Source organism: Martinezella sp. CNPSo 3957 (assembly GCF_057784395.1).
Window position 1 is genome coordinate 170,889 of the sequence record NZ_JBXSOU010000010.1, and the last position, 45,147, is coordinate 216,035.

At 60.2% G+C, this 45,147-nt stretch carries 41 protein-coding genes and 1 pseudogene (1 of these 42 cut by a window edge); 24 read left to right on the top strand and 18 right to left on the bottom strand.

Annotated elements, in window-relative coordinates:
• The 6 genes in view from AC13QE_RS22665 to AC13QE_RS22690 are tightly spaced (at most 60 nt apart) and all read left to right on the top strand, a layout consistent with a single transcriptional unit that may run on beyond the window.
• On the top strand, positions 1-653 hold the 3' portion of the coding sequence (locus tag AC13QE_RS22665) for an ABC transporter permease (RefSeq protein WP_488485392.1). Its footprint begins 334 nt before the window's first position; only the last 653 of its 987 coding nucleotides appear in the window; its start codon lies off the left edge, out of view; its stop codon occupies positions 651-653.
• Entirely contained in the window at positions 653-1,648 is a 996-nt protein-coding gene (locus tag AC13QE_RS22670; RefSeq protein WP_488485346.1) for an ABC transporter ATP-binding protein, read from the top strand. The genes AC13QE_RS22665 and AC13QE_RS22670 overlap by 1 nt, the downstream gene beginning before the upstream one ends.
• Positions 1,626-2,561, top strand: a complete 936-nt coding sequence (locus tag AC13QE_RS22675) for an ABC transporter ATP-binding protein (protein WP_488485347.1) — start codon at positions 1,626-1,628, stop codon at positions 2,559-2,561. The genes AC13QE_RS22670 and AC13QE_RS22675 overlap by 23 nt, the downstream gene beginning before the upstream one ends.
• A gap of 14 nt (positions 2,562-2,575) precedes the next feature.
• The gene (locus tag AC13QE_RS22680) at positions 2,576-3,634 is read left to right on the top strand and encodes an aldo/keto reductase (protein WP_488485348.1); all 1,059 of its coding nucleotides are present in this window, start codon (positions 2,576-2,578) and stop codon (positions 3,632-3,634) included.
• A 60-nt stretch (positions 3,635-3,694) separates the two neighbouring features.
• Positions 3,695-4,930: an acyl-CoA dehydrogenase family protein gene (locus tag AC13QE_RS22685; RefSeq protein WP_488485349.1), complete on the top strand. Its 1,236-nt coding sequence runs from the start codon at positions 3,695-3,697 to the stop codon at positions 4,928-4,930.
• 3 nt (positions 4,931-4,933) lie between these two features.
• Entirely contained in the window at positions 4,934-6,355 is a 1,422-nt protein-coding gene (locus AC13QE_RS22690) for an FAD/NAD(P)-binding protein (protein WP_488485350.1), read from the top strand.
• A gap of 61 nt (positions 6,356-6,416) precedes the next feature.
• Here AC13QE_RS22690 and AC13QE_RS22695 read toward each other — a convergent pair whose 3' ends face one another.
• On the bottom strand, positions 6,417-8,036 hold the full coding sequence (locus tag AC13QE_RS22695) for an ABC transporter substrate-binding protein (protein ID WP_488485351.1): 1,620 nt from the start codon (positions 8,034-8,036) through the stop codon (positions 6,417-6,419).
• A 340-nt stretch (positions 8,037-8,376) separates the two neighbouring features.
• Between AC13QE_RS22695 and AC13QE_RS22700 the strand changes: the two genes are divergently transcribed.
• A complete protein-coding gene (locus tag AC13QE_RS22700) occupies positions 8,377-9,387 on the top strand; it encodes a LysR substrate-binding domain-containing protein (RefSeq protein WP_169646023.1) in 1,011 nt (336 codons plus the stop codon).
• Between the two features lie 6 nt (positions 9,388-9,393).
• Here the strand turns inward: AC13QE_RS22700 and AC13QE_RS22705 are convergent, their stop codons facing one another.
• From AC13QE_RS22705 to AC13QE_RS22730, 6 genes are read right to left on the bottom strand one after another with little or no spacing between them, the layout of a single operon-like run.
• A complete protein-coding gene (locus AC13QE_RS22705) occupies positions 9,394-10,242 on the bottom strand; it encodes an NADPH-dependent oxidoreductase (RefSeq protein WP_488485352.1) in 849 nt (282 codons plus the stop codon).
• Between the two features lie 11 nt (positions 10,243-10,253).
• On the bottom strand, positions 10,254-11,582 hold the full coding sequence (locus tag AC13QE_RS22710) for an LLM class flavin-dependent oxidoreductase (protein ID WP_488485353.1): 1,329 nt from the start codon (positions 11,580-11,582) through the stop codon (positions 10,254-10,256).
• A complete protein-coding gene (locus AC13QE_RS22715; RefSeq protein WP_488485354.1) occupies positions 11,579-12,799 on the bottom strand; it encodes an acyl-CoA dehydrogenase family protein in 1,221 nt (406 codons plus the stop codon). Before AC13QE_RS22715 ends, AC13QE_RS22710 begins: the two co-directional genes overlap by 4 nt.
• Positions 12,800-12,813: 14 nt before the next feature.
• Positions 12,814-13,152 (bottom strand): DUF3088 domain-containing protein, encoded by a 339-nt coding sequence (locus AC13QE_RS22720; protein WP_488485355.1) that lies wholly within the window; start codon positions 13,150-13,152, stop codon positions 12,814-12,816.
• A gap of 11 nt (positions 13,153-13,163) precedes the next feature.
• Positions 13,164-14,519 (bottom strand): LLM class flavin-dependent oxidoreductase, encoded by a 1,356-nt coding sequence (locus AC13QE_RS22725; protein WP_488485356.1) that lies wholly within the window; start codon positions 14,517-14,519, stop codon positions 13,164-13,166.
• 11 nt (positions 14,520-14,530) lie between these two features.
• Positions 14,531-15,709, bottom strand: a complete 1,179-nt coding sequence (locus tag AC13QE_RS22730; protein WP_488485357.1) for an acyl-CoA dehydrogenase family protein — start codon at positions 15,707-15,709, stop codon at positions 14,531-14,533.
• Positions 15,710-16,018: 309 nt separating this feature from the next.
• Between AC13QE_RS22730 and AC13QE_RS22735 the strand changes: the two genes are divergently transcribed.
• From AC13QE_RS22735 to AC13QE_RS22785, 11 genes are all read left to right on the top strand, one after another.
• Positions 16,019-17,374: an LLM class flavin-dependent oxidoreductase gene (locus AC13QE_RS22735; RefSeq protein ID WP_488485358.1), complete on the top strand. Its 1,356-nt coding sequence runs from the start codon at positions 16,019-16,021 to the stop codon at positions 17,372-17,374.
• Positions 17,375-17,381: 7 nt separating this feature from the next.
• The gene (locus AC13QE_RS22740) at positions 17,382-18,212 is read left to right on the top strand and encodes an ABC transporter ATP-binding protein (protein WP_488485359.1); all 831 of its coding nucleotides are present in this window, start codon (positions 17,382-17,384) and stop codon (positions 18,210-18,212) included.
• 14 nt (positions 18,213-18,226) lie between these two features.
• Positions 18,227-19,303: an ABC transporter substrate-binding protein gene (locus tag AC13QE_RS22745; protein WP_488485360.1), complete on the top strand. Its 1,077-nt coding sequence runs from the start codon at positions 18,227-18,229 to the stop codon at positions 19,301-19,303.
• 136 nt (positions 19,304-19,439) lie between these two features.
• Complete coding sequence (locus tag AC13QE_RS22750; RefSeq protein ID WP_488485393.1) at positions 19,440-20,153, top strand: ABC transporter permease; 714 nt, start codon at positions 19,440-19,442, stop codon at positions 20,151-20,153.
• A gap of 2 nt (positions 20,154-20,155) precedes the next feature.
• Positions 20,156-20,932 carry an ABC transporter permease gene (locus tag AC13QE_RS22755; RefSeq protein WP_488485361.1) on the top strand — a complete coding sequence of 259 codons (777 nt, stop codon included), beginning with the start codon at positions 20,156-20,158 and terminating at the stop codon, positions 20,930-20,932.
• 238 nt (positions 20,933-21,170) lie between these two features.
• Entirely contained in the window at positions 21,171-22,802 is a 1,632-nt protein-coding gene (locus AC13QE_RS22760; RefSeq protein ID WP_488485362.1) for an ABC transporter substrate-binding protein, read from the top strand.
• Positions 22,783-23,733, top strand: a complete 951-nt coding sequence (locus tag AC13QE_RS22765; protein WP_488485363.1) for an ABC transporter permease — start codon at positions 22,783-22,785, stop codon at positions 23,731-23,733. Before AC13QE_RS22760 ends, AC13QE_RS22765 begins: the two co-directional genes overlap by 20 nt.
• Complete coding sequence (locus AC13QE_RS22770) at positions 23,730-24,599, top strand: ABC transporter permease (protein ID WP_488485364.1); 870 nt, start codon at positions 23,730-23,732, stop codon at positions 24,597-24,599. Before AC13QE_RS22765 ends, AC13QE_RS22770 begins: the two co-directional genes overlap by 4 nt.
• A complete protein-coding gene (locus tag AC13QE_RS22775; protein ID WP_488485365.1) occupies positions 24,596-26,281 on the top strand; it encodes a dipeptide ABC transporter ATP-binding protein in 1,686 nt (561 codons plus the stop codon). The genes AC13QE_RS22770 and AC13QE_RS22775 overlap by 4 nt, the downstream gene beginning before the upstream one ends.
• A gap of 173 nt (positions 26,282-26,454) precedes the next feature.
• A complete protein-coding gene (locus AC13QE_RS22780) occupies positions 26,455-26,631 on the top strand; it encodes a hypothetical protein (protein ID WP_488485366.1) in 177 nt (58 codons plus the stop codon).
• Complete coding sequence (locus AC13QE_RS22785; protein ID WP_488485367.1) at positions 26,621-27,244, top strand: helix-turn-helix domain-containing protein; 624 nt, start codon at positions 26,621-26,623, stop codon at positions 27,242-27,244. Before AC13QE_RS22780 ends, AC13QE_RS22785 begins: the two co-directional genes overlap by 11 nt.
• Before the next feature lie 79 nt (positions 27,245-27,323).
• On the opposite strand, the gene AC13QE_RS22790 is transcribed toward AC13QE_RS22785, so the two are convergent.
• Positions 27,324-27,668 (bottom strand): hypothetical protein, encoded by a 345-nt coding sequence (locus AC13QE_RS22790; protein WP_488485368.1) that lies wholly within the window; start codon positions 27,666-27,668, stop codon positions 27,324-27,326.
• Between the two features lie 414 nt (positions 27,669-28,082).
• Between AC13QE_RS22790 and AC13QE_RS22795 the strand changes: the two are divergent.
• Positions 28,083-28,184: pseudogene (locus AC13QE_RS22795) on the top strand (pyridoxal-phosphate dependent enzyme); the annotation flags it as partial.
• Positions 28,181-29,371 (top strand): cystathionine beta-lyase, encoded by a 1,191-nt coding sequence (locus AC13QE_RS22800; RefSeq protein ID WP_488485369.1) that lies wholly within the window; start codon positions 28,181-28,183, stop codon positions 29,369-29,371. The pseudogene AC13QE_RS22795 and the gene AC13QE_RS22800, both read left to right, overlap by 4 nt.
• A 107-nt stretch (positions 29,372-29,478) precedes the next feature.
• Here AC13QE_RS22800 and AC13QE_RS22805 read toward each other — a convergent pair whose 3' ends face one another.
• The 7 genes from AC13QE_RS22805 to AC13QE_RS22835 form a co-directional block, all read right to left on the bottom strand.
• Entirely contained in the window at positions 29,479-30,804 is a 1,326-nt protein-coding gene (locus tag AC13QE_RS22805; protein WP_488485370.1) for an NtaA/DmoA family FMN-dependent monooxygenase, read from the bottom strand.
• A 58-nt stretch (positions 30,805-30,862) separates the two neighbouring features.
• Positions 30,863-32,530, bottom strand: coding sequence for a dipeptide ABC transporter ATP-binding protein (locus AC13QE_RS22810; RefSeq protein ID WP_488485394.1), 1,668 nt, complete (start codon positions 32,528-32,530; stop codon positions 30,863-30,865).
• Positions 32,524-33,393: an ABC transporter permease gene (locus AC13QE_RS22815; protein WP_488485371.1), complete on the bottom strand. Its 870-nt coding sequence runs from the start codon at positions 33,391-33,393 to the stop codon at positions 32,524-32,526. The genes AC13QE_RS22810 and AC13QE_RS22815 overlap by 7 nt, the downstream gene beginning before the upstream one ends.
• Positions 33,390-34,406, bottom strand: coding sequence for an ABC transporter permease (locus AC13QE_RS22820; protein ID WP_488485372.1), 1,017 nt, complete (start codon positions 34,404-34,406; stop codon positions 33,390-33,392). The genes AC13QE_RS22815 and AC13QE_RS22820 overlap by 4 nt, the downstream gene beginning before the upstream one ends.
• Positions 34,407-34,469: 63 nt before the next feature.
• Positions 34,470-36,092 (bottom strand): ABC transporter substrate-binding protein, encoded by a 1,623-nt coding sequence (locus tag AC13QE_RS22825; RefSeq protein WP_488485373.1) that lies wholly within the window; start codon positions 36,090-36,092, stop codon positions 34,470-34,472.
• Positions 36,093-36,139: 47 nt separating this feature from the next.
• On the bottom strand, positions 36,140-37,792 hold the full coding sequence (locus AC13QE_RS22830; RefSeq protein ID WP_488485374.1) for an ABC transporter substrate-binding protein: 1,653 nt from the start codon (positions 37,790-37,792) through the stop codon (positions 36,140-36,142).
• A 36-nt stretch (positions 37,793-37,828) separates the two neighbouring features.
• Complete coding sequence (locus tag AC13QE_RS22835; RefSeq protein WP_488485375.1) at positions 37,829-38,830, bottom strand: LLM class flavin-dependent oxidoreductase; 1,002 nt, start codon at positions 38,828-38,830, stop codon at positions 37,829-37,831.
• A 246-nt stretch (positions 38,831-39,076) separates the two neighbouring features.
• Between AC13QE_RS22835 and AC13QE_RS22840 the strand changes: the two genes are divergently transcribed.
• From AC13QE_RS22840 to AC13QE_RS22855, 4 genes are all read left to right on the top strand, one after another.
• Positions 39,077-39,703, top strand: coding sequence for a GNAT family N-acetyltransferase (locus AC13QE_RS22840; protein WP_488485376.1), 627 nt, complete (start codon positions 39,077-39,079; stop codon positions 39,701-39,703).
• Positions 39,704-39,797: 94 nt separating this feature from the next.
• Positions 39,798-40,805 (top strand): LLM class flavin-dependent oxidoreductase, encoded by a 1,008-nt coding sequence (locus AC13QE_RS22845; protein WP_488485377.1) that lies wholly within the window; start codon positions 39,798-39,800, stop codon positions 40,803-40,805.
• A 20-nt stretch (positions 40,806-40,825) separates the two neighbouring features.
• Positions 40,826-42,139, top strand: coding sequence for an LLM class flavin-dependent oxidoreductase (locus AC13QE_RS22850; protein ID WP_488485378.1), 1,314 nt, complete (start codon positions 40,826-40,828; stop codon positions 42,137-42,139).
• A 34-nt stretch (positions 42,140-42,173) separates the two neighbouring features.
• Entirely contained in the window at positions 42,174-42,920 is a 747-nt protein-coding gene (locus AC13QE_RS22855) for a gamma-glutamylcyclotransferase (protein ID WP_488485379.1), read from the top strand.
• Positions 42,921-43,292: 372 nt separating this feature from the next.
• Here the strand turns inward: AC13QE_RS22855 and AC13QE_RS22860 are convergent, their stop codons facing one another.
• The 3 genes from AC13QE_RS22860 to AC13QE_RS22870 form a co-directional block, all read right to left on the bottom strand.
• The gene (locus AC13QE_RS22860) at positions 43,293-43,925 is read right to left on the bottom strand and encodes a class I SAM-dependent methyltransferase (RefSeq protein WP_488485380.1); all 633 of its coding nucleotides are present in this window, start codon (positions 43,923-43,925) and stop codon (positions 43,293-43,295) included.
• A 104-nt stretch (positions 43,926-44,029) separates the two neighbouring features.
• Positions 44,030-44,443 carry a nuclear transport factor 2 family protein gene (locus AC13QE_RS22865; protein WP_488485381.1) on the bottom strand — a complete coding sequence of 138 codons (414 nt, stop codon included), beginning with the start codon at positions 44,441-44,443 and terminating at the stop codon, positions 44,030-44,032.
• A 33-nt stretch (positions 44,444-44,476) separates the two neighbouring features.
• Positions 44,477-45,076, bottom strand: coding sequence for an NADPH-dependent F420 reductase (locus AC13QE_RS22870; protein ID WP_488485382.1), 600 nt, complete (start codon positions 45,074-45,076; stop codon positions 44,477-44,479).
• Between the last annotated feature and the right edge of the window lie 71 nt (positions 45,077-45,147).

The window sequence follows — 45,147 nt, forward strand, 5'->3', positions numbered from 1 at the left end:
CCATGGGACGCGATGTGCTTGCGGGCATCCTGCATGGCGCTCGGATTTCGCTGACCGTCGGCATCGCCGCGACCCTGCTCGGTCTTGGCGCCGGCGTCACCATCGGCGCGCTTGCCGGATATTTTGGTGGTCTGGTCGATGATCTCCTCGTCAAGCTCATCGAGATCTTCCAGACCATACCGAGCTTCGTTCTCCTTGTGGTGCTGGTCGCGATCGCGCAGCCGACCACATCGACCGTGACCATTGCGATCGCGATCGTCAGCTGGCCGACGGTCGCGCGTCTCACCCGCGCCGAATTCCGCGCCATCCGCGAAAAGGATTATGTGCTCGCCGCCCGCAGCCTCGGTTTCGGCCATGCCCGCATCATCTTCCGGGAAATCCTGCCGAATGCCCTGCCGCCCTTGATCGTGACCTCGTCCGTCATGGTCGCAAGCGCGATCCTGATGGAATCGGCGCTGTCCTTCATGGGGCTTGGCGATCCCAATCGCGTTTCCTGGGGCTCCATGATCGGCGCCGGACGCGATGTCATCCGCACAGCCTGGTATCTCACCGCCTTGCCAGGTCTTGCCATCGTCTTCACGGTTCTGTCGCTCAATCTCATCGGCGACGGACTGAACGACGCCCTCAATCCGCGCTTTTCGGAGGAACGCTGATGACGGCGCTTCTGGACGTTCGCGATTTTTCCGTCGGCTTTGGTGCGACACAGCCCGTCAAAGGTGTCAGCTTCAGCGCTACGGCCGGTGAGATGCTGGCGATCGTCGGCGAATCCGGGTCCGGCAAATCGCTGACGGCTCTCGGCCTGATGGGGCTGCTGCCTCGACATGCCAAGACGGCCGGCAAGATCGTCTTTGACGGACGCGACCTCCTGAAATTGCGCGAACGCGAGCTGCGCGGCATTCGCGGGCACGACATCGCCATGATCTTCCAGGAGCCGATGACATCGCTCAATCCGGTACTCACGATTGGCGACCAGATCGTCGAAGTGTTGCGCATCCATGAAAAATTGAGCCGAAAGCAGGCGCGCCAGCGCGCGATCGAGCTGCTTGATCTTGTCAGCATTCCCGAGCCCGGCAAGCGCGTTGACGACTACCCGCATCAGCTTTCGGGCGGCATGCGCCAGCGCGTCATGATCGCCATTGCGGTTGCCTGCAATCCTCGGCTCCTGATCGCCGACGAGGCGACCACGGCGCTCGATGTCACGATCCAGGCGCAGGTGCTGCAACTGCTCGATCGCCTGCGCAGCCAGCTCAACATGGCCGTGATCCTCATCACGCATGATCTCGGCATCGTCGCGCAATGGGCCGACCGGGTCGTCGTGATGTATGCGGGACGAAAGATCGAACAGGGCCTGCCTGATGCCTTGTTCGAGACGCCCTATCATCCCTATACGCAGGGGCTGCTCGCGGCCTCGCCGCGATTGAAGGCGGACTATCACTATCGCGATGGCCCGCTGACGGAAATTCGTGGCTCGATCGTCTCGGCAGCCGGCGAGCAAGGGTGCTCCTTCCGGCCACGCTGTCCGGTGGCTCGATCAGCTTGTGCACAGTCCGTGCCGGCGCTTGTCGAGGTTTCGGCTGACCGCGAAGTGGCCTGTCCCTACGTTCCAGCCATTGCGGAGAGAGCCCATGTCGCTTCTGTCGGTCGATAGGCTTTCGACGCACTATCCGGCTGCCGCCGGAACGGTGCGAGCCGTGGATGACGTATCGCTCGAGATCCTCGAGGGCGAGACCGTAGCGCTGGTCGGTGAATCCGGCTGCGGCAAGTCGACCCTTGGCAAATCCCTGATGCGCCTCATCGATCCCACCTCCGGCCGGGTCACTTTCAAGGGGCGCGATGTCGCTGCGATGTCGGGCAAGGAATTGCAGACGATCCGCCGGCATATTCAGATGATCTTCCAGGATCCATTTGCCTCGCTCAACCCGCGCCAGACGATCCGCTCGATCCTGACGGCGCCGCTCGCCGTTCACGGCATCGGTGATCGCAAGAGCCGCGATGCCATAGCCGCCTCGATGGTTCTTCATGTCGGCTTGCCGGCGGATTCGCTCGATCGCTATCCGCATGAGTTCTCCGGCGGTCAGCGCCAACGCATCGGCATTGCCCGCGCGCTGATCCTGCAGCCGGAACTCGTCATCTGCGACGAGCCGGTTTCCGCGCTCGATCTGTCGATCCAGGCTCAGATCCTCAATCTTCTCGTCGAGATGAAGACGGAGCTTTCGCTTTCTTACCTCTTCATCTCCCATGACCTGTCGGTCGTGCGCTATTTCGCCGATCGCGTGCTGGTCATGTATCTCGGTCGCATCGTCGAAAGCGCGCCGACCGCAAGGCTCTGGAGCGAGGCCAAGCATCCCTATACGCGCGCGCTGCTTGCCGCGGTGCCCGATCCGTCGCGGCGCAAGCAGGCTGCACCGATCACCGGCGATCTGCCAAGCCCGCATAACCCGCCATCTGGCTGTCGCTTTCATACGCGCTGTCCGCTCGCAACAGACATCTGCCGGAGCGACGATCCGGCCTATCGGCAAATGGGCGGCGGCCATACGGTCGCCTGCCATCACGCACAATGAAATGGAGAAATGACATGGTCGACTATCGCTATCTCGGGCGCAGCGCGCTGAAGGTATCGCCTCTTACCCTTGGGACCATGATGTTCGGCGGCCCGACGCCCGATGACGTCGCCTTCCGCATCATCGACAAGGCTCGCGATCAGGGCATCAATTTCATCGACACTGCCGATGTCTATCACGACGGCAAGTCGGAAGAGGTGGTCGGTCGCGGCATCAAGGCAAACCGTGATCATTGGGTGCTGGCGACGAAGTTCGTCAACTCGCACAAGAAGGGTCCCAACCTCGGCGGTCATTCGCGCAAATGGGTGATCGAGACGGTGGAAAATTCGCTGCGCCGCCTCAACACCGACTATATCGACATCCTCTATTTCCATCGCGCCGTCTTCGACGCGCCGCTGGAAGAGCCGGTGCGCGCGATTGCCGATCTCATCCGGGCCGGCAAGCTCAGGTATTTCGGCGTGTCGAATTTCCGTGGCTGGCGCATCGCCGAGATTTCGCATCTCGCCGACCAGCTCGGCATTGATCGCCCCATCGCAAGCCAGCCGCTCTATAATATCGTCAACCGCACCGCCGAAGCCGAGCAGCTACCGGCCGCTCATCATTACGGTCTTGGCGTCGTCTCCTATTCGCCACTGGCGCGCGGCGTGCTGACTGGCAAGTACGAGCCGGGCAAGGAGCCGGCTGCCGATACCCGCGCCGGGCGCGGCGACAAGCGCATCCTTGAAACCGAATGGCGTCCGGAATCGATCACCATCGCCCAGGAAATCGCCGCGCATGCCGCCGCCAAGAAGGTGACCCCGGCCGAATTCGCCATCGCCTGGGTGCTGAACAACAAGCTGATCACCTCGGCGATCACCGGCCCGCGCACGGAAGAGCATTGGGATAGCTATGTGAGAGCCCTCGATGTCAAACTGACCGCAGAGGATGAAGCTCTGGTCGACCGTCTGGTCACGACAGGCCATCCGTCCACGCCCGGCTTCAATGATCCGAGCCATCCTGTCGAAGGCCGGGTTCCGGTCAGTGTTGCCGGCGATGCCGGAAACGTCGTGCCGCTCGCTCGCGCCGTAGCCTGATCATCCAGCCCAAGGCCCTGCTTGAGCGGGGCCTTTTCCTTCCGGCGCAAAGAGCCTTTCATGCCTATAACAGCTTCATCAGCCGTGCTCTCCGTACCCGTCGAAACCAATCGGGCGACGTTGCTTGCAAGAATACCCGATCTTGCTGCGGAGATCGCAAAAGGCGCTGCGCGTCGAGACCTCGAACGCGAGTTGCCGCACGAGGCCTTCAAGCTGTTCAAGGAGGCCGGTCTTGGCACATTGCGCATTCCGGTAAGCCTTGGCGGGCCGGGCGGATCAGTGCTGGATTATATCGAAATGGTGATGACGATGGGCGCCGCCGATTCCAATGTCGCCCACGCCCTCCGCAGCCATTTCAATTTCACGGAAGCCTTGCTGCTCAACCCGAATAGCGCGGTTGACCGCACGCAGCTTACCCGCGTCTTGGGCGGCAAGCTCTTCGGTGGCGCTCATACGGAGCAGGGGACGAAGCGTCCCGGAGACGTCACGACGCGGTTGACGAAGACAGGCGACAGCTTCAAGCTCAACGGTCGCAAATGGTATGCGACCGGGACGGCATTCGCCGATTTCGCCTCGTTCAGCGCCAAGGATGATGAGGACCAGCTCGTCAGCGTGCTTCTGCCCGTCGATCGCAAGGGGATCACCATTCTCGACGACTGGGACGGCATGGGGCAGCGGTTGACGGCAAGCGGCGGCGTGCTTCTCGAAGACGTCGAAGTCCTGCCGCACGAAATTTCGAGGCGTGGTCTCAATACGCTCATCGGCAGACATACCTCCACGCTGCGCCAGCTTCATCTCGCCGCCTCGATGGCAGGAGCCGTGCGCGGCGCGTTGAATGAAGGCACCGAATATGTGCGCAGACAGGCGCGCTCGGCAGCCCATAGTGCGGCCGAGACGGCCAATGCCGATCCCTTCGTGCAAAAGATATTGGGCGAGATCGCAGCCAATTCCTTCGCTGTGGATACGCTGATCCGCGAGAGCGCCCGCGCGCTCGACCGGACGGCCGAGGCCTTTGCAGGCGACGATCCGCAGATACTGGAGACGGCATTGGTCGAAAGCGCGCTGACGACGGCGCGTACCCAGATCGTCGCATCGCAGCTTGCCCTTGCTGCTGCGACGAATGTCTTCGAGCTTGGCGGCGGTTCGGCGACATCGCGGCACCTCAATCTCGATCGCCATTGGCGCAACATTCGCACCGTGCTGAACCATAACCCTTTGCTGCACAAGGCGCGCGTGGTGGGTGATTATTACATCAACGGCACCACGACGCATCTGGAAGAAGGCAAGGTCTTCTGAGTTATGTACATCGACCCGCATTCCCACCAATCCGTCGTCATCGTCGGTGGCGGTTTGGCCGGCGCCCTGACCGCGATAAAGCTGCTCGACCGGACGGAAGTGCCGCTGTCGATCACGATACTGGAGCCTCGTGAGGAGCTCGGACGCGGCGTCGCCTACAGCACGACCGAGGCCGTTCATCTCGTTAACGGGCCGGCCAGCACATTTTCCCTTCATCCGGAGGAGCCCGATCATCTCGTTCGCTGGCTCGTCGGCAATGGCGCACGATACGGCTGGGAGCCGCCCGCGGACATCGCCGGCAGCTTCCCGCCGCGCCATCTCTATGGAACCTATGTCCGCGACGAGCTGAACCGCGCGGTTGCGAGCGCGCGAGCGGGATCGACATTCCATCATGTCAGAGCTTCGGCAACCAACCTTGTTTCCGCTCCTCACAAGGTGCGGATCACGACAAGCGCGGGGGAGAGCCTAGAGGCGGATGAAGTGATCCTGGCTCTTGGTGTCTTCCAACCTCCGCTCAATCCGCGGGAAGCCTCTGTTGCGGATCATCCCGCTTTTGCGGCCTCTCCCTGGGATGCTCCCGCCTTGGATCGTGTGGCGGATGCCGACGAAATCCTGCTCATCGGCTCAAGCCTGTCGATGGTCGATGCAGTTGCCAGCATGGAGGCACGTGGCTTTCGCGGACGATATGAGGCGATATCCAGGCGCGGTCAATTGATCGAGGATCGGCGCAATGCCGAGCTGGAACGTGATTTTCTTGCCGAAGGACCGTTGCCGACGACAGCGCGATCATTGCTGTCCCTCGTCAAGGCCGAACGCCGTGCGCTGGCTGCCGCGTCCAAGGATTGGCAGGCGTTGCCGCTGGCGATCCGGCCCTACATCCTGCCTTTATGGCAGAAGGCTGATGATACGGAGAGATTGCGGTTTGCCCGTCATCTGCGGGCGTTCTGGGATGTGACGGCTCATCGGGCTGCGCCTGACAGCTATCGCGCCGTCACCGCTGCGATGGCCGAAGGCCGCTTCCGGCATCAGCCCGCGAGATTGCTCGCAATGAAGCCGTCCGGAGCCCGGATTGCAGCGACCTTGAAGACATCTTCGGGTACCCACAGGCAGTCCTTCGGCGGGGTCATCGATTGTCGCGGTCACCAGCTGCATGATTGGCGGCGCATTGCCGATCCTTTCGTCAGGAGCCTCGTTGAAAGCGGCGAAGTCCGTCCGCATAGCACCGGCTTTGGCATCGATGCCACGCCGGAGGGTGACGTCATTTCCGAAGAGGGGCGGGTTCATCGCAACATCAGCGCCATCGGCCATCCCCTTAGAGGTGTTGCCTGGGAATCGAGCTCGATCACGGAACAGCGTACGCAAGCGATCGCGCTGGCGGATCGCATCTTGAGCAAGCTCACCCCGCTTGCTCTTGCCGCTTCGTAGGGCGAGATAAGAAGGGAGGCGCCGCATCGCCTCCCTCAAGAAGAATAGGTTATCCGCTGTTTCAGCCTTCGCCTTCCTTGATATAGACATCGGCAAAATTCGACTGCACGCCTTCGGCGCCAATCGTGTGGTTCCTGACGCGCTTGTTGAAGACGGTGACGTTTTCGAGCGAGATCAGATTGATGACGGGCAGCTCGTCGGCAATGATCTTCTGGAAGTCGTTGAATTCCTGCTTGCGTTTTGCCTCGTCGACTTCGATCGAGGCGGCCTCGAGCAGGCGATCGACCTCCGGATTCTGATAGTGGCTGGCGTTGGAGAAGGGCAAGCCAAGCTTGAAGTTCTTCGACCAGTAGATGCGCTGAACGCCGAGTGTCGGGTCGAACTGGTTGCCGAGATATTCCGCCGTCAGGTCGAAGGCGCGCTCGGTATAGACCTTCTGAATGTAGGTCGAGAAGTCGTAGGAATCGATCCTCGCATCGATGCCGATGCGCGCAAGGTTCTGCTTCAGATATTCGGCGACGCGCTTGAAGCCTTCATTGTAGGAATTGTGCGTCAGGCGAAGCGTAAACCGGGTTCCGCTGGCGTTTCGCTTGTAGCCGGCTTCGTCAAGCAATTGCTCGGCCGCCTTGAGATCGAAGGCATAGGGCTTGATCGCGGTATCGAGATATTGCGGCAGGAAGGTGCTGATAGGCGTCGGCGAGACGTGGCCATAGCCATACCAGACCGTATTGAGGATGACATTGAGGTCGATGGTGTGAGCGATCGCACGGCGGACACGGACATCCTTCAGATACTCGTTGTCGAGGTTGAGAATGAGCTGTGTTTGATCGCCCTTCGTCTGATAGCCGCGGGAATCGATGCCGATATTCGGCAGCGCCTTGACGCGTTCGAGATCGGCGAGCGGAATGGGATTGTCGCCGCCAAGATCGAATTCGCCGGTTTCGAAGCCGGCCGCACGGGCAGCGCCATCGGGCACGAACCGTACGACGATCTGGTCGAGATAGGGCTTGCCGGCATCCCAGTAATCGGGATTGCGCTCGAGAATGATGTGCGAGCCGCGCACCCATTGCCGGAAGATGAAAGGCCCGGTGCCGATGGGTGCACTGCCGTTGGGATTGGTCGGAACGTCCGCGATCTTCACGCCCTCATAGACATGTTTTGGCACGATCGGAGACTCGGCCGCATAGAGCGCCTTCAAGAGATAGGGTGCGGGCTTTGAGAGGCGGAACACCGCAGTCAGCGGATCAGGCGTGTCGACTGCGATGACGTTGGCAAACGAGCCGCGTCCGCGTGGATGAACCTGTTTCAGAAGCTCGATGGAATAGGCCACGTCCGCCGAGGTGAACGGCTTGCCGTCATGCCATTTGACGTTGGGCCTGAGCTTGAACGTGTAGCTGAGCCCGTCGGCGGCGACGGACCATTCTGTTGCGAGCTGCGGCTTTGGCGTGAGGTCGAAGTCGTAGGTCAGCAGGCCTTCAGTGATCTTCGGGCTGATCTTCTGCGTTCCGCCGGCGGTGTGGGCGAGCGCCAGGATTGTCGGCGGCTCGGGTTCGACGATGAAATTAAGCGTGCCGCCGCGAGCCGGCGTCGCCTCCGTTGCGTAAGCGGCTACGGATGGCAGGAGCGTCGCGGCGGTGGAGAGCAGAAGCAGTTGATTGAAACGGCGGCGATTGATGGTCATTCGGTTTCCTTGCCGGCTGAATAGATCGGTCCCTGTGCGGATGGACGGCGGCCGGGGTGCAAACTGGCTGCGGACCACACGCGACTGTCGCATCTTCAGGTCGCGAGCCGGCAAAACGGAAGAATGTTTTTCTCTTCCGCCGAGAAAGAAAAGCTTCGCGAAATCCCATTTCGCTGGAAGCCGTTGCGGATGGTTGTCTATTAAAAATATAGACTATTTTGCGATTTTAGTTTTTGCTTCCCTGATGCCCTCCAGGCATGGAAGAAAATGTCCGTCCGCTTACCGGTAAACGCAAAGCGCGTTCTCGTCTTTGCTGGGCGTATTGTGCTGCAATCGCGCCATGAACACGATTGCGCATGCCAGGAAAAAAGCCATCCAGCCGACTTTGGCGCGCTTGCCGCCATTGACCTCGCTGCGTGCCTTTGTCGCCACCGCCCGGCATTTAAGCTTTCTTGGCGCTGCGGAGGAATTGCATGTGACCTCGGCCGCCGTCGGCCAGCAGATTCGGCTCCTGGAGGATTATCTGGGACAATCGCTTTTTCACAGGGTTCGTGGGCAGCTGCAATTGACGGCCGCCGGTCTCGCGCTCGTTCCCGGCCTAACGAATGCATTCGACGCGGTGCTGGCGACGATGACGCAATTCGTTGCCAGCGATCACGATCTTCCGATCCGCGTGTCCGTGGCGCCGTCCTTTGCCAGTAAATGGCTGATCCCGAGATTGGACGCTTTGAGACAGGCAGCGCCCGGCTTGCAGATCCTCCTCGATGCCTCGACGCAATTGACCGATCTGAATGCAGGCGACACCGATTGTGCCATTCGTTATGGGAGCGGCGGCTATCCCGGCCTGGTCGTAGAGCACCTGTTCTCTGAAGCCGTGGTGCCCATCTGCAGCCCGGAATTCGCCGAACGCCATTGGCTCTGGAATGGCCCGCAGGCGATCGAAGGCGTGCCGCTCTTGCATGAGGATGGGGCCGAGCACGACCATTCCTGCCCAGACTGGAATGCCTGGCTCCGCGCGGAAGGGCTGGTCCTGCGCCTGCCGAACGGCGGCTTCCGTCTCAGCCAGTCTTCCCTCGTCATCGATGCTGCGTTGGCGGGGCAGGGGCTTGGTCTCGGAAAGGTCCGTCTAGCGGAAGCCGAGCTGAAGGCGGGACGTCTTGTCAGCCCGTTTGGCAGCCCGCAGCCGGTAAGCTTTTCCTATTTCTTCGTGACGACGCCCGCTAAGGAGCGTCTGATGCGCGTCGAGCTGTTCCGCAACTGGCTTCAGGCCGAAGTCAAAGCATTGCGGACGATCGGCGATATCCTGTTGCGGAACTCATTGCGCAAATTCGATGTCGCCGCCGCTGAATGACATCGCTCATTTCAGCCTGAAGCCAAGGCGGCGCGCGGCAACGCCGAGCAGATGTCGCCCCTTCAAGGCTTCGACGGTGCCGATGCGGTTTTTCACTTGGACAGTCCAGTCTATGCGCGGCATGCGCTGTTCGGCTTGAAAATCCTGCAAGATCGTATTGTAGTGGCGCAGATCGTCCGACCTGCGGCTGCGATCGTAGTGCTCATGATGCAGCACGGTCGTCTGCGGCAGCCGCGGCTTGACGGCGGCCGGCGTGGCCGGATCGGGATAGCCTACCGTCAACCCGAACATGGGAAACACGCCTTCCGGCAATTCCAGCTCGCGTGCCACGGTTTCGGGATCGTTGCGGATCGCGCCGATATAGCAGGTGCCGAGGCCCTGCGATTCCAGAGATATGACAGCATTCTGCGCCGCAAGCGCAGCGTCGATGACGCCAAGCAGGAAGCTTTCGACATAGTCCAGCCCGTCGGCAGCAGAACCCTGGTCCGCCGCAATGCGGCGTGGCCTGGAAAGGTCCGCAAGCCAGATCAGCAAAAGCGGCGCCTGCGTGATCTGCCTCTGTGTTCCGGCAACGGCGTTCAGCTTAGCCTTGCGCGCCTCGTCCCTGACGGCAATGACGCTCCAGGCCTGCAGATTGGACGAGCTCGGTGCCGATTGCGCCGCGGCGATTGCAAGGTGGAGTATATCGTCCGGAACCGCTTTCGGCAGATAGTCGCGAACCGTGCGATGGGAGAGCAGTGTCTCGATCGTTTCGTTCCAGTCGGCGCTGATATGCTGGCTGTTGCGATAACGCTCGCTGACGAGAGCGGCAAGCCGATCATCGTCCGGAAGCCTCGCCGTTTTTGCTGATGTCATGCTGTTCTCCTTCATTCGGCGGCAATGGCGTAAGGGTTAGCCGGCCGGGAAAGGCCGAGATGGTTCCGCAGGGTATGGCCCGTATATTCTTTTCGAAACAGGCCACGACGGCGCAGGATGGGCACCACTTCGTCCACGAAGACCTCCAGGCCATACGGCAGCACATCAGGCATCAGGTTGAAGCCATCGGCGGCGTCTGCCTCGAACCATGTTTCGATATCATCGGCAACCGCCTCGGGCGTGCCGACGATGGTGCGGTGTCCGGTCCCGCCGTTCAAAGCGCGGATAAGGCCGCGCACCGTCAGTTTCTCGCGTCGCGCGAGGGCGAGGGTGGCGCGAAAGAAGGTGTGGCCGCCATCGGCGGGCAGGGGAATATCATCCGGCAGGGGCTCATCCAGCTTCAGCCTGCCTTGATCGACCTGCAGAACGCCGGATAGGCGCGCAAGACTGTATTCCAGCGGAATGAGTTCGCGCAGCTCCTCTTGCCGCCGCCTGGCTTCTGCCTCGGTGCTGCCGATGATCGTCGCGAGGCCAGCGAGCACCAAAAGGCTGTCCGGAGCGCGACCGTAGCGAGCGGCTCTCGTTCGGAGGTCGCGCGCATAATCGAGCGACTCTTCTAGGGATTGCGAGGCTGAGAACACCGCTTCGGCGTGCCGGGCTGCCAGTTCCCTTCCATCGTCAGAGCCGCCGGCCTGCACGATGACAGGATGTCCCTGCGGCGGACGCGGGACGTTGTGCGGGCCATGAACGGAAAAATGCTTGCCGCGATGGGCGATCGGATGGACCTTCGTTGTGTCGACGAACCGGCCGCTTTCGACATCGCCGATAAAGGCGTCTTCCTCCCAGCTGTCCCAGAGGGCCTTGACGATGGATGTAAATTCCTCCGCACGCTCATAACGGCTCTGATGCGCGACCGGCTTTTCCAGGCCGAAATTCCGGCTTTGCGAGAGGTCCGCGCTGGTGACGATATTCCAGCCGACGCGGCCGCCGCTGGCATGGTCGAGTGTCGCGAAGCGGCGGGCGATATTATAGGGCTCGTTGTAGGTGGTGGAGGCTGTTGCGATCAGGCCGATATGCTCGGTATGGGCCGCGACCGAGGCCAGCACGATGGTCGGCTCCAGAGACGTCAGCGGCCTGAAATCGACACGATCGGAGATAGCCGCTTGATCGGCGAGGAAGACCGCGTCGAAAGTGCCGCGTTCAGCGATCCGGGCGACATTGATATAGTGATTGATATCGAAGGATGCGCGCGGGTCGCTTCCCTGCATGCGCCAGGCAGCCGGCGAAAAGCCGGAATGCAGGATGTTGATGTTGAGATGGAGTTCGCGTTTCCTGGTCACTGGAATATCCCCGGTTCAGGAAACTCGCCGTCCAGGAACCATGTTCCGACATTGCGGGTCTTGTATTCGGCGGGATTGTGAAGCGTGTGAATGCGCACATTGCGCCAGAAGCGGTCGAACCCCAGCGGCCTGACGGCAGACCGTGCGCCCATGACTTCGAAGATCTCGCTCGTCACCTCAAGGGCGACCCGGCCGGCAAGCACATTGGCGGAGGCGACCGTGATTGCCGCCTCGCCGCGCTCCTCTGCAGTGAGATCCTGCCCTTTCGCATAGACCGCATCGACGGCCGCAAGCGCCCGATCGGCAAGCGCCGTTGCAGCCTGTACCTTGATCCACAGCTCGCCATACTGCCTCTTGATCCATGGATCGTCGGAATGACGCTCGACGCCGGAATAGATCCACGGGCGTGATTTCGTGACCGTGTAGTCCCGGGCTACCGCCAACGCTCCTTGCGCGGAGCCGATGAAGACATTGAGCAATACGCTCTGTTGCTGCAACGGTGCCAATAGGGAGATCGGATCCTTGGGGCGCTCCGGCAGGATCTCTTCGTCGCTGATCTCGACATCCTTGTAGAGGACACGGCCGCTCCCGGTCTGCCGTTGGCCGATCCCATCCCAATCGTCGGTAATGGTGATGCCTTTGCGGTCAGCCGGTATATAGGCAAAGCTCCGCTTGTTGGTATCCTCGTCTTCCCAGGCGACCATCAGATAGTCGGCGACATGCGAACCGGAAGCGAACGGCCTGAAGCCGTTGAGAATGACCTTTCCGGCCTCCTGTCGGCCGAAGAGGCTCTTGGAAAAGCTGTTCGTGGTATTGCCCCAGAACCAGCGCCCTGCTGCCGAGCGGCGCAGAATGTCTTGCGACCGCTTATCCTGGGCCGCGGTGACGGCATTCTGCAATGGGCTGAAATGATAGCCATAGAGATGGCCGAGCGAGCCGTCCACTTTGGCGAATTCGCGCACGATGCGCATGGCGGTGGAGTAGGGTTCGCCGGCACCGCCGAACTCTTTCGGGATCACTAGATTGACGAGACCGCTTTCCTTGAGAAGCCTGATCTGCGCCTCGGGCCTGCCGCCGGATTGATCTCTCTCGATGGCATCGCGGGCGAATATGTCCCGCAGCTCGACGGCCTTGGCGAGATGGGGGTTTGATGTGTCGGCCTCGAAGAGGGAGGGCGGAGGATAAGGCGGCTCGAAGCCATCTGGCTTTATGGTCATGGCAGGCACCATCCCTAATGCAGGCGCGGAAAGCCGTGCCGTTCGGCAAGCAGCTCGAGAATGCGGTCGGTCGAATTGACGAAGCGGGTGCCGTTCCAGTCGGCGGCGTCATCAGGTGGGTTTTCCGCGAGAATGAGGAGCGGCAGAGACTGGTTATCCTCGCCGGCAACATCGATCACCTTTTGCCGCGGTCGCAGAAAGGCAACTCTTTCGACATCGATCGCCGCGGCAATATCCGGGAATGAGGCGAGCAGCCCCTCAATGGCGTTGCAATAGGGGCAGACGAAGCTGACGCCCGGATGTTTCGGATCGGCAAAGCCGGGTGAAATGAGGAACAGTTTATCACGCGCCATTTGGTCTTCTCCTATTCTGCTGCGACCGCATTGCCTGCGGAAAAACGATTGGCCGGACGCTTGAGCCCGAGATTTTCGCGCAACGTCGTGCCTTCATATTCGCTACGGAACAGGCCGCGGCGACGCAGCTCCGGCACGACGAGCGTGATGAAATCGGCAAGTCCGCCGGGCATGATCGGCGCCATGATGTTGAAACCATCGGCGCCGTAGTTTTCGAAGCGCTCTTCCATCACGTCGGCGATCTGCGTCGGTGTGCCCACAACCTGCCAATGACCACGGGCACCGGCAATGCGCAGGTAGAGCTGCCGGATGGTCAGGTTTTCGCGGCGCGCGAGATCGAGCACCAGTTCCTGGCGGCTCTTGCCGGCATTGGTGACCGGCGGCTCGGGCGGCACGGGACCGTCAAGCGGATAGGAACTCAAATCGACGCCGGTCAATTGCGAGAGGAGGTTAAGACCCACTTCCGGCTGGATAAGGTTCTGCAGGGCTTCGAACTTGTCTTCAGCTTCCGCCTCGCTTCGCCCGACGACAGGAAAGATTCCCGGCAGAATCTTCAAGTCGTCGGGCGAACGGCCATATTTGCCGAGCCGGCCCTTGACGTCGGCATAAAACGCCTTGGCTTCGTCAAGCGTGATCTGCGCGGCGAAGATCGCTTCGGCGGTGCGTGCGGCCAGTTCCTTGCCAGGCTCGGAGGCCCCGGCCTGCACCACGACCGGACGTCCCTGCGGCGAGCGTGGGATGTTCAGCGGACCGCGCACCTTGAAATGGCGGCCTTTGTGATCGAGCCGATGCAGTTTTTCGGGATCGAAATAGCGGCCGCTCTCGCGATCGCGGATGAAGGCGTCATCCTCCCAACTGTCCCATAGCCCGAGCACGACATCGGCGAATTCCTCCGCTCGGTCGTAGCGGTCGGCATGCAGGGCCTGCGTATCATGGCCGAAGTTGAAGGCCGCGTCCGGATCGGAAGAGGTGACGAGGTTCCAGCCGGCGCGGCCGCCGCTTAAGCGGTCGAGCGAGCCGAACTGTCGCGCAAGATTGAAGGGATCGGAAAAGCTCGTCGAGGCGGTGGCGATCAGGCCGATATTGCTGGTGACGCTGGCAAGGGCCGAGAGCAGCGTAATCGGTTCGAACGGATAGATGCCGCTATGCGCCTTCCGGCTTGCGGCATTCAAATCCTTCAGCCGCGCCGCAACGCCGTCAGCAAAGAAAATGGTGTCGAACTTGGCGGCCTCGGCGAGTTTGGCGAGTTCCAGATAGTTCTCGAACTCCGTGCCCACGGACGCCTCGGGATGCCGCCAGGCAGCAACGTGATGACCGGTGAAAAGCAGAAAGGCACCGAGCTTGATCTGATCCTTGCGTCTGGCCATGAGATGTCCTTTCAGCGGTACATTGCCGGAAGGGGGAGCTCACCCGTCAGCAGCCATGTGCCGAGCGTCCGCTTCTTGTATTCGGCGGGATTGTGCAGCGTGTGGGTACGTACGTTGCGCCAGAAGCGGTCGAAGCCGTTGGCCGTCGTTGCCGAGCGTGCGCCCATGACCTCGAAGATCTCACTGGAGACGGCAAGCCCGACTTCGCCTGCATAGACATTGGCCGTGGCGATATCGATGGCTGCTGCCCCGCGATCTTCATGCGTCAGGCCAGGCCCCTGGTTGAAGGCGCCGTCAAGGCTGCGTGCTGCCTTGTCTGCGAGCTCGGTGGCTGCGAGCGTGCGGATATAGAGATCACCATATTGCCGCTTGATCCAGGGATCGTCGGTGTGTTTGTCGACACCGGAATAGATCCAGGGTCGCGACGATGCCGTCGTATAGGCCCGGCCTTCCTCCAGTGCTCCCTGTGCGCTGCCGACGAAGACGTTGAGCAGGACGCTTTGCTGCAGCAGGGACGTCAGCGACGTGTAAGGGGTCAGCGGAACCACCGGAGAGCTGATAAGCTCGTCGTCGGCGATCTCGAGATTATGAAAACTCACCGTGCCGCTGCCGGTCTGGCGCTGGCCGATGCCGTCCCAGTCATCCTCGATGACGATGCCGTTTCGATTGGCGGGAACGGCCGCCGTCAAGCGCTCGCCCTCGGCATTTTCGAAGGAGATCTGAATGTAGTCGGCAATGTGAGAGCCTGAGGAGAAGGGGCGCTTGCCATTAATCAGCCAGCCATGATCGATCCGCCTGCCCGAGGAGGTTTTCGACATGGCATTGCCGGAATTGCCCCAGACGAAATTGCCGGCAGCGGAGGCCCTGAGGAGGCGCTCTCGCTGCACGTCCGAGCCGCGGAAAAGAACGAGGTTCAAGGGCAGGTGATGGTAGCCGAAGAGGTGGGCAAGCGACCCGTCGGTGCGGGCAAATTCCCGCACGACACGCAGGATGGAGAGCCATGACGCGCCTCGACCGCCATAGCGCGTGGGGATCTGGGCGGAAGGCAAGCCGCTTTCCTTCAGCAGGCGGATCTGTTCGGTAGGCCGTCCGCCCGCCTTGTCGCGCGCTACTGCATCCCGGTGGAACGCCTGCCTGAGTTCGATGGCCTTGGCGACCAAAGGATCGGATGTGTCGGATGGGAAAGACATGTCTGCTCCACGCCTATGGATCTAAGCGGTGATTGCCGCTCTCAGGCACGGAGGGTTCGGCGACAGCCGCTCCAAGTCCAGCAATATCTATTTGGCTCCTCGGGAAGAAATTCTTTTCCTGGCAAGGCGGGCGTGTGCCTGTGCCCGCAATTTCCAGCCAGCACGACTGCAGCCGCGAAACGATCTTGGTCGGTTCGACATGCTGCGCGACGAACAAATCCGAACAGGCGGCGGTAAATAGAATATAATTTCTATAGATTATTATCTTTAGCGATTAGCCTTCGTTCGGCTGCGATGACGGAGAAGACGATGGCGAGTAAACAACGGCAATTGAAGCTCGGGGCTTTTCTTTACCCGACCGGCCATCACATTGCCGCTTGGCGGCATCCTCTGACGCAGGCGGACGCCGGCTCCGATTTTGCGCATTATGTCGGACTTGCACAAATCGCCGAGGCGGCCAAATTCGATCTGATCTTCCTGGCCGATGGTGTCGGCACCCGCGGAGACGATACCGAGGCGTTGCAGCGTACGGCGCAGCGCTATGTCGCGCAATTCGAGCCGATCACATTGCTCTCTGCGCTGGCGGCGGTGACGAAGAATATCGGCTTTGTCGCGACCGCCTCGACCTCCTTCAACGAGCCCTATCACATCGCCCGCAAATTCGCCTCGCTCGACCATATCAGCGGCGGCCGCGCCGGTTGGAACCTCGTGACCTCCTCCACCGATCATGAAGCGCATAATTTCGGCAGGGACGAACATTTTGCTCATGCCGAGCGCTACGAACGGGCGGAAGAATTCGCGAATGTCGTTCTTGGCCTTTGGGATACCTGGGAGGAGGATGCTTTTCCTCGCAACAAGCAAAGCGGCATCTATTATGATCCGCAAAAGCAGCACATCCTCAATCACAAGGGAAAATACTTCAAGGTTCGTGGTCCGCTGAACGTGGCGCGCGCTCCGCAGGGCCACCCGGTTCTGGTCCAGGCGGGTTCGTCCGAGCCGGGCAGGGAGCTCGCCGCCCGAACGGCTGAGGTCGTTTTCACCGCGCATCAGACGATCGAGGACGCGCGGGCCTTCTATGCCGATCTCAAAGGCCGTCTTTCCAAATACGGGCGGGATCATGATGACCTCAAGATCATGCCCGGCATCTTCCCGGTCGTGGGCCGGACGCGCGGGGAAGCGCAACGGAAATTTGCCGAACTTCAGGATCTCGTCCATCCGGTGGTCGGCCTTTCCCTGCTGAATGGCATGTCCGGCGGTGTCGACCTGTCGCAATTTCCGCTCGACGGTCCCATTCCGGATCTACCGGAAACCAATGGCAGCAAGAGCCGGCAGAAATTACTGCTCGATCTTGCAAAGCGCGAAAAGCTGACCATTCGTCAGCTCTATCTCCGTGTCGCCGGTGCGCGCGGGCATTGGCAGATCGTCGGAACGCCGACTGAGATCGCCGATCAGATGGAGGAATGGTTCAGGACAGGTGCGGCCGATGGCTTCAACGTCATGCCGCCGCAACTGCCGACCGGTCTTTATGATTTCGTCGAGCACGTGCTGCCGGAACTGCGCCGCCGCGGCCTTTTCCGCAGCGATTACGAAGGCGCGACGCTGCGGGAAAATCTCGGATTGAAAGTGCCCCTGCATCCGGTGCGGCACGCGGTTGCTGCGGAGTAGCAAAGCCATGGGCAATTCCCTGCATGTTCAGATCAGCCATGTCACCCGCCAGTTCAAGGTGAATGGCGAGATATTGACCGCTCTCGACGATGTCAGCCTCGATATTGCCGAGGGCGAGTTCGTCACCATCGTTGGGGCGAGCGGTTGCGGGAAGTCGACTTTGCTGCGTTTGGGAGCCGGCCTTGATCTCCCGACGGCCGGTTTTGTCGGCCATGCCGGACGGCCGGTCAAGGAACCGAGCCTCGAGCGCGGCATCGTTTTCCAGGAGCCGCGGCTTTTCCCCTGGCTGACGGTTGCACGCAATATTGCGCTCGGGCTGGAGAATTCTGAGCTGCCGAAGACGGAGAAAAAGAAGCTCGTCGAATCCCACCTCGAACTTGTCGGGCTTTCCGGCTTCGCCAAAGCCTATCCGCACCAGCTTTCCGGCGGGATGGCACAGCGCGCCGGTATCGCTCGCGGTCTGGTCAACCGTCCGAATGTCCTGTTTCTCGATGAGCCCTTCGGTGCGCTCGATGCCATCACCAAGGCAAGGCTGCAGGACGAGCTACAGACGATCTGGGCCAAGGAACGCATCACCATGGTTCTGGTGACGCATGATGTCGAGGAAGCCGTCTATCTCGGTGACCGCGTTGTCGTTATGTCGCCTCGGCCAGGCCGCATCCGCGACGTCGTGCCGGTGGACTTGCCGCGTCCTCGCGATCGCACGTCTCCCCGGCTGGTCGAAATCCGCAATCGGGTTCTTGAGAACCTCAACGCTACGACGTCAACGCCTCGCCCGTCATCGAGCATCACAAGTCCGGCGGTTGAAACCCGGCCCGCCGTCGTCGCCGCAGAATAATCACGGAGCAACAGATGAAACTGTCCATTATTTCCCGCTTGGCCGCCGGTGCGGCGGTCGTCCTGACCTTGTTATCCGCCTCGGCCTGGGCGCAGGATCCTCTCGTCATTCATGTCGGCTATGCCGCGATCGGCGTCGACAACAAACCCTATGCCGAGGGAACGTCGGCTGCGACGGCGCGCGCCGGCGAATTTCTGGAAAAGGAATTCGCCAACGATCCGAACGTCAAGATCGAATGGACCTTCTTCAAGGGCGCCGGCCCGGCGGTCAATGAAGGCTTTGCCAACGACCAGCTCGACTTTGCCTATCAGGGCGATCTTCCCGCGCTGATCGGGCGGGCAACCGGCCTGAAGACGAAGTTTCTGCTGGCGAGCGGCGCGCGCAAGCCGCTCTATCTCGCCGCGGCCAAGGGCTCCGGCATCAAGACGATCGAGGATCTGAAGGGACGCAAGATCGCGTTGCAGCGCGGAACCAACGGGCATCTTGCGGCCATCAAGGTGCTGCAAGCGCACGGGCTGACAGAACGGGATATTCAGGTCGTCAATCTGGATACGGCCGGCACTGTTGCGGCCCTGACCAGCAAGGATATCGACGCAGCCTTCGGCGACACCCAGCTCATCAATCTGGCAGCCAAAGACAGTGCCGATGTCATCTACACGACCAAGGGTGACGATCCACGCTTCGGCCGCAATGCGGGCATCATCGGCCGCGAAGCTTTCATCGAGGCTCATCCGGAGATCACGCAGCGTGTCGTCGATGCCTTCGTCAAGGCGGCGCAATGGTCGTCGGAGGAACAGAATCGAGCAGCACTCTTTGAACTCTGGCACAAGTCCGGCACGCCCGTTCCGATCCTTGAGGAGTTTTTTCGCAACGATACGCTGGCCTATCGGAACTCACCGCTGATCGATGACCTGCTCACTTCCCAGTACAAGGAGCAGGCGGTTAAGAGCAAGGAATATGGCCTGATCCGCCGCGACGTCGATCTCAATGGCTGGTTTGAGCCGAAATATCTCAACAATGCACTGCAACGGCTCGGCCTGACGAAATTCTGGCAACCCTACGGAGCCGACGGAAAGCCGGTCGCTTCCTGATCGGAGACGCGATTAAGACAAGGAGGCTGGCGTGAGTGCTGTTGTCGAGACTACCGGTCGGACCGGCTTGTCCATATCGCCGGCAAGGTTTCAGCGTCTTGCCGTTCTCTTGACCGGCCTGATCTTTCCGCTTGGCCTGTTTGGTCTCTGGTGGGTAGCCTCCGCCAGAGGCTGGCTACCTGAGCAGATCCTGCCGCCGCCAGCCTATGTCTACCAGACCGGCCGGGACATGATCCTGAGCGGCGAGCTTCTCTATCACACCGGGGTCAGTCTCGGACGCGTCGTCATCGGCTTTGCCATAGGCGCCGGGCTTGGCCTGTTGCTCGGTATTGCCATGGGACTTTCCGAAACGGTCGAGGACTATGTAAAGCCGCTCTTCCTCGCCTTTGCGCAAATTCCGACGCTCGGATGGATTCCGCTCTTGATGCTGCTCGTCGGCATCGAGGAGACCTTGAAGATCATCATCATCGCCAAGGGGGCCATCGTGCCGATGACGATGAATACGCTCGCCGGAATTCGCGGTGTTTCGCCGAAATATCTCGAGGTCGGCAGAGCGCTGCGCTTCAGCCGCTGGCAAACCTTGCGTCTGATCGTGCTGCCGGCAGCCGTTCCCTCGATATTCACCGGCATCCGTTATGGCCTCACCCATTCCTGGACATCGCTTGTCGGCGTGGAGCTGCTGGCCTCTTCCGAAGGGCTTGGCTATCTGCTGGTCTGGGGGCGACAGATGTTCTGGCTCGATACCGTCATCGTGACAATGATCGTCATCGGCCTGGTCGGCTTCGTCATGGACAAGGGACTGAACCGAACCGAACTGCTGGTTCAGCGCTGGAAGCGGCAGGAGCTTTGACGATGGCAAGAGCAAGCCGTTTCGTACGTTTCCGGCGTGGCATTACGCTGCCGATCCTTCTCCTTGTCGCCGGGGAAGTCTCAAGCCGGGCCGGTTTGGTGGATGCGCGCTTTCTGCCGCCATTGGAGGACGTAGTCGCCACGGCCAAGCGCGAGTTGATCGACAATGATCTTATCGGCGAGCTCGGCTTTAGCCTCATGCGCAACATTGCCGGCTTTCTTATCGGATGTGTGCTGGGCGTCGGCTTCGCCAGCCTGCTGGCGCTTTCGCGTATTGCCGACCGGCTGATCATGCCGACTTTCAACGGCCTGAAGCAGATCTCGCTGCTGGCGTGGATACCGCTGATCTCGGTCTGGTTTGGCTTTGGCGAGCAAGCGAAGATCGTCTTCGTCGCACTTGCCGCTTTCATTCCCATTGTTCTCAACACGTATGACGGCATGCGCGAGGCCCCGGCCGAACTGCTTGAGGTCGGGCGCGCGTTGAAGTTCAATGCGCGCCAGAAAGCATTGCGGATCTATATTCCCTCGGCAATGCCCTCTATCGCGACCGGCGTCCATCTGGGCTTGATTTATGCCTGGCTCGCGACCGTGGGGGCTGAGTATTTCCTGGCCGTCGGCCCGGGGATCGGCGGTCTGGTGATTGCCGGCCGTGAACGGTTCGACATGGCCATGGTCATGGTCGGCGTCCTGATATTAGGCCTGGTCGGCTTCACCCTCAATCGCCTTGCCTATGGGCTGGAGGCTTATCTGCTGCGCTGGCGACCCAAGCAGACCACGTAGGTTGCGCTGTCGATGGTTATGGGCAGGCAGTTGTTACCGTGTCAGCCAACCGCATCGCGCTGCAGCAGCATGCCTGCATTCATGAAACGGATTTCTGCCTCCTTGTTCATAAACGCACCACGATACCTTTAGTCTATCATTTTTATAGACAATTATGATCCCGTTCAGACCGCGCGACCTCCATTCTCCTTCAGAAGCGGATGATCGGAGCGGCGGCGACCAATATTAAGGACGGGATATGAGTGAGAGATATTTCAGCGTGAATGGTGCGAAGCGAGGCAAAAGCGGCATCGCCCTTGCATTTTCTCTTTTGGCGATGATCGGGACCGCAGCGAATGCCGCATCCGAAACGACAAAGCCGATCGATGGTGGTGTTCTCAACGTCGGGCTGGCAACGGATGCCTCTATCATCGACCCGTCGATCACGGGCAATTCTGTCACGGCATTGATCACCCGCAATATCGTCGATTCGCTTGTCGGGCAGGCTGAAGACAATAAATTCACGCCGTGGCTTGCAGAAAGCTGGGACATCAGCGGCGATAATACTGTCTATACCTTCCATCTGCGTCAGGGCGTGACGTTCAGCGACGGCACTCCGCTCGACGCAGCCGCGGTCAAATACAATTTCGATCGCATTCTCGATCCAAAGACGACATCGAGCTACGCCAAGTCGCTGCTCGGACCGATCGACAAGATCGAGGCGCCGGATAGCCGCACTGTCGTGATCCGTTACCGCCAGTCCTTCGCGCCCTTGCTGCAGGGGTTGAGCCTTCCCTATCTCGGGATCCAGTCTCCGACCTATCTTCAGAAGGCGCAGAGCACGACGAATACGGTCATCGGATCAGGCCCTTACGTGCTCGATAATTTTACCAAAGGCAGCGGCAGCAAGCTCAGCCGCCGCGCGGATTACAATTGGGGTCCTGGCTACGCCGCGCATAAAGGGCCGGCCCATTTCGATCAGATTGTCTTCAAATATCTGCCGGAGGCTTCCGTGCGCCTCGGTGCGCTGGCAAGCGGTCAGTTGCAGGCGATCGACGCTGTCCCGCCGGCAAATTATCGCTCCGTTCAGGGTAACGGCAAGCTGCAGGTGGTGACGCGGGAAAATCCAGGCGTCAACAGCGCCTATTTCCTGAATACCTCGAAAGGCCCGTTTCAAGACTTGAAGGTGCGGCAGGCTTTCCAGAGCGCCGTCAATGGGCCTGCAGCGGTCAAGGCTGCCTTCTTCGGAACCCTCAAGCCAGCCGACAATATCCTCGGCCCCTCGACCCTCTATTATGACCACGACATCTCCCGCTCATGGGGCTTCGATCTGGCAAAGGCTAACCGGCTGCTTGATGAGGCGGGTTGGTCGCAGAAGGATGCCGATGGTGTCCGCAAGAAGGACGGCGGTCGGCTGACGCTGCATTATGTCTATGACAGCACCTCACTTGCCGCGACGGAAGTGACCCTGGCGCAGGCCGTTCAATATCAGGTGCGGCAGGCGGGCTTCGATCTTCAGCTCGATCCGGTCGATTCCGGCGGGTTGACCGCGCGCACGAATGCCAATGATTACGATCTGACCTCGTTCTACTATGTGCGTGCGGAGCCCGATATTCTGCGCACGGTATTCCATTCGGCCTATATTCCTCCAGCCGGTCAGAATGTGTCTCGCATCAAAAGCCTCGATGAAAAGCTGACGAAAGCGGTCGGCGCTTCCGATGCCGAGCGTAAGAAGCTTTATGCCGAGGTGCAGAAGGAAGTGATCGAGCAGGCCTATGCCGTACCGCTTTTCGTGGCCGCCTATCAGCTCGGCGCCTCGAAGAGCCTGAATGGCATTTCCTGGGCCACCAACGCAAAACCGAATTTCTACGATGCCTGGTTGGATCACTAAGCTCTTCCAAGCCGCTGTGCGGCGGATCTGGGTGGTTGTTGCCGTGCTTTGGGGCGCGGCAACGATCGCCTTTATCGCCGTAAAGCTCATTCCCGGCGATCCAGTCGCAATATTGGCGGGCGGGGAGAATGTCGTCGATGAGGCGGAACGGGCCGTATTGGTGCATCAATATGGCCTCGATCAGCCGCTCGCGCTGCAATACGCGCACTATATCGGCAAGGCTCTGATCGGCGATTTCGGGCAAAGCTATCAATACCGTCAGCCTGTTTCCGAGGTGATCTATGAGGCGGCCGGGCCGACATTGCAGCTCGCCGGCAGTGCTGTCGCTCTCGCTCTTTTTCTGGCGATCGGCGTGGCCCTGGCGACAGCCGGCCGTCGCAAAAGCCTGACATTGCTGTCCTCGGGAATAGAATTGATCCTTCTGAGCACGCCCGTTTATTGGATCGGCATCGTCCTGCTGACGGTCTTCAGCTTCAGGCTGGAATGGTTTCCGGTAACGGGCAACGATGGACCATCGGCGCTTGTGCTGCCCGCCATTGCCTTGAGCCTGCCGCTCGCCGCGCTGTTGAGCCAGGTATTGCGCGATGGCCTGGAGGAGGCACTCTCCCAGCCATTCTCTCTGACGGTCCGGACACGCGGCGTCGGCGAGACGGTCTTGCGTGTCAGACATGGTTTGCGGCACGCCGCGCTGGCGGCCTCGACCCTTACCGGCACATTGCTCGCCAGTACTCTCGGGGGCTCGATCCTGACCGAGTCGGTGTTCGGCCGTTCGGGAATCGGGCAGATCACGCTTCAGGCGATCAAGACCCGCGACATGCCGCTGATCCTCGGTCTGGTGATGCTGTCTGCCCTTGCCTTCGTCATCGTCAATCTGCTGGTCGATGCTTTCTACCTTTTGATCGACCCACGTCTAAGGAGGACAGGCCTTTGAGCGATGTCGTGCTGGCTGAAAGCAGGCAGCAGCGCCGCGTCACGCGCCGCCGTCCGGTCTGGCTGTCGTTTGGACTGCTTGTTCCCTTCGCCTTTGTGGTCGTTCTTTGCGTAGCGGTATGGGCGCCACAATGGCTCTCCGCGCTCGATCCCGAGGCAGTCGATCCGAATTCGATCCTGTTGCCGCCTGACGGACAACATTGGTTTGGAACGGACGAACTGGGCCGGGATCTGTTTTCGCGCGTCGTCTACGGAACCTCGCAATCTCTGACCATCGGCATCGGCGCGACCCTGATTGCCAGCCTCGGCGGGATCGTGTTGGGGACGGCGGCTGCACTCGCTCCAAGGCCGATCGGCCGGCTTCTCTTGCGTATCATCGATATCCTGCTGGCCTTTCCAGAAATGCTGCTTGCGCTGCTGGTGATCGCCGTGCTCGGCCGCGGGCCTGGTAACACGCTGTTGGCAGTCGGGCTTGCCAGCATCGCCGGCTATGCGCGGTTGATCCGCTCGCAGGTGCTTCGCATCAGGCTGTCGGGCTATGTCGAACATGCCGTGGCACTTGGCGAGCATCCGTGGACGATCATCAGCCGGCATATCGTGCCCAACGCTATCCGGCCGCTTCTCATCCTCGCGACGGTCGGCGTGGGGAGTTCGGTACTGTCTGCGTCGGCCTTGAGCTTCCTTGGCCTGGGTGTCGTGCCTCCGGCGGCTGAATGGGGTGCGCTCCTCGCCAATGGCCGCAACTTTCTCGATATCGCGCCCTGGACCAGCCTGTTGCCGGCAACGGTAGTCGCGCTTTCCGTCATTTCGATCACCCTGCTGGGCCGAGGGTTGCAGACCATTCTCGCTACGGGAGATCTGCGATGAACGTGCAAGCCGGTCCACGCAACTTTCTGTCCGCGGGTTCCGAGCCGCCGCCGCTGTTTGCGGTCAAAGGGCTGAATGTCGTCTTCTGGACGCCGCAGGGCCGCGTGGATGCGGTTCGTGACGTGTCGCTACAAATCGCGCCCGGCGAGATCCTCGCATTGGTTGGCGAATCTGGATCCGGAAAATCCGTAACCGCGCGAGCGATTGTCGGTCTCGCCGGTCCACGTGCAACCGTGGAAGCGGAGACGATGGCGTTGAGCGCCCATGATGGCCGTCCGCTGAACCTCCTCGATCTGTCGGAGAAAGCCTGGCGACATGTGCGAGGGCGGGAAATCGGTTTCATCCTTCAGGATGCGCTCGTATCGCTCGATCCCTTGAGGACCGTCGGTCGCGAAATCGCCGAGCCCATCCTTACGCATCGCCTGGCGCCGCGCTCCCTCGTATCGCAGCACGTTGTGGAGTTGCTGGAACGTGTCGGTGTCCCAGAGCCGCGATCGCGGATGGGGCAATATGCGCATCAATTGTCAGGCGGGTTGCGGCAAAGAGCGTTGATCGCCTCAGCCCTCGCAGGCCAACCGCGGCTGCTCGTTGCTGACGAGCCGACGACAGCGCTTGACGTCAGCATTCAGAAAAGAGTGCTCGCCATCTTCAAGGAACTGGCGGCTGCCGGTCACGGCATCCTCCTGATCACGCATGATCTTTCCGTTGCTGCCCAGCTCGCCGACCGGGTCGCCGTGATGCAGAAGGGGCAATTGGTGGAAACCGGCCCGGCGCGCAGCGTCCTGTCAGATCCGCAGCATGCCTATACCCGACAGCTCCTGGCTGCCGTACCGACGGCTGCCAATCGCGGCCGTCGTCTCAGCGCCCCGGATAAGCCCTTGCCGCAGAGGGAGGCCATTCGTTCGGGTGAGCGGCTCATCGACATCAGTAATGTGTCGATGAGCTTCAGGCACGCGGACGGCAGTCTTCTGCGGGCTGTCAGCGAGGTGTCGCTTCATGTCGATGCCGGTGAAACGCTGGGTGTGGTCGGCGAATCCGGCTCGGGCAAGACCACGCTCGGCAAGATTGCGCTGGCGCTGCAGCAGCCGGATACGGGAGAGGTGTTGTTTGAAGGGCGGCCGTGGAGCGTACTCTCCGAACGCATGCGCCGGCCCCTGAGAGCCGGAATACAGACGATCAGCCAGGACCCGCTCAGTTCCTTCAATCCGCGTTTCACGGTCGAGCGCATCATCGAGCAACCCTTGCTGCTGCACAAAAGACTGAGCAGATCGGCGCGCCGCCAAGAGATCGTCAGGTTATTGGATCTCGTCGGACTTCCGCCCGATCTCCTTGCCCGAAGGCCGACCGCACTTTCCGGCGGCCAGCGCCAGCGTGTGTCAATCGCACAGGCTCTTGCCGCGACACCGAAGCTCTTGATTTGTGACGAGCCGGTTTCGGCGCTCGACGTCACGACACAGGCGCAAGTTCTGGATCTGCTGGTCGATCTGCAGGCAAGGCTCGGTCTCTCGATGATCTTCATTTCGCATGATTTGGGAGTGATCCAGCATATCAGCCATCGGATCATCGTCATGAAACAAGGGGCTATCGTCGAGGCGGGATCGGTCGAAGACGTATTCGAACGCCCCCAGCATGCCTATACGCGCGAACTCATTGCATCCGTGCCGAGATTTGGCGATGGCTAGGGACAATCGCGCCGCCCGACGCCCTGCAATGAGCTGGTTCTTGGGCAAGCCTTTCGTCGTAAACGCTTATCCGGCGAAAAACATTTCGCCGCTCTTTTCCAGATTGGATAGGTCTCTCTCCACAACAGCCGGCTCTGAAAGTAAATTCATGGTGTTGAGTTCGAGGAGTTCGGATGTCCCAGGCTGCTAATGTCATCGATTTCCAGGCCTATCGTGATGCGCGGGAAAAATCGTCCCTTGCGGTGTTGCCGGCGCGTGCGGCTTGGCCGGCGCAGCCTTTCGTCATGTGGGTTCCTTATCTCGGTTTCATTCCTGTGATGCCCATCGGCAATCAGACCTATGGTGGCTGAGGCGATCGGAACGCTCTCTGGGGCTTCAAGAGCGGAGTCGATCGACGAAATATCTGCCTTGACGGGACAAAATCTTCGGCGCCTAAGGACACGCAGAGGATATTCGCTTGATCGATTGGCGAAGATTTCCGGCGTCAGCCGGGCAATGCTTGGGCAGATCGAGACGGGCAAGAGCAGCCCGACCATTGCTATTCTCTGGAAAATTGCCGCCGCGCTCGATGTCTCTTGTGGTTCGTTGATTGGCGAGCCTCACGACACGGCTCTTCGGGTTCTCACCCATGCCAATGCGAAAGTCCTTTCCGCCTCGGAAGGTCGCTTTCAGACGCGAGCCTTATTCCCTTACGAAAGCGAACGGAAAGTCGAATTTTACGAATTGAGGATAGCCGCGCATCACACGGAGAAGGCCGATGCGCATCGTCCGGGAACCGTGGAAAATCTGGTCGTCTCGCGGGGCACCGTCGAGATTGTAGCCGGCCGGCATGCGCCGCAGATCCTCGGCGAGGGCGATGCGATCCTATTCGAGGCCGATGTCGCTCATAGCTATCGCAATATGACCGGAAGTGAAGCGGTTCTCTTTTTGGTGACGACCTACGTCGACGAAATCAGCGGCTGAACGCGCGATCCGCTTTTAGCCGAAATCGGGCCGCCCAGAGAGCGACCCGTCGATCCTTTTACGGCCGAAATCGTGTCGATCAGGCAGCTTCCATCATGCAGCACATCATCATGTTGCCGCACATCATCATCATCGGCATGCCAGACGACATCATGGACATCATGCGCTTGCAGCATTCCATGAACATGTCCTTGTCCATGCCTTCCATCGGCATCATTTCGCAGACCATGCCCTTGGGCGTCATCTTGCAGGTCATTTTGCCCATCATCATCTGCATCATAGGCATCATCATGGGATTCATCATCGGCATGCCGCCCATCATCGAACCCATCATCGGGTTCATCATGGGCATTCCACCCATCATCGGCATGCCGCTCATCATGGGGTTCATCATCGGCATCATGTTCATTGCAGGGTTCATCATCGTCATCTCCCGAAATCGGCCGCGTTCTGGCCTTCAATGAAAGTTGAGTTATGCCAACTAATTTTCCTGTTCAATGCAAAAAATTATTTTAATATTCTTTCCTCTAATAGAATAGAGGCATCTCCGCTGCTTCGATCGATATCTTCGCAATGGCAGAGATTCATCTGCTATAGCAGATGACGACATTCCCCTTGAAGTCGCTTTCCGCCTCAATGCGGAGTGCTCAGCAAAGCGAAAATTCATTTTGCCGATTCACGCCGCAGTGGCGGAAAGCTATTTCTTTAGTCTAGTAAATTTATAGATATTATTTCGGCATCGACTGACCCTTTGCCTATGGCATTTCCAGCCAATCATCCGGGGGAGTATCGCGTGACGAAAATCTATCAGAGCTTCACGGAACTGATCGGCAATACGCAGTTGGCCCGGCGACCCGAGAATGCCGGCAAGCTCATCGTAGCCATTCTGCCCGATACCGGTGAACGCTATTTATCGACTTCAACGGAGCGGCCACAATGACTAAGAACAATGGCCCAGCTGATCCGCTAGGCCCGAATACCGCACTGGTGCGCGCAGGCTACGATCCCTTCGACTATTATGGCTTCGTCAATCCGCCGAAAGTCCATGCATCGACGGTTCTGTTTCCAGATGCGCAGACGATGGATCGTAACGGGCAGAAATACACCTATGCCACGCGAGGCACGCCGACGACCGACGCGCTCTGCGATGCGATCAATGAACTTGAAGGGGCGGCCGGTACGGTCCTCGTCCCGTCCGGGCTCGCCGCCGTTACGACCGCGCTGTTGGCCTATCTGTCTCCCGGAGACCACGCGCTGATTGTTGATTCCGTCTATGGCAATGTCCGGCAGTTTTGCGACACCATGCTTTCGCGGTTCGGCGTCGATGTTCAGTATTACGACCCCATGATCGGCCATGACATCGAGACGTTGTTCAAGGCCAATACGAAGCTGGTTCATACCGAGGCGCCCGGGTCGAACACCTTCGAGATGCAGGATATTCCCGCCATCGTCGAGGTCGCGCATCGGCACGATGCTGTCGTCACCATGGACAATACCTGGGCAACGCCGCTTTTCTTCCGGCCCCTCGACGCAGGCGTCGACGTATCGATCCAGGCATCGACCAAATATCCCGCCGGTCATGCCGATGTGTTGATGGGCACGATTTCGGCAAATGCCAGGCATTGGCGGGCGTTGAAACGCGCCAATGGAGCGCTTGGCTTTTGCGGCACGCCTGATGATGCCTATCAGGTTCTCCGTGGACTGCGCACCATGGGAATTCGGTTGGAGCGCCATCAAGCGAATAGCCTCGCTGTCGCGAAATGGCTGGAGGGACGGAGCGACGTCGTCGGCGTCCTTAACCCGGCTCTGGAAAGTTTCCCCGGGCACGCGCTTTGGCGGCGGGACTTCAAGGGAGCCGGCGGCGTGTTTTCCTTCGTGCTCGCGGCCGACCAAACGGAAGATTTCAAACTGAAGGCCCAGAGATTTCTCGATGGGCTCTCCTTGTTCGGCCTCGGCTATTCCTGGGGTGGATATCAGAGCCTTGCGTTGCACGTCGATCTGAGTGATCGTCGCATCGCATCGACACCCACGGGAGGACCGGTCATCCGTCTTCAGATCGGGCTGGAGGACGTCGAAGATCTGATCGCCGACCTGGAGCGCGCCTTCGCAGCTTCGTCAACGGTCTGAACGTATCTCTCGATAAAAAGAAAAGACGTGCTTGCTGCCAAGCTCCATCCGCGATGCCGGCAGCAAGCGCCGCGGATGGATTGTGAGGCCTATTGGCGCGCCTTGCGTCAGGCGCGCTTGGCCGGGCTCAAGCTACCGTTTGCGCTTATGTAGGGCGGTAGCTCCAGATTCGCGCGGAAATCGTCGCCGACATAATCGGTATCGATGATTGAACGACGCCGCAATTCGGGCAGCAGCCCGTTCACCAGCAGATCCTCTTGGTCCGGATTGCCAAAGCCATGCAGGGAGAGAACGTCAAGAATCCCGGCTCGATAGCGCTCCTCGATCGCGTCGGCAAGCTGCTCCGGCGTGCCGGCGACCGACCAGTGGCCGGTTTCCTGCGCCTGAATGATGAGCTGCCGCAAGGTCAGTCCCTCACGCGCATAACGGCGGAAGATTTCCACGCGTCCGCGCCGCCGGTTGATGCTGGTAACCTCGGGCAGCAGCGATTCGGGCAGGGGCTTGTCGAGCGGCAGTTCGGATAGATCGAGATCGCCGCCGAGCATGTCCGCCAGTTTCAGGCGCCCCTGCTCGTAGTCGATCCGCTCGTGCTTTTCCTTCAGGCGCCTTGCGACATCAGCATCTGAATCGCCGATCACCGAGTGGAAGGAGTTCATGATGAAGGGGAGGCCGGCTGCGCGCCCGAAGCTTGCCGCGCGACGCCGCAGCTCCGTGGCAAAAGCGACGGCATCCTCAAGCTTGGGCTGAGAGGTATAGACCACCTCTGCATATCGTGCGCCGACGGTGACGCCGGCTTCTGACTGGCCCGCCTGAAACTGTACGGGGCGGCCCTGCGGCAAAGGCGGCACGTTGAGGGGGCCGTCGACCTTGAAGTGTTTGCCTCGATAGTTGATCGGATGGAATTTTGCCGGATCGATACCGATTGCACCGGACGCCTTGCGTTCGGCGGCATTGCGTTCATTGGCATCATAAAGCGCGTTGACGATTTCGATGAATTCCGCGGCTCGCTCGTAGCGCTCTTCCGGACTTGGCAATGTCTCGCCGAAATTCTCTTCGCCGACCGAGGAGGTCACGGCATTCCAGCCGGCGCGGCCGCCGCTTGCATGATCCAGCGTGCCGATCTGGCGGGCCAGATTGTAGGGATAGTGGAAAGTTGTCGAGACAGTAGCGATCAGGCCGATGTGGGAGGTCACCTGGCTCAAGGCGGCAAGCGCGATGATCGGCTCCTGGATGCCGGCGGTTCCGGCAAGTCCCGCCGGATCGATATGGAGCAGGTCGGCCGTGAACAGTCCGGTGATCTTTTCTGCTTCGGCCTTGCGGGCGAGCTCGACGGCGCGCTTGATGCCGGTGACGGGGCTTGCGTCGTTTCCGGCGGAAATGACGCTGCTTGCTCCGGTCAATGTCTTCAGGCGTCGGGGACGATTGTGGGTCATCGCGAATTTCCTTGATCGTTTGAAATTCCGGTCTGCGCCGGTGTGTGAATTGCGTTTTTCAGGGCAGGGCCGGAACCGCCTCGAGGAGCGTGCGCGTGTAGCTGTGATGTGGCCTGGTGAAGACATCCTCCACTGCGCCCGCTTCAACGATGCGTCCCTCCTTCATCACGAGAACACGGTCCGTCAGGTGATGGACGACGCCGAGATCGTGGGAGATGAAGAGGAGCGACGTTCCGGATGCCGCTTGAAGTTCGGCCAGGAGATCGAGCACTTGCGCCTGCACCGATACGTCGAGCGCACTGACCGGCTCGTCGGCCACGAGAAGACGCGGGCGCGGCGCAAAGGCGCGCGCGATCGCGACGCGCTGACGCTGGCCGCCGGAAAGCTCGCGTGGATAGCGCTTCAGGAACGCCTCGCTCAGCCGAACCGCGTCGAGCACCTCAAGCACGCGTTCGCGGCGCGCTGCGCCGAAGATGCCGGCACTATCGAGGCTTTCGCCGATGATCTTCTCGACCGTATAGCGGGGATCGAAGGAACTGAGCGCATCCTGCGCAATGAGCTGCATGCTGGAGCGCCTGGAGCGGCGCGCGGCCTCCGTGACATTGCTCCAGCCGCCGCCGTCAAGACGAACCGATCCGTGATCCGGTTCGACGAGGCCGAGAACGATTTTCGCGACCGTCGTCTTGCCGGAACCGGATTCGCCGACGATGCCGAGGGCTTCCCCGGCTGCGAGGTCGAAGGAGACGTCGTTGACGGCGAAGATGCCGCCCGATCCGCCATAGCGTTTGACGAGATTGCGGGCTGACAGAATGTGGTTGTGGCGATCGATTGCCTTTGCAGGCAAGGGGACGCGTTGCCATGCATTTGGCCTGGGGGCAGCTTGCACCTGCTCGCTCTCCGCTTGCTTAACGGATGCCGGGGATAGCCGGAAGCCCTTGGAGGCGGCCGAAGGCACGGCATCCAGCAATTGCCGTGTATAGGGATGGCGAGGGGTCTTCAGTATCTGTTCTGTCGAACCCTCTTCGACAATCCGGCCGTCGTTCATGACGAGTACGCGATCGGCAAGATGGGAGACGACGGCAAGATCATGACTGATCAGGAGAAGCGTATGGCCGGCCTTACGTCGTTCGAGGAGCAGGTCGAGGATCTGCTTTTGAACCGTCGCATCCAGTGCCGTCGTCGGCTCGTCGGCGATCAGCAGTGACGGCCCGCGTGCTATTGCAGTGGCGATGAGAGTGCGCTGGCGCAAGCCGCCTGAAAGTTGGTGCGGGTATTGCGGAAGGCGCCGATCCGGATCGGGGATGCCGACGGACTGCAGCAGCAGGCGGCTGTCTTCGCGCCGATCGGGCCGGCGAAAGAGACTGCGCCCGCCGAAGGCGTCGGACAGTTGCTGCGAAATCCGTCTCAGCGGGTCGAGGGAGATAAGGGCATCCTGGAGAACGAAGCCGATTTTTTCGCCGCGAAGGCGCTGCCATCGCCTTTCATCGAAGTCGCGAACATCGTTTCCGTCGATATCGAAACGGTCGGCGCCGACAACAGCGTCCGGGCCGGCAAGACCGATGATCGAGCGCGCCGTCACCGATTTGCCGGAGCCGGATTCTCCGACAAGCGCGACGGCTTCGCCCTTGTCGATCCTCAGATCGATGCCGTGGACCACCCCGTTGCCGCGGCCGTCCCGAGGAAAGCCGATCGTCAGATTGCGGATGTCGAGTACCGGGGTCACGATGGCCTCCTGCCTTCAAATGCAAGTTGCCAACGTCTTCCAAGCACGCTTATGGAGATGACCGTCAGCGTGATGGCGAGACCTGGCCAGACGCCGATCCACCAGGCCACGCGAAGATAATTGCGTGCCTCCGCCAGCATTGCTCCCCATTCAGGGGCGGGCGGCTGCGGACCCATGCCGAGAAAACTGAGGCCCGCGGCCTGTATGATTGTAGTCCCGAGGCCAATCGTCGCCAGGATGGGCACCTGGGCGAGCGCATGCGGCAGGATATGACGAGCCACCAGCACGCTGCGTCTCAGCCCGAATGTTCTTGCCTGCTCCACATAACCGCTTTTGGCGATCACGAAGGTCTGCGCGCGCACGACCCTTGCAAAGCGCGGCACGGAGGCAAGGCCGAGCGCGAAGATGAGGTTGATCGTGCCGGGTCCTATAAAGGAGATCAGCACGAGAGCCAAAAGCAGGTCCGGGAACGACGAAATCACGTCCAGAAAGCGCGAGATGGCCTCATCGACGAGACCGCGGGCAAGGCCCGACAGAAGCCCAAGAAAGGCTCCGACGATCGCGGCGATGGCCACGGCGCTGACACCGATGAGGATGGAGTAACGCGCGCCGTAAACAACCCGCGAGAAGACATCTCTGCCGAGATGATCCGTGCCGAACCAGTGTTGCGTCGACGGCGGCAGCTGTGCCTGCAAGGGATCGGCGGCGATCGGATTGGCAGCGGTCAGAACTTGCGGCCAGATGGTTGCGATCGCCACCAGCAGCAGGAAAATCGCCGAAAGGGTAAGCCCTGGAGTTGCGACGCGCCAATAAAGTCGCTGTCGGCGCGGATCGGTTTCCTGTTCGGAAGACGAGGAGACGCTCAATGGCCCGCCTCCGCATTCTGATTGCGCAGGCGGGGATCGAGCAGAAGATACAGCACGTCGACCAGCGTGCTGAGGATGACGTAGATGAAGGCCGACAGGATGGCGACGGCGAGCACCACGGGCAGGTCGTGCGCCAGCACGGCGTCGACTGTAATCCGCCCAAGCCCGGGCCTGCCAAACACTGCTTCGGTGATGACAGCGCCGGACAGGAGATTGCCGACGAGCCAACCGGCAAGGGTCACGGCGGGAAGTGCGGCGTGCCGCAGGCCGTGACGCAGCCTCAGGACGAAGTCATTGGCGCCCCAGCTCTTGACCGTCAGCATGAAGGGTTCTTCCAAGGCCCGCTCGAGCCCTTGGCGCAGCACCTGTCCGATGACCGCGCCGAGCGAAAGGCCAAGCGACAGGGCCGGCAGGACCAGCGCCGAAAATGTCCGGTCACCGGCCACCGGAAAGATCTTCAAGGTGAAGGAAAATATGAACAAGAGCACGATGCCGAGCCAGAAGGACGGCGTCGAGATGAGAATAAGCTCGAGACTGCCTGCGATGCTGCGCGGCAGTCGCCGGCCGGCCGTCAGCAGGGCGCTGGCAACGGCAAAGACCACGGCGACGACAAGGGCAGCCGCAGTAAGCTTCAATGTCGGCAGCATCTGCGATAAGACGAGGCCGGAAACATCCGTCTGCAGGATATAGGACCGTCCGAAATCGCCGTGCAGAACCCGCAGGAGATAGGTCAGATATTGCGACAGCAACGGCTTATCCAATCCCCATTCGAGGCGGATCGCCGCTTCTACCTCCGGCGTTCGCAATTGCTCACCGATCAACAGGCTGACAATATCGCCCGGCGCCAGATGAATGCTGATGAAGCTTAGCGTCACCGCGGCCCACAGGACCACGATGGCCGATCCAATCCGCACCAGAATCTGCGATGTGAGGCTGTTGCGCCTCAGCCGGCGCCTGCGTGAAATCCAGGCCGAAGGGCTCTGCTCGAAAGCCGTCGTGTTGTCAGCGGTCATGCTCGGTCACTCCTCCACCGTCCCCGACCACTTGCGTTGCCGGGGATGTGTTGACGGTACGGTTCACTCGCTGCGCCAAATATCGTAGGCGCTCTCCGGCAATTGCTTGAAGGGCCGGAAGCTGATGCCCTTCACATAGCTTGCAGCCGCCACCTGGTCCTCGGGCTCGTAGAGCGGCAGGGCATAGGCCTGATCGAGAATGGCGAAACGCTGCAGCTTCGAATAGAGATCGAAGCGTTTCTTCTGGTCCAGCGTTGAAGCGGCCTCGTTCAGCCACTGTGACAGCTCCGGCGCAAAGGCGCGGCTGTAGTTGATGCTGCCGCCCTTATCCAGCGGCAGGTAATGATATTCTATGTCGATCGCATCGGTCGGTGTGTTGGAATTGGCGATCGAGCCGAACTGGCCGGTCTTGCGCCGATCGGTATAAGTGCCTGCGTCTACGAAGATGATCTTGAGATCGATGCCGGCATTCTGGCGTGCTTGTGCCTGCAGGGCCTGCAGCAGGACGTCACGCTGATCGCGCACCGTCGCCTGAGCCTGGATGACCTCGATGGTCAGCCGCTTGCCGTCTTTCGTCCTGAAGCCGTCGGCGTCCCGCGCGGTCCAGCCAGCTTCGTCAAGAAGCGCATTCGCGGCCCTGGGATCGGGTTTATATGCCGCCTCGATGCTCTTGTCGTAGAATTGCGGATCGATCGGCGATGTGATGCCCCATGCGCGCGTGCGTTCTCCGCGATAGACGGCTTTCAGCACTGCATCGACGTCGATCGCTGAGATCAGAGCCTTGCGCACCTTGAGGTCCTGGGTCGGTCCCCAGGTGACATTGAGGAACAATGAATAGGGCGTGCCGGTATTGAGGGCCGTCTGGTAGCTGAAGTCCGAGTTGCCCTTGAAAAGGCTGGCATCGTTGCCGGCGATTCCTTCGATTACGTCGACCTGGCCGGAGGAGAGCGCACCAGTCCGGACCGAGGATTCGGACAGGAAGCGGTATGTCACCTCATCCAGATAGGCCGGGCCATTATGAGCTGATGTCTTGGGTGCCCAGTTATAGGCCGGATTCTTGACGAACTGAATGTCCTGTCCCTTGGCATAGCGCTTCAGGACGAAAGGACCCGTTCCCGCAATCTCCGGCCCACCGGATTTCAGCTGCGTCGAATTGAAGGCGGCAGGCGAAAGGATCTCCAGGCTTGCGGCATAATCGAGAAAGGGCGCATAGACCTGGTTCAAGGTGAAGGAAACGGTGTGGTCGTCCAGCGCCTTCGCTTCGACGATACGCGAGATCGGCCCGGCGCTCACGCTGCCGCTATAGGCCGCGTCCTTGAGCTTGCTGAAATTGGTGATGACAGCTTGGGCATCGAGCTTTTGACCATCGGTGAAGCTCACATCGTCACGAAGCTTGAACGTGTAAGTTTTGCCGTCGTCGGAGATCTTATATTCGGTCGCAAGCCATGGAACGTAGCCACCGTCTGCAGTGCGCGCCAGCAGCGACTCATAGGCGTTGCGCAGCAGCAGCTTGGTCTTGTCCTGCCCGTTGAGCTGCGGATTGAGCGTGGCCGGCTCCGTCTCGACGCCCCATGTCAGCTTGCCGCCGCTGATCGGCGCGCCGTCCCCAGCCATGCCAAGGCTCGGCAGCGCGCCCGTCACAAGCATGGCTGCCGTCAGGCCGAGAAAATGTCTGCGCATAAGCATTCCGAGTATCTCCTTGAAATAATCTTTTTGAGAGGAACAGCCGCGGCTCAGGCTGGTTGATCGAGCCAGATGTCGTAGGCGTTTTCGGGAAGGCGCTTGAAGGCGCGGAATCCCACTCCCTTGACCGCAGCCGTTGCTGCAATCTGATCTTCGGGAACATAGAGCGGCAGGCCGAGCGCTTGTTCGCGGAGTGCGAAACGCTGCAGCGCCGAATAGATCCCGAAGCGCGTCTTGACGTCGAGCGTAGAGGCGGCCTCGGCAAGCCAGGCGGATATTTCAGGCGCCACCGTGCGGCTGTAATTGATCGATCCACCCTTCTCGCGCGGCAGATAATGAAAATAGAGGGTGAGGCCGTTTTCCTGCGTCGTGGTTGAATTTGGGATGATGCCGTATTGGCCGTCATTCTGCCTGTTCGCGTAGGTCCCGGCGTCGACATAACGCAAGGCGACATCGATGCCGGCATTCTGTCTGGCCTGTGCCTGGACAGCCTCGAGAAGAACGTCGCGCTGATCGCGCAAGGTCGCCTGCGACTGGACAATCTCGATCGTCAGCCGTTTACCGTCCTTCGTCCGGATGCCGTCGCCGTCCCTGCTCGTCCAGCCGGCCTCATCGAGCAATTTGTTGGCGAGATCGATGTCGAAGCGGTAGCTGCCCTCGATGCTTTTGTCGTAGAAATCCGTGTCGGCCGGCGTCAGAACACCCCACGCGCGTTTGCGTTCACCACGGTAGACGGACTGAATGATGCGCTCGACGTCGATCGCCGCAAGAAAGGCCTTGCGTATCTTGACGTCGTTCGTCGGGGTGTTGGTGACATTCAGGTAGAGCGTGTAGGGCGTGCCGGTATTCAGCGCGCTTTGATAGGTGAAATCGGGATCGTCGCGGAAAAGTGCTGCGTCATTGCCGGAAATGCCTTCGATAACGTGCACCTGGCCCGAAGTAAGTGCGCCGGTGCGGACCGCAGATTCCGGCAGGAAGCGATAGACCACTTCATCGAGATAGGCCGGGCCTTGATGACCGGCATTGGCCGGAGCCCACTTATAGCTGGCGTTCCGGACGAAACGGATTTCCTGGCCTTTGACATAGCGATCAAGGATGAAAGGGCCGGTGCCTGCGATTTCGCGCCCACCTGCCTTCAATTGCGAAGAGGAGAATGATTTAGGCGAGAGGATCTCGATGCTGGTCGCGCCATCGAGGAAAGGCGCATAAACATCGTTGAGCTTGAGTACGACCGTATGAGGATCGAGCGCGGTCGCCTCGGAAATGTGGGAGACGTGACCGGCACTGATGCTGCCGGAATAGATCGGCTCCTTCAGTTTCAGGAAGTTCGTGACGACGGCTGCGGCGTCGAATTTCTCTCCATCGCTGAAGATCACGTCATCGCGGAGGTTGAATGTATAGGTCCTGCCGTCCTCGGATACCGCATAGCCTTTCGCCAACCATGGCACATAGCCGCCATCCGGAGAGCGGGCGAGAAGACATTCATAGGCGTTACGCAGAATAAGCTTCGCCTTGGCCTGCCCGTTCAGATGCGGATTGAGTGTGGTCGGTTCTGTCTCGACGCCCCAGATCAGTGACCCGCCGCGCGCCGGCTTGTCATCCGCCAGCGTTTCGGTCGCTTGTAGTCCGGTGGACAGAGACAGAGCAGCAATCGCTGAACTCTTCAGGAAATCTCTTCTGGTTACCACGTAGTTCTTTCCCATGTCATTTTGGCCCATGTCATTTGGACCGGCTTCCAATCAGGCAGCAGCGGCTTTGCGCGCGCCGGCCAGCAGTTCGATGGTGCCAAGCCGGTGCGCAGCTTCGGAAACTGGGCAGTCGATCACAAATTCTTCGATGCCGAATCCCTTGTGCAGACGCTGCAGCTCCAGATGGACGTCGCCCGGCGTTCCGCGAATGACGCGCGGGCTTCTCTCTTCGATCCGATAGTCCGTGGCGCGTGCCTGGCGAACATATTCCAGCGCCTGCTCGCGGCTGCCGACGTTGACGCTTTGTCCATCCTTGATTTGCAGGTGGAAACGACGTGTGTCGCCTAGGAGACTGTTTGCGAGCGAGGCCGTTTGCGCTGTTACGACGCTAACGGCGAGCAATGCGGTCTTGCCGCCTGCCTGCCGATAGGCCGATAGCGACTGCGAGATTGCTTCGTCGTCACCGTGGATGTGGCCCGCATAGACGAAACCCCAACCCAGCCGAGCCGCCAATCTTGCACTATCCGGGCTCGCGCCGAGCAGGAAGCGGCCGGGCGGCTCGTCGGGCACTGGAAAGGCGGCAAGGTGCTCGGTCTTGTCTTCAGCGTCCTGTTCATGGCGCAGGAAACCATCCAGTTCGGCCAGCTGATCTTCGAACGACGGTTTGCGGGCGGGATCATATGCTTTCTGAAGCGCGCCGGTCGAAAGCGGAAGACCGCCTGGCGCCTTGCCGACTCCGAGATCGACCCGGCCGGGCGCTAGCGCCGCCAGCAGATTGAAGTTCTCAGCAACCTTATAGGCGCTGTAATGCTGCAGCATCACTCCGCCGGAGCCTATCCGGATGCGCTGCGTATGTGCCAGCAGATGGCCGATCAATACCTCGGGCGAGGAGCTTGCAAGCTTAGGGGAGTTGTGATGCTCGGCAACCCAGAAGCGTCGATAGCCCAGCTCTTCGGCTCGCCTGGCAAGAGCAAGGCTGCGGCTCAATGCTTGCGATGCACGCTCGGACCCATCAATCGGACTCTTGTCGAGAAAACTCAGGGCGTAAGACATATGTCCTCTTGGCAGTGGGCGATCACATTATTTGTTATAATCTATATTTTTAATAGACTATGGAATCGAGCAACGATGTTTCAATCGTCGGCTGCACAATGAAAGATCATGCCGTGCGAAGCGCTCCAGCAATCATGCATCTTAAAAGCGTGAAGCACTGAGCGGCATTGAGAGAGCGGCAGGTCGGGATGATCCGATCGCAGGTGACCTCCAGCAGCCTTCAGGCCATTATTTGGAGGCGTTCCCGTGACCGATATCATTGTCCGTTCCTCTCTCCTGGAGCCGGCGGCTCAGCCGCTGATTGAAGGGCTTGTCAGCGAATATGATGGCCGGTATGGCGCTGCCAGCCGTCCCGGTGGCGCGCGCAGCGAAATCCTGCGCTATCCCATCGCGTTGTTTTCCCCGCCGCTCGGCGATTTTCTCCTGCTGCAACGCGACGGTGAAACGATCGCCGGTGGTGCCTTCATGAGCCACGATGACGAGACGGCCGAGTTGAAACGCATATGGACACATCCGGCGCTGCGCCGTCAGGGGCTTGCCCGCAAAATAGTGATCGCGCTGGAGGAAAGCGCTGCCGAACTTGGCTATACGCGCGCTTATCTGTCGACAGGCTTCCGCCAGCCGGAGGCGGTCGCGCTCTATGTTTCGCTAGGCTACCGCCCGCTTTTCGATGCGGCGGTCGACCCTCTCTATTATCGCTCCCTGCCGTTTGAAAAGCTGATCGGCGCGAAGGCGGGTAAGGTCGGTTCGACGCCGATCTACCCGCCGGCCGCCTCGTTTGAGGAAGCCACAGCGCGCGTGACGGCGCTGAAGGCTGGGCAGGAGCAGAAGATCACCGAACGGCTGGCGGCATACCAAGCCTCCGCGGCCTGAGGTCTCCAAAAACAGAGATAAGACCGACCCAACCATCTGAAGCGAAGCGCCGGAACGCGACCCGACTTTAAATCATGACCAGACAGGAGCTTATATGACCACCAATGCAAACGGCCTGACTGTCGGCATCGGGTTCGATATCGCCACACGCTCGGTCAGGAAGCGTGAACTCCAGCGCGATCATTGGCAGGCACTCCTCGCGCGGATAGATGATGTCGTTGACTATGTAACGCTCGAGGATGGATTTGCCCGCGCCGAGGGAGACGGTCTCGATGCTGTACTGCTTGCCAACTGGCTTGCGCCGCGCAGCCGCAATATCGGCATCATTGCCGGTGCACCGGTCAATTTCCTGGAACCATTTCACGTCTCGACCGCAATCGCGACCCTCGACTTCGTGAGCGAGGGAAGGGCAGGACTGCTTGTGCAGCGATATGGTGAGGTACAGACGGCACAGGCGAGACGAACACTCGGCGAGCTTAATGGCTTTCCGCCAGCGCAAGTCCCCGCTTTAGAGCGGGACAGCCTGGATGCGATCGAGGCCATCAAGCGTCTATGGGATAGCTGGGAAGATGGAGCGATCATCCGCGACCAGGAGAGCCAGCGCTTTCTCGATGGCTCCAAGCTGCATTACGTCAATTTCGAAGGGGCGGAATTTAATATTCTCGGCCCCTCCATTACACCTCGGCCGCCGCAAGGCCAGCCTGTTACCGCCGTGACCTACCGTAAGGACGAAGATCCCCTCATCGCCGCTGCGGCTGACGTTGTCTTCCTGCGCTCGGATGCAGCAAGTATCGGCGACGCGGTGGAGAAAATCCGCAGCTCCGCCGCCAGCAAGGCCATAGTCTTTGTTGCCGACATCGCCCTCGAAGCCGTGCGGCAATCAACCACCGATCTGGCGACGCAAATCGCCGGGCTGGCCCGAACGGGCGTTAGCGGTATTCGCCTATTGCTTAGCGATCCCACGCAACAGGTGGCCTATCTCAGCGACGAGCTTCTACCCGCCTTGAGAGCGGCTCTTCTCGTCCGCCCACCCGTAGATGGTTCACTGAGAGATCGGTTTGCCCTGCCGGCGGCGACCAATCGGTTCACAGTGGCGGCTTGAGTTTTAAAGGAGCGAAGTCCATGGCGAAGAAGCAGGTCATTCTCGGCGCCCAGTTTCCAGGCGTCAACAATTTTACCGTCTGGAGCGATCCGGCGGCAGGAAGCCAGATCGAATTTTCGTCATTCCGGCATTTCGCCGAGACCGTGGAGCGCGGCAAATTCGATTTCATCTTTCTGGCCGAGGGGTTGCGCATCCGCGAGCAGAAGGGTCGTTTCCACGAGCTGGACGTGGCTGGCCGGCCCAATACGCTGGCGATCCTGACGGCTCTTGCGTCCATTACGGAACATGTCGGCCTGATCGGCACACTGACGACCACGTTCAACGAGCCTTACCCGCTGGCGCGCCAATTGGCGACGCTCGATCTATTATCCGGTGGCCGCGCCGGTTGGAACGTCGTCACCTCGCCGGGCGCCTTTACCGGCGCGAACTTCCGCCGCGGCGATCACCTGCCGCATGGCGAGCGCTACGAGCGTGCTCGCGAATTCATCGACGCGGCACGGGCGATATGGAGTGGCGGCGCGTTTTCGGTCCACTCCAAGTATTTCGATATCGCCGGACGGTCGCAACTGGCGCCCTTGCCGCAAGGCACCCCGATGATCGCACAGGCCGGAGATTCGGATGAAGGCAGAGAGCTGGCCGCCAGCCACGCTGACCTCATTTACTCCCGTCACGGCTCGATCGAGGCGGGTCAGGCTTTCTATGCGGATGTGAAAAAACGGTTGGCGAAATATGGCCGCAGTCCCGACGCCCTCAAGATTCTCCCCGGCGCTCATTTCGTCATCGGTGATACCAAGGACGATGCCGAGGAGAAGCTGAACGCGATCCGCCTGCAGCAGGTCAGTCCGAAGAATGCCATCGTATTTCTCGAACAGGTCTGGAACCGCGACTTGTCGAACTACGATCCGGATGGGCCATTGCCCGAGATCGAGCCCGACGTCTCCGACTCGCGCCTGGCCCAGGGACGCGCAAACAATCAGGATATCAAAAGCCGATTGGAGACAGCGCGCCTCTGGCGTGAGATTGCCGATCGCGATCGGTTGAGCATTCGCCAATTGGCCATTCGCGTCACCGCGCGCCAGCATTTCGTCGGAACCCCGGAGAGCATCGCGGACGAGATCGATCGGCATGTACAGGCCGACGCGGCCGATGGATTTGTCTTTGCGCCTCATTTGACGCCCGGCGGCTTCGATGAATTCGTCGAGAAAGTCGTCCCGCTCCTGCAGGAGCGGGGCGTCTATCGTACGGAGTACCAGGGAGAAACGCTGCGTTCCAATCTCGGTCTGGCCGGCCCGTCATTGGAAGCAGTCTCATCCGGCTTGGCGGCGGTGGGATGAATGGTGGATTGCCAGCCGCGGAGGTGGATGAGAGATGATTGACGGTGGCATCACAGCCGTAATCGATCAATCCCAGATGGATCTGACGGATGAGCTCGTCGCTCTGAGTTTGCGAAATGAGATCGACCCGGGACCGGACCCGCAGCGCATACCGATCACGGATGCTGAACTGGACGAACTAGCCGAGCGGCTCCATCAGGAGTCGCAGGGCGATGCGCTTTGGGTTTTCGCTTATGGCTCGTTGATCTGGAAGCCTGATTTCGACGCCGTCGAAGCGCGTGTGGCAGCCGTCAAAGGATGGCATCGCTCCTTCTGCCTTCGAATGACACGTTGGCGGGGATCGCTGACACAGCCGGGGCTCATGCTCGCATTGAAGCGGGGCGGATATTGCAAGGCGATCGCTTTCAGATTGGATGACAGCGATCGCTTGGGTCAGATCAAGCGTATGCTTCGTCGTGAAATCGGAACCCCTGAAGCCGCGGCCACCATTCGCTGGGTACGGGCGCAGACCGATCAAGGTCCAGTGCGGGCATTGGTCTTCTGGGCCGATCCAAAGGGAAGCTATGTAACTTCCAAGCTGCCATTGGAGACCGTGGCTGGTATCCTCGCACGTGCTTGCGGCGCCAGAGGCTCCTGTGCGGAATATCTCTATTTGACGGTGAAACATCTGGAGGCTTGGGGAATTCGGGACCTCAACCTATGGAGGCTTCAAAAGCTGGTCGCCCGCGAGCTTAGAATGATCCACGCATCGGAAGGCGTAGCACGCTGTGTCTCGTCATGAGCGGGAGTAGGCACCGTCGGATCGGAGGCATTTGACGTGATGGCGGAGCCGAACTCCTGTAGAAAAGCAAGAAAGTTCCGTAATAGAACCTTATCCCAAGAAAGTTCGTTCAATCAGGCAATTAACCCGCCCGGGTCGGGCGTCACGCGTTCTGATCCCTTCACATCACCGGATCCGACTTTGTTGACTTGGGGGTAGTGGTCTTTAAAAAGTGGCGTTGCAGCCAAGCGCGGGATGACTGCTTTGCGCCATCAAGCTTGACATTTGCAGGCTCTCCAGCAAGTTCCGAAGCTGGCGTTAATGCACACTGGCGCAGTTGAGCGGTATCCGGGCATCGTTGGGAAGTCGACTTAAGGTTGGCGCCGACCTTTGTCAGGGCTTCACGAACCGATATGCGAAGCGATCGGTCTCGCCCTTGATCAAGGGATCGAAAACCTTGCTCGCGTGTGGATCGTTCCTGTTCGCGAGCAGGGTGCTTTCCGCATCCAGGATGAAGCCGGCAGCTTCCACCTCCTCGCGCACGGAGGCAGGCTCGATGCGATGCAATGACTGTGCGTCACCTGTGCCGGCTCCGGCGGCGGCCGCGTGATCGACTATGACGTAGAACCCACCGGGCTTTAGCCGCTCGTAGACAGCTCGATTGAAGTCGGCCGGCGTGGCGCCCTTGGCCTGCATCAGCGCGGTGTGGAGATCGTGGTAGAAGAGGTGTAGCCACAGGACATTCGCTGGCTGTGTGACCTCCGGCATCGCGACGAGGTCCGCTGAGACCGCCTCGACGTTCTCTCGCCCTGGCTCTTGTGCGAGCGTCCGCATGAGGCCGACCGGATCGTTCTTAAAATGGGCGACTTCGGCCGGCACGAAACTGAAGACCCGACCGTCGGGTCCCACAGTGTCGGAGAACAGCCGCGTCCAGTCGCCGGCGCCCGGATAGACGTCGATCACAATAGAGCCCGCATCGATGCGTACGAAACGGACTAACTCGGATAGCTTGGATTGGTCGTACATAGGTATCTCCTTCAGATAAGTTTCGATGGGCGCGGCCCGTGGGGGTGCGACTCAATAAATGATCCACCGGCCACCCTGAGCCGATGGCGGTACTCGGCCAACGCTTACGCTAGCCCGGATCCGTCCATCTGCGCAGCTTGCGCCAGGGCTTGCGTATCGACATATTCCCGGATGTCGTTCAGTCTGCCGTCCCGGACCGTAATGGCGAAGATCCAATCATCCTCGAACGACTTGTTCGTGGCTTTGACCTTCCCGCTGGCGTAGCCGACGACGAGTACCCTGTCTCCTTGAGCCACGAATTCTCGGGGTTCCGTGGAGGTTTCCATCGTCTTGGATGCGGTCTCCAACAACTCTGCCAGCCCCGTGTGTCCGCGGTAGGTGCCGGCCAGTGGCCAGTCCTTGCCCGGAATGATCCACTCTATATCTTCCGCGACCAGCGCCAGCAGAGCCTCCTTGTCGCCGCGACCGATCGCGGCGAAGAAGTCCTTCACTGTCTGAATGTTCCTCTCAATATCCATGGATATGTCTCCATTTCTCGGCTGTTGTGTCCATCACTCGAACTTGACTAAGTCCTTAAAGATCAGTTGACCCCAGCTATTTCCGCGCGCGTGCACAAGCAGTCCACCCTCCGAAAGTCCACCAAGCTTGATCGGCGCGAAACCGAGCCTTTCCGCAAGCGCGCCAATCTCGTCTGCGGCGCCGTCATCGTCGCTCGCCAGGAATACGACTCTCCTGCCGTCGTGCACAGCTGGATCTTGGTCAAGGACGGCGGCAGCCAGATGATTGAATCCCTTGACCAGTCTTCCATCAGGAAAGGCTTGCGCGACGAATTTGGATGACGGCTGTCCACCCAGTTGCTCAGGGGGCACGCCGTAGGCATTGGTCACATCGACGATCGTCTTCCCCTGCCAGGTGGGAAGCGCTTTCGCGACATCTGGATGCTGTTCGAAACGGACTGCCAAGAAGATGATGTCCGCCTTGACGGCTTCCGCCAGTGTTTTGGCCATGACCTTAGGCCCGATCGCGGCCGCATCAGCTGCAAAGCTCTCCGGGTCGCGCGTAGTTGCAACAGATACTTCGATGCCCTTGCGGGAAAAGGCTTTGGCCAGAGCTCGGCCGATATTGCCGAAGCCAATGATTGAGTAGCTCATAATGCTTCTCCGATCCTGTGTTGACGTTGGCTCAGACCTGGGCCCAACCGCCATCGACGGCGAGATCTATA

Coding starts and splice junctions, on each gene's coding strand:
- AC13QE_RS22670 (WP_488485346.1), top strand. CDS start 653: ATGACGGCGCTTCTGGACGTTCGCGATTTTTCCGTCGGCTTTGGTGCG.
- AC13QE_RS22675 (WP_488485347.1), top strand. CDS start 1,626: ATGTCGCTTCTGTCGGTCGATAGGCTTTCGACGCACTATCCGGCTGCC.
- AC13QE_RS22680 (WP_488485348.1), top strand. CDS start 2,576: ATGGTCGACTATCGCTATCTCGGGCGCAGCGCGCTGAAGGTATCGCCT.
- AC13QE_RS22685 (WP_488485349.1), top strand. CDS start 3,695: ATGCCTATAACAGCTTCATCAGCCGTGCTCTCCGTACCCGTCGAAACC.
- AC13QE_RS22690 (WP_488485350.1), top strand. CDS start 4,934: ATGTACATCGACCCGCATTCCCACCAATCCGTCGTCATCGTCGGTGGC.
- AC13QE_RS22695 (WP_488485351.1), bottom strand. CDS start 8,036: ATGACCATCAATCGCCGCCGTTTCAATCAACTGCTTCTGCTCTCCACC.
- AC13QE_RS22700 (WP_169646023.1), top strand. CDS start 8,377: ATGAACACGATTGCGCATGCCAGGAAAAAAGCCATCCAGCCGACTTTG.
- AC13QE_RS22705 (WP_488485352.1), bottom strand. CDS start 10,242: ATGACATCAGCAAAAACGGCGAGGCTTCCGGACGATGATCGGCTTGCC.
- AC13QE_RS22715 (WP_488485354.1), bottom strand. CDS start 12,799: ATGACCATAAAGCCAGATGGCTTCGAGCCGCCTTATCCTCCGCCCTCC.
- AC13QE_RS22720 (WP_488485355.1), bottom strand. CDS start 13,152: ATGGCGCGTGATAAACTGTTCCTCATTTCACCCGGCTTTGCCGATCCG.
- AC13QE_RS22725 (WP_488485356.1), bottom strand. CDS start 14,519: ATGGCCAGACGCAAGGATCAGATCAAGCTCGGTGCCTTTCTGCTTTTC.
- AC13QE_RS22730 (WP_488485357.1), bottom strand. CDS start 15,709: ATGTCTTTCCCATCCGACACATCCGATCCTTTGGTCGCCAAGGCCATC.
- AC13QE_RS22735 (WP_488485358.1), top strand. CDS start 16,019: ATGGCGAGTAAACAACGGCAATTGAAGCTCGGGGCTTTTCTTTACCCG.
- AC13QE_RS22740 (WP_488485359.1), top strand. CDS start 17,382: ATGGGCAATTCCCTGCATGTTCAGATCAGCCATGTCACCCGCCAGTTC.
- AC13QE_RS22745 (WP_488485360.1), top strand. CDS start 18,227: ATGAAACTGTCCATTATTTCCCGCTTGGCCGCCGGTGCGGCGGTCGTC.
- AC13QE_RS22755 (WP_488485361.1), top strand. CDS start 20,156: ATGGCAAGAGCAAGCCGTTTCGTACGTTTCCGGCGTGGCATTACGCTG.
- AC13QE_RS22760 (WP_488485362.1), top strand. CDS start 21,171: ATGAGTGAGAGATATTTCAGCGTGAATGGTGCGAAGCGAGGCAAAAGC.
- AC13QE_RS22765 (WP_488485363.1), top strand. CDS start 22,783: ATGCCTGGTTGGATCACTAAGCTCTTCCAAGCCGCTGTGCGGCGGATC.
- AC13QE_RS22775 (WP_488485365.1), top strand. CDS start 24,596: ATGAACGTGCAAGCCGGTCCACGCAACTTTCTGTCCGCGGGTTCCGAG.
- AC13QE_RS22780 (WP_488485366.1), top strand. CDS start 26,455: ATGTCCCAGGCTGCTAATGTCATCGATTTCCAGGCCTATCGTGATGCG.
- AC13QE_RS22785 (WP_488485367.1), top strand. CDS start 26,621: ATGGTGGCTGAGGCGATCGGAACGCTCTCTGGGGCTTCAAGAGCGGAG.
- AC13QE_RS22790 (WP_488485368.1), bottom strand. CDS start 27,668: ATGATGAACCCTGCAATGAACATGATGCCGATGATGAACCCCATGATG.
- AC13QE_RS22800 (WP_488485369.1), top strand. CDS start 28,181: ATGACTAAGAACAATGGCCCAGCTGATCCGCTAGGCCCGAATACCGCA.
- AC13QE_RS22805 (WP_488485370.1), bottom strand. CDS start 30,804: ATGACCCACAATCGTCCCCGACGCCTGAAGACATTGACCGGAGCAAGC.
- AC13QE_RS22820 (WP_488485372.1), bottom strand. CDS start 34,406: ATGACCGCTGACAACACGACGGCTTTCGAGCAGAGCCCTTCGGCCTGG.
- AC13QE_RS22825 (WP_488485373.1), bottom strand. CDS start 36,092: ATGCTTATGCGCAGACATTTTCTCGGCCTGACGGCAGCCATGCTTGTG.
- AC13QE_RS22830 (WP_488485374.1), bottom strand. CDS start 37,792: ATGGGAAAGAACTACGTGGTAACCAGAAGAGATTTCCTGAAGAGTTCA.
- AC13QE_RS22835 (WP_488485375.1), bottom strand. CDS start 38,830: ATGTCTTACGCCCTGAGTTTTCTCGACAAGAGTCCGATTGATGGGTCC.
- AC13QE_RS22845 (WP_488485377.1), top strand. CDS start 39,798: ATGACCACCAATGCAAACGGCCTGACTGTCGGCATCGGGTTCGATATC.
- AC13QE_RS22850 (WP_488485378.1), top strand. CDS start 40,826: ATGGCGAAGAAGCAGGTCATTCTCGGCGCCCAGTTTCCAGGCGTCAAC.
- AC13QE_RS22855 (WP_488485379.1), top strand. CDS start 42,174: ATGATTGACGGTGGCATCACAGCCGTAATCGATCAATCCCAGATGGAT.
- AC13QE_RS22860 (WP_488485380.1), bottom strand. CDS start 43,925: ATGTACGACCAATCCAAGCTATCCGAGTTAGTCCGTTTCGTACGCATC.
- AC13QE_RS22865 (WP_488485381.1), bottom strand. CDS start 44,443: ATGGATATTGAGAGGAACATTCAGACAGTGAAGGACTTCTTCGCCGCG.
- AC13QE_RS22870 (WP_488485382.1), bottom strand. CDS start 45,076: ATGAGCTACTCAATCATTGGCTTCGGCAATATCGGCCGAGCTCTGGCC.